Annotated in this window: 52 protein-coding genes, 3 tRNA genes and 1 other RNA gene (1 of these 56 running past the window's edge); 28 read left to right on the forward strand and 28 right to left on the reverse strand. The window is 60.4% G+C overall.

All coding sequences use genetic code 11. The annotated features are described in order from the left end of the window. Positions 1 to 87: 87 nt before the first annotated feature. Positions 88 to 160, reverse strand: a tRNA-Asn gene (locus ACWXWJ_RS01865). Between the two features lie 212 nt (positions 161 to 372). Between ACWXWJ_RS01865 and ACWXWJ_RS01870 the strand changes: the two genes are divergently transcribed. Next, positions 373 to 449: transfer RNA gene (locus tag ACWXWJ_RS01870), tRNA-Ile, on the forward strand. Positions 450 to 657: 208 nt separating this feature from the next. On the opposite strand, the gene ACWXWJ_RS01875 is transcribed toward ACWXWJ_RS01870, so the two are convergent. Next, on the reverse strand, positions 658 to 939 hold the full coding sequence (locus ACWXWJ_RS01875; RefSeq protein ID WP_434818833.1) for an antitoxin VbhA family protein: 282 nt from the start codon (positions 937 to 939) through the stop codon (positions 658 to 660). A 66-nt stretch (positions 940 to 1,005) separates the two neighbouring features. Continuing rightward, positions 1,006 to 1,683 (reverse strand): nitroreductase, encoded by a 678-nt coding sequence (locus ACWXWJ_RS01880; protein WP_473963375.1) that lies wholly within the window; start codon positions 1,681 to 1,683, stop codon positions 1,006 to 1,008. Between ACWXWJ_RS01880 and ACWXWJ_RS01885 the strand changes: the two genes are divergently transcribed. From ACWXWJ_RS01885 to ACWXWJ_RS01905, 5 genes are read left to right on the forward strand one after another with little or no spacing between them, the layout of a single operon-like run. Next, positions 1,682 to 1,837 carry a hypothetical protein gene (locus ACWXWJ_RS01885; RefSeq protein WP_473963376.1) on the forward strand — a complete coding sequence of 52 codons (156 nt, stop codon included), beginning with the start codon at positions 1,682 to 1,684 and terminating at the stop codon, positions 1,835 to 1,837. The two genes, ACWXWJ_RS01880 and ACWXWJ_RS01885, sit on opposite strands and share 2 nt — an antisense overlap. A gap of 37 nt (positions 1,838 to 1,874) precedes the next feature. Then, a complete protein-coding gene (locus ACWXWJ_RS01890; protein WP_473963469.1) occupies positions 1,875 to 2,603 on the forward strand; it encodes an amino acid ABC transporter ATP-binding protein in 729 nt (242 codons plus the stop codon). Positions 2,604 to 2,623: 20 nt separating this feature from the next. Beyond that, the gene (locus ACWXWJ_RS01895) at positions 2,624 to 3,520 is read left to right on the forward strand and encodes a glutamate ABC transporter substrate-binding protein (RefSeq protein WP_448307241.1); all 897 of its coding nucleotides are present in this window, start codon (positions 2,624 to 2,626) and stop codon (positions 3,518 to 3,520) included. A gap of 17 nt (positions 3,521 to 3,537) precedes the next feature. Then, positions 3,538 to 4,224, forward strand: coding sequence for an amino acid ABC transporter permease (locus ACWXWJ_RS01900; protein ID WP_293791814.1), 687 nt, complete (start codon positions 3,538 to 3,540; stop codon positions 4,222 to 4,224). Further along, a complete protein-coding gene (locus ACWXWJ_RS01905; protein ID WP_448307239.1) occupies positions 4,224 to 5,162 on the forward strand; it encodes an amino acid ABC transporter permease in 939 nt (312 codons plus the stop codon). Before ACWXWJ_RS01900 ends, ACWXWJ_RS01905 begins: the two co-directional genes overlap by 1 nt. A 35-nt stretch (positions 5,163 to 5,197) precedes the next feature. On the opposite strand, the gene ACWXWJ_RS01910 is transcribed toward ACWXWJ_RS01905, so the two are convergent. Together ACWXWJ_RS01910 and ACWXWJ_RS01915 are read right to left on the reverse strand one after the other, a co-directional pair. Then, positions 5,198 to 6,070 (reverse strand): serine hydrolase domain-containing protein, encoded by an 873-nt coding sequence (locus ACWXWJ_RS01910; RefSeq protein WP_473963377.1) that lies wholly within the window; start codon positions 6,068 to 6,070, stop codon positions 5,198 to 5,200. Next, on the reverse strand, positions 6,067 to 6,423 hold the full coding sequence (locus ACWXWJ_RS01915) for an acyl carrier protein (RefSeq protein WP_434825211.1): 357 nt from the start codon (positions 6,421 to 6,423) through the stop codon (positions 6,067 to 6,069). Before ACWXWJ_RS01915 ends, ACWXWJ_RS01910 begins: the two co-directional genes overlap by 4 nt. A 161-nt stretch (positions 6,424 to 6,584) precedes the next feature. On the opposite strand from ACWXWJ_RS01915, the gene ACWXWJ_RS01920 reads away from it, so the two are divergent. Continuing rightward, positions 6,585 to 7,598, forward strand: coding sequence for an alpha/beta fold hydrolase (locus ACWXWJ_RS01920; protein ID WP_473963378.1), 1,014 nt, complete (start codon positions 6,585 to 6,587; stop codon positions 7,596 to 7,598). Here the strand turns inward: ACWXWJ_RS01920 and aceE are convergent. Further along, positions 7,595 to 10,351, reverse strand: coding sequence for a pyruvate dehydrogenase (acetyl-transferring), homodimeric type (gene aceE, locus ACWXWJ_RS01925; RefSeq protein WP_473963379.1), 2,757 nt, complete (start codon positions 10,349 to 10,351; stop codon positions 7,595 to 7,597). The two genes, ACWXWJ_RS01920 and aceE, sit on opposite strands and share 4 nt — an antisense overlap. 348 nt (positions 10,352 to 10,699) lie before the next feature. Here aceE and ACWXWJ_RS01930 point away from each other — a divergent pair, with 348 nt between their 5' ends. The 3 genes from ACWXWJ_RS01930 (at position 10,700) to ACWXWJ_RS01940 (ending at position 12,547) form a co-directional block, all read left to right on the forward strand. Then, positions 10,700 to 11,077 (forward strand): DUF3052 domain-containing protein, encoded by a 378-nt coding sequence (locus ACWXWJ_RS01930; RefSeq protein ID WP_448307473.1) that lies wholly within the window; start codon positions 10,700 to 10,702, stop codon positions 11,075 to 11,077. A 154-nt stretch (positions 11,078 to 11,231) separates the two neighbouring features. Next, a tRNA-Val gene (locus ACWXWJ_RS01935) sits at positions 11,232 to 11,304 on the forward strand. A 118-nt stretch (positions 11,305 to 11,422) separates the two neighbouring features. Continuing rightward, on the forward strand, positions 11,423 to 12,547 hold the full coding sequence (locus ACWXWJ_RS01940) for an SURF1 family cytochrome oxidase biogenesis protein (RefSeq protein ID WP_473963380.1): 1,125 nt from the start codon (positions 11,423 to 11,425) through the stop codon (positions 12,545 to 12,547). 290 nt (positions 12,548 to 12,837) lie between these two features. On the opposite strand, the gene ACWXWJ_RS01945 is transcribed toward ACWXWJ_RS01940, so the two are convergent. Continuing rightward, a complete protein-coding gene (locus ACWXWJ_RS01945) occupies positions 12,838 to 13,392 on the reverse strand; it encodes a low molecular weight protein-tyrosine-phosphatase (protein ID WP_473963381.1) in 555 nt (184 codons plus the stop codon). 119 nt (positions 13,393 to 13,511) lie between these two features. Next, on the reverse strand, positions 13,512 to 14,228 hold the full coding sequence (locus ACWXWJ_RS01950) for an HAD hydrolase-like protein (RefSeq protein ID WP_473963382.1): 717 nt from the start codon (positions 14,226 to 14,228) through the stop codon (positions 13,512 to 13,514). A gap of 68 nt (positions 14,229 to 14,296) precedes the next feature. On the opposite strand from ACWXWJ_RS01950, the gene ACWXWJ_RS01955 reads away from it, so the two are divergent. The 8 genes from ACWXWJ_RS01955 to ACWXWJ_RS01990 all read left to right on the forward strand — a co-directional run bounded on the left by ACWXWJ_RS01955 (position 14,297) and on the right by ACWXWJ_RS01990 (position 21,004). Next, positions 14,297 to 15,478: a Nif3-like dinuclear metal center hexameric protein gene (locus tag ACWXWJ_RS01955; protein ID WP_473963383.1), complete on the forward strand. Its 1,182-nt coding sequence runs from the start codon at positions 14,297 to 14,299 to the stop codon at positions 15,476 to 15,478. A gap of 108 nt (positions 15,479 to 15,586) precedes the next feature. Further along, positions 15,587 to 16,906 (forward strand): bifunctional RNase H/acid phosphatase, encoded by a 1,320-nt coding sequence (locus tag ACWXWJ_RS01960; protein ID WP_473963384.1) that lies wholly within the window; start codon positions 15,587 to 15,589, stop codon positions 16,904 to 16,906. Between the two features lie 28 nt (positions 16,907 to 16,934). Beyond that, positions 16,935 to 17,402, forward strand: an RNA gene (gene rnpB / locus ACWXWJ_RS01965) — RNase P RNA component class A. A 59-nt stretch (positions 17,403 to 17,461) separates the two neighbouring features. Further along, positions 17,462 to 19,018 (forward strand): RNB domain-containing ribonuclease, encoded by a 1,557-nt coding sequence (locus ACWXWJ_RS01970; protein WP_473963385.1) that lies wholly within the window; start codon positions 17,462 to 17,464, stop codon positions 19,016 to 19,018. Between the two features lie 38 nt (positions 19,019 to 19,056). Then, positions 19,057 to 19,248 carry an SPOR domain-containing protein gene (locus ACWXWJ_RS01975; RefSeq protein ID WP_473963386.1) on the forward strand — a complete coding sequence of 64 codons (192 nt, stop codon included), beginning with the start codon at positions 19,057 to 19,059 and terminating at the stop codon, positions 19,246 to 19,248. Continuing rightward, positions 19,238 to 19,693, forward strand: coding sequence for a YidH family protein (locus ACWXWJ_RS01980; protein WP_473963387.1), 456 nt, complete (start codon positions 19,238 to 19,240; stop codon positions 19,691 to 19,693). The genes ACWXWJ_RS01975 and ACWXWJ_RS01980 overlap by 11 nt, the downstream gene beginning before the upstream one ends. A 60-nt stretch (positions 19,694 to 19,753) precedes the next feature. After that, on the forward strand, positions 19,754 to 20,083 hold the full coding sequence (locus tag ACWXWJ_RS01985; RefSeq protein WP_473963388.1) for a DUF202 domain-containing protein: 330 nt from the start codon (positions 19,754 to 19,756) through the stop codon (positions 20,081 to 20,083). Between the two features lie 102 nt (positions 20,084 to 20,185). Continuing rightward, positions 20,186 to 21,004, forward strand: a complete 819-nt coding sequence (locus tag ACWXWJ_RS01990; RefSeq protein WP_473963389.1) for a hypothetical protein — start codon at positions 20,186 to 20,188, stop codon at positions 21,002 to 21,004. A 262-nt stretch (positions 21,005 to 21,266) separates the two neighbouring features. On the opposite strand, the gene panB is transcribed toward ACWXWJ_RS01990, so the two are convergent. Then, positions 21,267 to 22,118 (reverse strand): 3-methyl-2-oxobutanoate hydroxymethyltransferase, encoded by an 852-nt coding sequence (panB, locus tag ACWXWJ_RS01995; protein ID WP_473963390.1) that lies wholly within the window; start codon positions 22,116 to 22,118, stop codon positions 21,267 to 21,269. Positions 22,119 to 22,251: 133 nt separating this feature from the next. Between panB and ACWXWJ_RS02000 the strand changes: the two genes are divergently transcribed. Beyond that, a complete protein-coding gene (locus tag ACWXWJ_RS02000) occupies positions 22,252 to 23,589 on the forward strand; it encodes a glutamine synthetase family protein (RefSeq protein WP_448307210.1) in 1,338 nt (445 codons plus the stop codon). A gap of 62 nt (positions 23,590 to 23,651) precedes the next feature. Continuing rightward, positions 23,652 to 26,696: a bifunctional [glutamine synthetase] adenylyltransferase/[glutamine synthetase]-adenylyl-L-tyrosine phosphorylase gene (locus ACWXWJ_RS02005; RefSeq protein ID WP_473963391.1), complete on the forward strand. Its 3,045-nt coding sequence runs from the start codon at positions 23,652 to 23,654 to the stop codon at positions 26,694 to 26,696. Here ACWXWJ_RS02005 and ACWXWJ_RS02010 read toward each other — a convergent pair. Continuing rightward, complete coding sequence (locus tag ACWXWJ_RS02010) at positions 26,693 to 27,508, reverse strand: sortase family protein (protein WP_473963392.1); 816 nt, start codon at positions 27,506 to 27,508, stop codon at positions 26,693 to 26,695. The genes ACWXWJ_RS02005 and ACWXWJ_RS02010 overlap by 4 nt on opposite strands. A 44-nt stretch (positions 27,509 to 27,552) precedes the next feature. Between ACWXWJ_RS02010 and ACWXWJ_RS02015 the strand changes: the two genes are divergently transcribed. Further along, on the forward strand, positions 27,553 to 28,821 hold the full coding sequence (locus ACWXWJ_RS02015) for an MFS transporter (RefSeq protein WP_473963393.1): 1,269 nt from the start codon (positions 27,553 to 27,555) through the stop codon (positions 28,819 to 28,821). Here the strand turns inward: ACWXWJ_RS02015 and ACWXWJ_RS02020 are convergent. The 5 genes from ACWXWJ_RS02020 to ACWXWJ_RS02040 form a co-directional block, all read right to left on the reverse strand. After that, entirely contained in the window at positions 28,751 to 30,145 is a 1,395-nt protein-coding gene (locus ACWXWJ_RS02020) for a hypothetical protein (protein WP_473963394.1), read from the reverse strand. The genes ACWXWJ_RS02015 and ACWXWJ_RS02020 overlap by 71 nt on opposite strands. Before the next feature lie 15 nt (positions 30,146 to 30,160). Then, positions 30,161 to 30,553, reverse strand: a complete 393-nt coding sequence (locus tag ACWXWJ_RS02025) for an SRPBCC family protein (RefSeq protein ID WP_473963395.1) — start codon at positions 30,551 to 30,553, stop codon at positions 30,161 to 30,163. Positions 30,554 to 30,627: 74 nt separating this feature from the next. Continuing rightward, positions 30,628 to 30,915 (reverse strand): biotin synthase auxiliary protein BsaP, encoded by a 288-nt coding sequence (bsaP, locus tag ACWXWJ_RS02030; protein WP_448307202.1) that lies wholly within the window; start codon positions 30,913 to 30,915, stop codon positions 30,628 to 30,630. A 10-nt stretch (positions 30,916 to 30,925) separates the two neighbouring features. Further along, a complete protein-coding gene (gene bioB, locus ACWXWJ_RS02035) occupies positions 30,926 to 31,954 on the reverse strand; it encodes a biotin synthase BioB (protein WP_448307200.1) in 1,029 nt (342 codons plus the stop codon). A 76-nt stretch (positions 31,955 to 32,030) separates the two neighbouring features. Continuing rightward, the gene (locus tag ACWXWJ_RS02040) at positions 32,031 to 32,681 is read right to left on the reverse strand and encodes a cupin domain-containing protein (protein WP_473963396.1); all 651 of its coding nucleotides are present in this window, start codon (positions 32,679 to 32,681) and stop codon (positions 32,031 to 32,033) included. Between the two features lie 7 nt (positions 32,682 to 32,688). Here ACWXWJ_RS02040 and ACWXWJ_RS02045 point away from each other — a divergent pair, with 7 nt between their 5' ends. The 3 genes from ACWXWJ_RS02045 (at position 32,689) to ACWXWJ_RS02055 (ending at position 35,474) form a co-directional block, all read left to right on the forward strand. Further along, positions 32,689 to 33,516, forward strand: coding sequence for a fructosamine kinase family protein (locus ACWXWJ_RS02045; protein WP_473963397.1), 828 nt, complete (start codon positions 32,689 to 32,691; stop codon positions 33,514 to 33,516). 81 nt (positions 33,517 to 33,597) lie between these two features. Next, positions 33,598 to 34,827: a YkvI family membrane protein gene (locus ACWXWJ_RS02050; RefSeq protein ID WP_473963398.1), complete on the forward strand. Its 1,230-nt coding sequence runs from the start codon at positions 33,598 to 33,600 to the stop codon at positions 34,825 to 34,827. A gap of 11 nt (positions 34,828 to 34,838) precedes the next feature. Beyond that, positions 34,839 to 35,474, forward strand: a complete 636-nt coding sequence (locus ACWXWJ_RS02055; RefSeq protein ID WP_473963399.1) for a DUF421 domain-containing protein — start codon at positions 34,839 to 34,841, stop codon at positions 35,472 to 35,474. Here the strand turns inward: ACWXWJ_RS02055 and ACWXWJ_RS02060 are convergent. The 7 genes from ACWXWJ_RS02060 to ACWXWJ_RS02090 all read right to left on the reverse strand — a co-directional run bounded on the left by ACWXWJ_RS02060 (position 35,471) and on the right by ACWXWJ_RS02090 (position 44,525). After that, positions 35,471 to 37,603, reverse strand: coding sequence for a YhgE/Pip family protein (locus ACWXWJ_RS02060; protein ID WP_473963400.1), 2,133 nt, complete (start codon positions 37,601 to 37,603; stop codon positions 35,471 to 35,473). The two genes, ACWXWJ_RS02055 and ACWXWJ_RS02060, sit on opposite strands and share 4 nt — an antisense overlap. Continuing rightward, positions 37,603 to 38,475, reverse strand: coding sequence for an ATP-binding cassette domain-containing protein (locus ACWXWJ_RS02065; protein WP_293791775.1), 873 nt, complete (start codon positions 38,473 to 38,475; stop codon positions 37,603 to 37,605). The genes ACWXWJ_RS02060 and ACWXWJ_RS02065 overlap by 1 nt, the downstream gene beginning before the upstream one ends. A 171-nt stretch (positions 38,476 to 38,646) precedes the next feature. Then, the gene (locus ACWXWJ_RS02070) at positions 38,647 to 39,141 is read right to left on the reverse strand and encodes a VIT1/CCC1 transporter family protein (RefSeq protein ID WP_293791774.1); all 495 of its coding nucleotides are present in this window, start codon (positions 39,139 to 39,141) and stop codon (positions 38,647 to 38,649) included. A gap of 219 nt (positions 39,142 to 39,360) precedes the next feature. Then, positions 39,361 to 40,131: an ImmA/IrrE family metallo-endopeptidase gene (locus ACWXWJ_RS02075; protein WP_473963401.1), complete on the reverse strand. Its 771-nt coding sequence runs from the start codon at positions 40,129 to 40,131 to the stop codon at positions 39,361 to 39,363. Then, entirely contained in the window at positions 40,124 to 40,489 is a 366-nt protein-coding gene (locus tag ACWXWJ_RS02080; RefSeq protein ID WP_473963402.1) for a helix-turn-helix domain-containing protein, read from the reverse strand. The genes ACWXWJ_RS02075 and ACWXWJ_RS02080 overlap by 8 nt, the downstream gene beginning before the upstream one ends. A 532-nt stretch (positions 40,490 to 41,021) precedes the next feature. Then, positions 41,022 to 43,109: a GmrSD restriction endonuclease domain-containing protein gene (locus ACWXWJ_RS02085; RefSeq protein ID WP_473963403.1), complete on the reverse strand. Its 2,088-nt coding sequence runs from the start codon at positions 43,107 to 43,109 to the stop codon at positions 41,022 to 41,024. A gap of 405 nt (positions 43,110 to 43,514) precedes the next feature. Further along, on the reverse strand, positions 43,515 to 44,525 hold the full coding sequence (locus ACWXWJ_RS02090; RefSeq protein WP_473963404.1) for an ABC transporter permease: 1,011 nt from the start codon (positions 44,523 to 44,525) through the stop codon (positions 43,515 to 43,517). 90 nt (positions 44,526 to 44,615) lie between these two features. On the opposite strand from ACWXWJ_RS02090, the gene ACWXWJ_RS02095 reads away from it, so the two are divergent. Next, positions 44,616 to 45,191 carry a TetR/AcrR family transcriptional regulator gene (locus ACWXWJ_RS02095; RefSeq protein WP_473963405.1) on the forward strand — a complete coding sequence of 192 codons (576 nt, stop codon included), beginning with the start codon at positions 44,616 to 44,618 and terminating at the stop codon, positions 45,189 to 45,191. Between the two features lie 119 nt (positions 45,192 to 45,310). On the opposite strand, the gene glnA is transcribed toward ACWXWJ_RS02095, so the two are convergent. After that, positions 45,311 to 46,747: a type I glutamate--ammonia ligase gene (glnA, locus tag ACWXWJ_RS02100; RefSeq protein WP_473963406.1), complete on the reverse strand. Its 1,437-nt coding sequence runs from the start codon at positions 46,745 to 46,747 to the stop codon at positions 45,311 to 45,313. A gap of 154 nt (positions 46,748 to 46,901) precedes the next feature. Here glnA and ACWXWJ_RS02105 point away from each other — a divergent pair, with 154 nt between their 5' ends. Then, positions 46,902 to 47,378, forward strand: coding sequence for an RDD family protein (locus tag ACWXWJ_RS02105; protein WP_473963407.1), 477 nt, complete (start codon positions 46,902 to 46,904; stop codon positions 47,376 to 47,378). A 3-nt stretch (positions 47,379 to 47,381) separates the two neighbouring features. On the opposite strand, the gene ACWXWJ_RS02110 is transcribed toward ACWXWJ_RS02105, so the two are convergent. The 4 genes from ACWXWJ_RS02110 to sucB form a co-directional block, all read right to left on the reverse strand. After that, positions 47,382 to 48,161, reverse strand: a complete 780-nt coding sequence (locus tag ACWXWJ_RS02110) for a DUF4191 domain-containing protein (RefSeq protein ID WP_473963408.1) — start codon at positions 48,159 to 48,161, stop codon at positions 47,382 to 47,384. A gap of 95 nt (positions 48,162 to 48,256) precedes the next feature. Beyond that, the gene (lipA, locus tag ACWXWJ_RS02115; protein WP_287862452.1) at positions 48,257 to 49,306 is read right to left on the reverse strand and encodes a lipoyl synthase; all 1,050 of its coding nucleotides are present in this window, start codon (positions 49,304 to 49,306) and stop codon (positions 48,257 to 48,259) included. Positions 49,307 to 49,331: 25 nt separating this feature from the next. Next, entirely contained in the window at positions 49,332 to 50,153 is an 822-nt protein-coding gene (lipB, locus tag ACWXWJ_RS02120) for a lipoyl(octanoyl) transferase LipB (protein WP_473963409.1), read from the reverse strand. 502 nt (positions 50,154 to 50,655) lie between these two features. Further along, a complete protein-coding gene (gene sucB, locus ACWXWJ_RS02125; protein WP_473963410.1) occupies positions 50,656 to 52,836 on the reverse strand; it encodes a 2-oxoglutarate dehydrogenase, E2 component, dihydrolipoamide succinyltransferase in 2,181 nt (726 codons plus the stop codon). Positions 52,837 to 53,019: 183 nt separating this feature from the next. Between sucB and ACWXWJ_RS02130 the strand changes: the two genes are divergently transcribed. Further along, a complete protein-coding gene (locus ACWXWJ_RS02130) occupies positions 53,020 to 53,418 on the forward strand; it encodes an oxidoreductase (RefSeq protein WP_293791766.1) in 399 nt (132 codons plus the stop codon). Positions 53,419 to 53,439: 21 nt separating this feature from the next. On the opposite strand, the gene ACWXWJ_RS02135 is transcribed toward ACWXWJ_RS02130, so the two are convergent. Next, positions 53,440 to 55,140: a leucyl aminopeptidase gene (locus ACWXWJ_RS02135; protein ID WP_448307183.1), complete on the reverse strand. Its 1,701-nt coding sequence runs from the start codon at positions 55,138 to 55,140 to the stop codon at positions 53,440 to 53,442. A gap of 224 nt (positions 55,141 to 55,364) precedes the next feature. On the opposite strand from ACWXWJ_RS02135, the gene ACWXWJ_RS02140 reads away from it, so the two are divergent. Continuing rightward, a protein-coding gene (locus ACWXWJ_RS02140) for a branched-chain amino acid aminotransferase (RefSeq protein ID WP_473963411.1) crosses the window boundary here: on the forward strand, positions 55,365 to 56,222 show its 5' portion. The gene runs 321 nt beyond the window's last position; the window shows 858 of its 1,179 coding nt (coding positions 1–858); the start codon lies at positions 55,365 to 55,367; its stop codon lies beyond the right edge, outside the window.

Consider the following 56,222-nt stretch of genomic DNA (forward strand, 5'->3'; position numbering starts at 1 on the left):
GGAAATCGGTGTTGAGGAGTGCTCTAGTGAAAGCATAAAAAATCCCGACCGTCTGCATCTCTTGCAGCCGATCGGGGCTCTAATTTGCTCCCCCAACTGGGCTCGAACCAGTGACCTTTCGATTAACAGTCGAATGCTCTGCCAACTGAGCTATAGGGGATTAAGTTGTATGAGCTTCGGGGCGAATGCCCTTGCCCTGTGCAACGAGAACATACTCTATATGCCAGTGGTGCAAACAGACAAATCGGCAGTTCAGAGGGGTAGTTTAAGGCGTATAAAGCGTTGAAGGTGGGGTATATGCGTGCGTGTGTAGGTCGGTGTGGTTGAATCTTCTGTGAGCGAGCCGCTCTCGTAGAGTGGCATGGCTTTACTGGGGCTATAGCTCAGTCGGTTAGAGCCGCGGACTCATAATCCGCTGGTCGCGGGTTCGAGCCCCGCTGGCCCCACCATAAACAAGGACGGTGTGCACTTGGGCAGGTGTGCACCGGTGAACACTTCAGACCCGTATGTGGTGCCGCTGTTCTCGCGGATCATTGAGGAGCAGTTTGCATTCCTGCGGCGCGAGGTGCAGGTGGGGTAGGGGTTGACGTTAGTTCTCAGGGGCATCCCCGCTGGCAAGTTGCACGCTTTGCCGCGACCTTGTTGAGGTCATCAATGTCAGTGATACCAAAGAGATTGTCTGGTGCTTTGGTACTTTTCTCCTTCACTACTCCGTGTTTTTGCCTTGGCGATGCGCTGGCGGAGGACTTCGGCGCGTTCGCTGTCGCCGTAGCCATCGCGTTCCAGTACTTGCAGTACGGCTTCGTCGCCGGTGAGTTCTCCTCGGAAGATGCGGCGAATGTCTTTTTCATCTTGGTCTGTCATGGTGTATCCGGCCATCGTCATGGAGGCGCGGACGGCAGCGACCTTCTGATCTTCGGTGCGGTTATCGGTGGTCATAGTCCTTACTCCTTTTGGGTCGGTGGGATCATCCCCGCTGACGCGGGGAGCACCGGCGTAACCCCCCTAAACCTCCAACCCCTCAATCCCGTGCAGCGTCACCGTCTCGGAGAGTGCAACGCGACCCGGATCCGTCTTGAACACCGGGCTGGATTCATCCGCACGGCCGAAGGTCAGTGCCGTCACCAGCTTGTACTCCTCATCCACGCCCAGGAACTCGCGCACCGTCGGCGCCAGTAGCGAGATCATGCCCTGCGGCACACCGTGGTAGCCGTGGGCAGTCAGGGAAAGCAGGAAGTTCTCCGCATACGTTCCCTGGTCAAACGCTGCGCGAATACGGTCGCCCATCGGCGGAATAAACATCAAAGCCGAGTACGGCGCACCAAAGAAACGCAGGTTCTCGCGGACGAATTCCGTGCGCGCCTCCTTATCCTCACGCGCAATGCCCAACAGGCCGTACATCTTCGCCGCCAGCTCCTGCGAACGCTGCGGGTGCACGCCCTCGCCATAGTCAATAGTGAAGTCGGGGTTCAGACCATTGGTGTCGAACTCCTCAATCAAGGCGGCGCTCAAGTCCTTCAGCTTCTGGCCACCAATCACGTGGACATTCCACGGCTGTGTGTTGGAGTTCGAGGGCGCGGATTGGGCGTCAAGAAGAATCTCCTTGATGTCCGCCGCCGGGATAGGGTCCGGCAGGAACGCGCGAGGGGAGTGACGGTTACGTATAAATTCAGAAAAATTCATGACCGTCACCGTACGCCTCCCCGCTTCATTGAGTAGCGACCCCGCCGACTTTCATCCGGCATCGTCCCCGCTTGAAGAGCTAAAACGCCACACAATGCCGAACAAGGGTGAGCCATCTTCCTTTGATTACTTAAAAGTGATGCGCATTACTTAATATGTCTTTTATGTCTACACCCACTGTTTCTAAGCCAATGATTGAACTCAAAGGAGTGAACAAGCACTTCGGTGAGTACCACGCCCTTCGAGACATCAACCTCGAAGTACCGGCAGGTCAGGTCGTCGTCATCCTCGGCCCCTCCGGATCCGGTAAGTCCACGCTGTGCCGCACCATCAACCGTCTCGAAACCATCGACGAGGGCGAGATCCGCATCGACGGCGATCTGCTGCCAGAAGAGGGCAAGGAACTTGCTAAGCTGCGCGCGGAAGTTGGCATGGTGTTCCAGCAATTCAACCTATTCAGTCACATGACCATCCGGGACAATGTGACGCTGGCTCCCACTAAAGTCCGCAAGATCAGCAAGGAAGCCGCGCGCAAAACCGCCGACGAGTTGCTGGATCGCGTGGGTATCGCAGCGCAGGCTGACAAGTACCCGGCCCAGCTCTCTGGCGGCCAGCAGCAGCGCGTGGCCATCGCCCGCGCCCTGGCCATGGATCCGAAGGTGATGCTCTTCGACGAGCCGACTTCCGCCCTGGACCCAGAGATGATCAACGAGGTCCTGGACGTCATGACCGACCTGGCTAAGGGCGGCATGACCATGGTGGTCGTCACCCATGAGATGAGCTTTGCTCGCCGCGTAGCCGACCGCATCCTGTTCATGGCCGATGGCGCCGTCGTCGAGGACACCGACCCGGAGACCTTCTTCACGAACCCGCAATCCGATCGCGCCAAGGACTTCCTGGCGAAGATCGTGAGCCACTAGTTCGGGAAGCGAGTTTGCACATGTCTACTTTGAAAAGCGCAATCAAGCGGCTCACGGCTGCTGTGGTTGCCACCACAACGGTGGTGACGCTTGCCGCGTGTGGATCCGGTGGCGCCCGCGACCTACTGGCGGACATCGAATCCGGCCACGTTGTCCTGGGCACCAAATACGACCAACCCAACCTGGGCGAGCGCACCCCCGATAAGCAATTCGCCGGCCTGGATACCGACGTATCCCGCTACGTCGTGGAATACATCGCAAAGAAGCACGGCTGGGCCACGCCAGAAATCAAGTGGCGCGAAACCCCATCCGCGCAGCGCGAGACCCTCATCAACAACGGTGAGGTCAACATGATCACCGCGACCTACTCCATCAATAAGGGTCGCCTCAAGGCCGTCGACTTCGCCGGCCCGTACGTGGTGACCCACCAGGCGCTACTGGTACGCGAAGATTCCGGCATCAAGGGGCTCAAGGACATCGCACCGGGTACTCGCCTGTGCTCCGTATCCGGCTCCACCCCTGCACAGAAGGTGAAGGACGCACTGCCGGAAGTGCAGCTGCAGGAGTTCGACACCTACGCCGCGTGTGCAGAGGGCCTGAAGCAGGGCGTGGTGGATGCAACCACTACGGACGCGACCATTCTCGCGGGCTTCGCGCAGCGCTACCAGCAGCGCTATGGCGAAAACTACAGCGTGATCCAGCTCAAGAAGGACGACGGTAGCTACTGGACCAACGAGCGCTACGGCATCGGCCTGCCCAAGGGCGATGACGAAGCCAAGGCTGAGGTCAACGAAGCGCTGAACGAAATGCACGATTCCGGCGAGTTCCAAAAGATCGTCGCCAAGAACCTGGGCGACAACGTGGATCTCGGTGAAAAGCCGGAGATCGGCGACCTGTCGTTCGTCGATAAGAAGTAGGGAAGGAGGAACGCACTATGAACCCCGAACTATGGTCCGAGATGAAGCCCGAACTGCTACCGGCATTCTGGGTAACCATCAAGTTGACGTTCTTCTCTGCGGTGGGATCAATGATCTTCGGAATCATCCTGACCGCAATGCGCGTGAGCCCCGTGGCCATCCTGCGCAACCTGTCCGCGTGGTACATCAACATCGTTCGTAACACCCCGCTGACGTTGATCATTCTGCTGGCCTCCATGGGTCTGTACTACAACCTCGGCCTGCTGCTGGCGGTGGAGAACGATTCCTTCATCGAAAAGCAGAACTTCCGGTTGGCGGTTCTGGCCTTCGTGGCCTACACCTCCTGCTTCGTGGCCGAGTCACTACGCTCCGGCATTAATACCGTGCCCTTCGGCCAGGCCGAAGCCGCCCGTTCCCTGGGCCTTAGCTTTGGTCAGAACTTCCGCCACGTGATCTTCCCGCAGGCTCTGCGCGGCGCGATCGTGCCACTGGGCAACACTCTGATCGCGTTGACGAAGAACACCACCATCGCATCCGTGATTGGTGTGGCCGAGGCCTCCCTGTTGATGAAGACCCTGACGGAGGACTACGCCAGCGACATCCTGGTGATCTTCGGAGTCATCGCAATTGGGTTTATTATCTTGACGCTCCCCACCGGTTTGTTCTTCGGTTGGGCAGGTAAGCGATGGGCGGTGAAGCGCTAATGTCTGTACGCGCAACTGTTTTGTATGACGCCCCAGGCCCCAAGGGCCGCAGGCTCAACTCAATCCTGACCGTTATTACGGTCGTAGTAGTCGCGGCGATCCTGGTTCTAGTTGGCTTGAAGCTCAACGAGAAAGGCCAGTTCGAATCCGCAAAGTGGTCCTTCTTCCTGGAAGGATCAACCTGGACGACGTACATCATCCCCGGTTTGATCTCCACGATCGGTGCGGCCGTGGTCTCCATTGTCCTGGCTATTGCCATCGGCGCCCTGCTGGGCGTGGGGCGCCTATCCATGGCCGCCCCGGTCCGCTGGATCTGCGGCATCATCGTGGAATTCTTCCGCTCCATCCCGGTGCTGGTGCTGATGCTTTTCGCCTACGCCGTATTCTCCCTGCTGCAGCTGGTGCCTTCTAACTGGCTAGGCTTCACGGCAGTGGTGTTCGGCCTGACGATGTACAACGGCTCCGTGATCGCCGAGACCCTGCGCTCCGGTATCGAATCGCTACCGCGCGGCCAGCGCGAAGCCGCTATCGCTTTGGGCTTGAGCCACCGCCAGTCCATCTTCCTGATCCTGCTGCCACAGGCCGTGGCAGCTATGTTGCCTGCGATCATCTCCCAGATGGTCATTGCGCTAAAGGACTCCGCGCTGGGTTACATGATCGGCTTCGTGGAGGTTGTCCGCTCCGGCCGCCAGCTGGGTGAGTACTACGGTGCGATGATCCCGGCGCTGATGCTGATTGCTGTAATCATGATCCTGATCAACATGGGTCTGGCGAAGCTGGCCGAGCGTATCGAATCCCAGCTGCGCTCTGGCCGTGCACGCCGCAACATTGTTGCAAAGGTGCCGCACGAGAAGGAACAGGGTATCGAGACGAAGGACAATGCCTACGTGGACTGGCACGCAGAGGGCCACAAGGACCTGCGTACCACCTTCGAATAACCCCCTACCCGGCTGTGCCTCTAGCGCAGCCGGGCCTAACCCATGGCCTCCCATAGTCGCTGGTTGAAACCATCCCAGCGCTGCTTGGCCCAGTCGCCGAAGTCCTCATCCGTGAGGACGACGGCGGCTTTCTTTGTTTCCGGGTGGAACCATAAGAATGTTCCCGACTGGCCGAAGTGCCCCGCTACCGTCATGGGCATCTTTTCGCCCAACCAGTGTGGCGATTTCTCACCGTGCAGTTCAAAGCCCAGTCCCCACGGGCAGGGCTTCTGCATTCCATAGCCGGGGACCACTCCGGAAAGCTCCGGCCACTGCGGTTCCAGCGCCTCGCGCAGGGTGGTGGGAGCCAACACTGTGGGCGTCAAAAACTCCGCACACAGTGCCGAAAGAGCGTCAACCGAGGCGGAAAAACCGTGCCCCGCGCTGCCCTCGATCGTGACCTTAATCCCCAACGGTGCGCACACGCCCTCGGCCACGTAGTCCGCGAAAGGCATGTCGGCTTCCGCGGCGATGAAGTCCGCCAGCACCTCGTAGCCCGCCGAAGAGTAGATCCTCCGAGCACCGCGCGGCTTTTCCGGGGAGCGGCCGCGGAAACCAATGCCACTCGTGTGCGCCAGCAACTCGCGCACCGTCGGCAGGTCGTCGAACTCGGGCAGCAACTCCGCCGGAACCTGCTGATCCAGCTCGAAGGCGCCTTCCTCCACGGCCAACAGAGTGGCATAGGCGGTGATCAGCTTGCTCACGCTGGCCAGAGGGAACCGCGCTGCTGTGTCACCATAGGTTGCCGTAGTGCCGTCCCACAGCGCCGCCGCGGCTACGTTGTCTACGGGCCATTCCTGCAGCTCGGCGAGTACGTTCTCCACAGCACTGGCCGTGCCAGCCGCCTCCGCACTCACTTGTCCGCTCACTTATCCACCAGGCCAACCAGCTCGTCGATGGTCTTCACTCGGTTGATGTCCTCGTCCGGCACTTCCACGCCGAACTCCTCTTCCAAGCGCACGGCAATATCCATCAGGGAGAGCGAGTCGATGTTCAGGTCATCGCCCAGGCGCTTCGAGCCTTCCAACTCGTCGCGCTCGATGCCGGTCGCGTCCTCCACGATGTCGAGCACGGTTCCGCGCTTATCTGCTTTATCGGTCTTGCCGGCCTTGCCTGCAGAGTTAGCCTTGCTGTCAGCCTTATTGCCGGCCTCGGCGTTGGCGCTGTCCTGCTTCAACTTCTTCGACAGCGCTGCTGCCAGCTGGTTGTTTTCCTCAGCCATCTTCGTTCCTTCTCCTGCAACTAACGCGACCCGCGCGCCGCGCACTAAGCTACAAAACCTATAGCAACCGTTAGCTCGCTATAGCTCGCTTCAGCTCGACCAAGTCGTGCGCGCTTTGGCGTTTGTACACTCATCCTAACAATCTTGCGGAGGTCCTTCCCATGCGTCTTACCACCGCCGTCCGCAACCTCGCCAGCATTGTGCTGCGCGACCCGCCCGCCGTCCCCGGACTGCCACGCGCCCGGTGGATCCACCGCCTCGCCATGGACGACGGCGCCAAGGTCGCGGTCCACGAGGTGCGTTCTTACTCTTTTTCTTATGAGGACGCCCCCTCGTCCGCACCTACCACCCTCATCCTCGTACACGGCTTCAACCTGACGGCCGCCTCCTGGTTTTTCCAGCTGGCCGCGGTGCGCGAGATACCGAACCTGCGCATCCTGCTGCCGGATCTGCGCGGCCACGGCGCCAGCGAAACCACCCCTGGGCCGAACGGCCCGCAGCCCATGCCGGGCTTGGATATTGAACGCACTGCCATCGACTTGGCCGAAACCATCCGCACACTCGCACCCACGGGCAGGCTGATCCTGGCTGGCCACTCGATGGGCGCGATGACAGTCCTGGGCGTATTGCGCCACCTAAGTAGGGAAGACCGCCAGCGGATCAGCGGCATCGCGCTGGTCAACGGGGCGATTGATACTTTCGCCGCCAAGGGAGTATCGCGGATTCTGCACTCCCCGATGGTGCGTGCGGTGCGTTGGCTGGGGGCACAGAGCCCCAGCCAATTGGAATGGGCAAAAAGCCTGGTGGAGTGGGCCATCAAGCCCGTTATCGCCGCCTTTATTTACCACGGCTCGTTGGACGACGGCGCCTCCGACGACTTCGATGTGCTGAGTTTCCACGCCAACGAGATCGCCAACACCCCCATGCCCACCCTGCTGGGCTACCTCGACGACCTGACGGATCACGACGAACTCGCCACCGCCGAGCTGCTTGCCGACATCCCCGGGGAGATTCTGGTCGGCGCAATGGATGACGTCACCCCGCCCAGCCAGAGCCGACGCATCCACGAGCTGTGGCCCCGCGCCGACCTGCACGAATACCCGGAGTCCGGGCACATGCTGCCGGTTGAACGCCCGGAGGATGTCAACCGGGCGCTACTAAACCTGCTGGGCTAGTTGGTAGCGGTCGGGTCGTCGATCTGGAAACGCTCGGCCGCCTCCGCAGCCACAGAGCGCTCGATCTTGCCCTCGCGCGCCAGCCCCAGCAGCACGCCCACCACGATGGACTCCGCATCTACGTTGAAGTAACGACGCGCCGCCTCGCGGGTATCCGCAAAGCCGAAGCCATCGGCGCCCAGCACAACGTATTCGCCCGGCACCCACTTGCGTACCTGCTCCGCCACGGTGGTGGCGTAGTCGCTGACGGCCACGAACGGACCTTCCGCAGCCTCCAGCTGCTGGGTGATGAACGGCGTGCGCGGCTCCGCCGACGGATCGCGCAGCTGCTCCAACTCCACGGCCTGGCCGTCGCGGGCCAGCTCGTTCCAGCTGGTCACAGAGAACACGTTTGCGTCGACGTCGAACTCCTTCAGCAGTTCCTTCGCCTTCAACGCTGCCGTCATGGCCACGCCAGAGGCCAGAATATTGGCCTGCAGCTCAGCTGAATCCGAGGCGGCGTCATAAAGGTAAATGCCCTTGTGCAGACCCTCCACGTCGAGGTCCTCCGGCTCCGCCGGCTGGTGGATCGGCTCATTGTAGGCCGTGATGTAGTAGATCACGTCCTCGCCGCGGCCATCGTTGCTGTTCTCGCCGTACATGCGCTCGATGCCACGGTGCACGATGTGGGCGATCTCGTAGGCAAACGCCGGGTCGTAGGTCACCACGGCAGGGTTTGTGGACGCCAACACGGGGGAGTTGCCGTCCATATGCTGCAAGCCCTCGCCTGTCAGCGTGGTGCGGCCTGCGGTGGCGCCGATCAGGAATCCGCGAGACATCTGGTCGCCCGCCGCCCAGATTTCATCGCCGACGCGCTGGAAGCCGAACATGGAGTAGAAGATGTAGAGCGGGATCATGACCTCGCCGTGCGTGGCGTAGCTGGTGCCCGCGGCAATGAAGGACGCCAGAGAACCGGCCTCCGAAATGCCCTCGTGCAGGATGTGGCCGTCGGTGGCCTCGCGGTAGGAAAGCATCAGGTCGTGATCCACCGGCGTGTAGCTCTGGCCGTGCGGGTTGTAGATCTTCAACGTCGGGAACCAGGAGTCCATGCCGAAAGTACGCGCCTCATCAGGCACGATGGGCACAATGCGCTTCTTCAGCTCATCGTCGCGCATAAGATCCTTGAACACACGGACCAACGCCATGGTGGTGGCGACTTCCTGCTTGCCGGAACCCTTGCGGGCCAGCTTGGCGATGGATAGATCCGGCATCTTCAACGGGGTGAACTTTTCGCGGCGCTCCGGCAGGAAGCCGCCGAGTTCCTTGCGGCGGTTCACCATGTACTTGATCTCCTCCGCGTCCGGGCCGGGGTGGAAGTACGGCGGCAGGTACGGATCCTTCTCCAGCTCCTCGTCGGAGATCGGAATGTCCTGCTTATCGCGGAAGAGCTTCAGATCGTCCAGCGTGAGCTTCTTCATCTGGTGGGTAGCATTGCGGCCCTCGAAGTTGTGGCCCAGGCCGTAGCCCTTAATGGTGTGCGCCAGGATGACGGTCGGCTGATCCTTGGTCTCCAGGGCACGCTTGTAGGCGGCGTAAATCTTGCGGTAGTCGTGGCCGCCGCGGCGCAGGTGCCAGATCTCCTCGTCTGTCATGTCCTCCACCAGCTTGGCGGTGCGCGGATCCTTGTTGAAGAAGTACTCGCGGACGTAAGCGCCGTCGTTGGCCTTGAACGTCTGGAAGTCGCCATCCGGAGTGGTGTTCATGGCGTGAACCAGGGCACCCTCTTCGTCGCGGGCGAACAGCTCGTCCCACTCGCGGCCCCACACGACCTTGATGACATTCCAGCCTGCGCCGCGGAAGAAGCTCTCCAACTCCTGGATGATCTTCGTGTTACCGCGCACCGGGCCGTCCAGACGCTGCAGGTTGCAGTTGATGACGAACGTGAGGTTATCCAGGTTGTTCAGCGCAGCGGTTTGGATCAGGCCGCGAGACTCCGGCTCATCCATCTCGCCATCGCCGAGGAAAGCCCAGACGTGCTGCTGGGAGGTGTCCTTGATGCCACGGTCATGCAGGTAACGGTTGAAGCGCGCCTGGTAGATGGCATCCATCGGACCCAGACCCATGGAAACGGTTGGGAACTCCCAGAACTCCGGCATGCCGTGCGGGTGCGGGTAGGAGGGGAGGCCATGGCCAGGCTTGGAGGCCTCCTGGCGGAAGGCATCCAGGTCCTCCTCGCTGAGGCGCCCCTCAAGGAAAGCGCGGGCGTACATGCCCGGGGAGGCGTGACCCTGGAAGAAGATCTGATCGCCGCCGCCTGGGTGGTCCTTGCCGCGGAAGAAGTGGTTCAGGCCGACCTCGTACAGCGGGGCGGCGCCGGCGTAGGTGGAGATGTGGCCGCCCACCCCAATACCCGGGCGCTGCGCGCGGTGCACCATGATGGCCGCGTTCCAGCGGATCCAACGGCGGTAGCGCTTTTCGATTTCCTCATCACCGGGGAATTCCGGTTCCTGGGTGGTGGGAATGGTGTTGACGTAGTCGGTGGAAAGCAGCGGAGGGAGGGGGACTCGCTTGGCGGTTGCACGCTCGAGCAGGCGCAACATTAGGTAGCGACCGCGATCGGGGCCTGCGGATTCCAGCAGCCCGTCCAGGGAATCCATCCATTCCTGGGTTTCCTCCGGGTCGGAGTCGGCCAGGTACGAGGCCACTCCATCGCGGATTAAAGCAAAGTTGCTGGAATCGTAAGCGCTATTGTTTTCTTCTGCCGAAGCGGACATGTGTTTCGTCCTCCTAGGTTCCATGGGTTACGGGCGCTTGAGGGTAAGCCCCTTGTGTTTCCCACACTACGTCAAAGTCCCGTTAGAAAACCTTCGGAGATAACGGGATTGTGTTAGGTTCAAAAATGAAGATTTTTAACCACACCAGCTGCGATAACTTCGCTACTAGCTAGACGGCGGAACTATGCACGGCTGGCTTTCCCAGAAAGGTACGAAAAAACAGTGGCAATAGCCCCCGGTTCGGCTTCGAGCTCTGCAGGCTCCGCTGGCGGTGCACACGGCATCGACACCAAGAGCGCACAGGGCACCAAAGGCGCACAGTCGCAGGACGGACGCGATTGGGCCAAGGTGCTCAACGTGGAGTCCGACTACCTGATCCAGGAGATCGGGTGGGACGAGGACTGTGACAGCAGCATCAGCGAAGCTCTGGAAGACGCTATTGGCGACGCACTGTTGGACATCGACACCGACGAGGTCGTCGACGTTGTACTTCTCTGGTGGCGCGACGAGGACGGCGACTTGGTCGATGGTCTAGTCGACGCGACCCGCAGCCTGGGGGAGGACGGCAGCATTTGGCTGCTGACCCCCGCGAAGGCAGATGCTGGCCGAGTGGAACCGGGCGTGATCGCCGAGTCCGCGCAGCTGGCTGGCCTGGTGCAGACCAAGTCCGAGCGACTGGGGAACTGGCAGGGTGCCTGCCTGGTTTCCTCTGGCACTAAGCGCTAATTTCCCTAAGTGTTAGCGATTTAGCGCTAATCACCTTGCGTGCTTTTGGTGCTTTTGGTGCTTTTACCTGCGGTTTCGTTGTTTTGGTATTGGACGTGCTAGAGTCATTAACGCTTCAAGCGAAGCCGCGGTTTCGACGTAATCGAAGCAGTGCGCGCCTTTAGCTCAGCTGGAAGAGCAGCTGGTTTACACCCAGCAGGTCGGCGGTTCGAACCCGTCAGGGCGCACAGATTTCACCCCGCAGTCACTTTTGACTGCGGGGTGGTTTGTTTTTGGCCGGAGGTTTGCTTAGCGCGCCTAGGGAAACATTTGGCCACTTCGCGCGTCGTGAGAATAATGGGATTCATGACTTCCACGAAGCGCAGCGGTTGGCGAAACTTCCTCACACCCGGATGGGTCATCACTGCCATCCTGATCATCGCCTTCACCTACACCGCATTCAGCTTCTTGGCCCCCTGGCAACTGGGAAAGAACAAGGATAAAAACGCCTTCAACCAGCGTCTTGAACAATCCCTGCAGGTTGATCCCGCCCCGATCAACGAGGTGATCCCGGGCGACGGGGGATCAGTGGGCGTCGAAAAAGAATGGACCAGAGTCGCGCTACAGGGCCATTTCCTGCCGAACAAAGAGGTGCTGCTGCGCAACCGTCCGGTCGACTCGACTCATTCTTATCAATCGTTGACGCCCTTTCGCCTCGACAGCGGCCAGACTGTTCTGGTGCATCGCGGGTGGGTTGCCGTGGAGGGGAACGGGGCTGCGCCGCGGTTGAAGGATGCGCCGCGGGACGACGTGAAGGTGACCGGGTTTATCCGCATGAGCGAGGCTGTGCCGGATGCGAAGCCAACGAAGGCTCAAGGGTATACGCAGGTCACAGGTATGTCGACGAAGCAGATTTCCGAGGCGACGCAGGAGAAGCTGGCTGCGGATTATGTGCAGTTGGATTCGGAGAGCGTGGATCGGCTGAACGGCATGGCTGGTGACGGTGCGGGTGCGCCGGATCTGCAGGCGCTACCACTGCCGCATTTGGATGGCAGCACGAACTTGTCCTACGGGATTCAGTGGATTGCGTTCGGCATTCTGGCGCCGGTGGGGCTGGGGTGGTTTGTGTATGCGGAGATGCGAGAGCGCCGGCGTGAACGCGAGGAAAGCGCCGAGGTCGCCCGCCTCAATGCCCAGGTCAGCGGGGGTGCTGGCGGGGACGGTGCTGGTGGCGCTGACGTCGGTGACGGTGCTGGCGGGGACGGTGCTGGTGGCGCTGACGTCGGTGATGGTGCTGAAGCAGCTGCTGCAGCCGATGCCAAATCCCAGCGAAGCGACGCGAAATCCTCCTTGATCAGGGACGAAAGTGCTTCCGGCGAGAAGTCTCAAAAGGAGCCCAGAAAGCACACTGACCTGGCTGATCGTTACGGAGGAACCCGCTCCCGGTTTGAGGAACTCCGCGCCGAAAAGCGTGGCAAGGAGCGTTTCTAGGCCAGCCGGTTAATCTCACCGGAGGCTTGGGCGTATCGCACTGAGTCTTTCATGCTGATGTCGTTAGATCGGGAATGTGTGGGGCTTCTAGGGGTGGGAATGTCGTTGAATCGGGAATCTGTCAGCGCTCGGATCGTTTTGCAAATTTGCGCAACGTTCTGACCTGCAGGTTTATCTGGATGAAAACGGTTTGTGGTAACACATTCCCGATCTAGCGACATTTGGCAGGGGCGGGCAGTCGGGTACCCGGGTTTTGCCGCCGTCAGCCACCAAGTACCGCAGCCAACTTCCTACCGCCCTAGCTGCTCCTGCACATACGCGACAATTCCCGGCACAGCGGCCTCAATCTGTTGCCCGACCTCGGCAAAATCCGAGCGGTGGCCGTAGTACGGGTCGGCGACTTCGGCACCGGCGGGGGAGTCGGCGTCGAAGCTACGGAACAGGCGAATGCGATCCGCATCCACACCCGCATTGCGCAGGCCGCGCACATGCCCGTCGTCCATGGCCAGGAAAAGGTCGGCGCCCATATGCGCAGGTCCGAGCTGTGCCGCGCGGTGGGTTGTGCCGTCGTAGCCCAATGACGCCAACTCGTCCACGGCCCGATCGTCAGCGCCGTCGCCGATGTGCCAGCCGCCGAGTCCGCAGGAGTTCAGGGTCACGGGTGCGTCAGCGGAACCGGCAGCACCCGCGGAACTGGTAGCTCCAGTGGAACCGGTAGCACCAGTGGATTCCGCGGCTGGGGAGTTGCTGGTGGCGATCCCGGCGTCCTCGAGGCCAGCACGGAGGATGACCTCGCCCATCGGAGAACGGCAGATATTGCCCGTGCAAACGACAGTAATGTGCATTGAAATCCTTTCTTGCCCTGATTCCTTTGTCCTGAATCCTTTGTCCGGATTCTTTTGCTCTGATTTTCTTGCCCTGATTCGTAGGACCGACTTCTAGAGCAGCCTCCCAGCCCGGATCTTTACCCCTCGTTGGCCCAGCGCTGCACCAGCGCGTCTAGCTCCGCGGGAGTGTCTACGGTGTAGGCGGCCTTTGCGCGCTCTTCATCCGAGCCATATCCCCAGCCCACCAGCACCGTCGGAATGCCCGACTGTGCGGCGCCCTCCACATCGTGGATGCGGTCACCGATAAGCAGCATCTTCGTCGGGTCGAGGGCCTGCAGCCCCTCTTCCGCACTCATGTGAGCCAGCATCTCGCGCACCTCGTCAGCCTCTTTCAGCTGCTCTAGCGCATATTCGATCACGGCGGCTTTCGAGCGGCGGGTGCCGTCCTCCTGCGCAGCGCCGAGCACCGCGAAGTACTTCATCATGTCGTGCTCGCGCAGGATCCGCTCTGCGGAAACCTCGGACTTCGACGTCGCCGTGGAGAGCACAATGCCCTCGCCGGACCACTTCTCCAGCAGCTCGCGCATTCCCGGGAAAGGGGTGGCCTCGCGCCAGCGCCCATCCTGCTGGTCTGCCAGATATGTGTCGAAGACCTTCTGCAGCAGTTCGCCTTCTAGCCCAATGTCCGCCAGGGTCTCGACCATCGGCGGGCCGGGGATCTGCCGCACCCGCTCCTCGGGTGGTACCGGCACCCCGTGTGTTTCCAGCGCCTTAACGAAGCTGGCGCGGATGCCGGGGTAGCTATCCATCAAGGTTCCGTCTACATCTATAAGCAGAATTGGTAAATCGCGCACCTTTCCAGTCTGTCAGATCTAGCTAGGCTGGGTGGGACAGAAGATTTAGCCGTCCCAGGAGAACCCTCGTGTCCGCTGCCGAAACTACCGCTCAGCCCGCTCAGCCTGCCCAGCCCGCCGAAACTGCCGCAACCACCGTCGCCGACGTCGTCGCTGCCCTCGATGCTGCTTACCCGCCCCACCTCGCTGAATCCTGGGATGCGGTCGGCCTGATCTGCGGCGACCCCGCCGAGCCCGCCGACAAGGTTGCCTTCGCGCTGGACTGCACTGATGCCGTAGTGGACTCCGCCATCGAGCTGGGCGCCCAGATGCTGGTCGTCCACCATCCGCTCCTGCTCCGCGGGGTCACCGCCGTGCCCGCGAATTCTCCGAAGGGCCGCATCGTCCACAAACTCATCCGCCACGGTATCGCCCTGTTCGCCGCGCACACAAATGCCGATTCCGCCCGCCCCGGCGTCAACGATCGCCTGGCCGAACTCCTTGGGGTAACCCCGGGTGCTGCGCTGCGTCCGATTCCTTCCGGCACAGATAAGTGGGGTTTCACCGTTCCTCTTAGTGACGCCCCTGCGGTGAAGTCCGCCATCTTTTCCGCAGGCGGCGGCGCACAGGGCGACTATGAGCAGGCATGCTTTGAGTTCTCCGTCACTGGACAGTTCCTGCCTACGGAAGGGGCGAACCCGCACCTCGGGGTAGTGGGAGAAGTGGAAACGGTCGAAGAAGTCCGCATCGAGTTCGTCGCCCCCGCCGCGAAGCGGGAGGCCATCCGCGCGGCTTTGATCAAGGCCCACCCCTATGAGGAGCCGGCATATGACTGCGTGGAAACCTCCCTGCCCACGCCCGCCGACCAGCAACTCGGCATTGGGCGCGTCGGCGAGCTGGATACGCCCATGACCTTGCGGGAGTTCACCGCGCGGGTGGCCGAGCGACTGCCCAGCACTGAATGGGGTGTGCGTGCAGCCGGAGATCCGGACGCCATGATCCGCACCGTCGCCGTCGCCAGTGGCGCCGGCGACAGTTTCCTGGGCCAAGTCGCCAAGATGGACGTGGACTGCTTCGTGACCTCCGATCTGCGCCACCACCCGGTGGATGAACACTTGCGCATGGGTGGGTGCCCCGTCATCGATACTGCCCACTGGGCTAGTGAGTTTCCGTGGTGTTCGCAGGCGGAGGGCGTCGTAAAGAAGGCAACGAAGGTACAGACCACAGTGATCGACGTGCGCACTGATCCGTGGACCGTGCACGAGAAGTAGCGAGCATCCAGGCAGACGAGATTGCCGACACCCCAAAGTTCATGTCCTGCCGCTGCGCTAGAGTGGCCTGAAGATTCGTTGAACAAGGGTGATCGAGGGTGATACAGGATGCGCTTGTACGTGGAGTGCGATGGAGGTTCCCGCGGTAATCCGGGCATCGCGGGGTGCGGAAGCTCGGTGCTGGACGGCGACCAAGAGGTGGCCGCACGTTGGGAGTTTATTGCCAAAGCCACCAACAACGTGGCGGAGTACCAGGGGCTGATCAATGCCCTGGAGCTAGCCATTGACGTTGCCGAGATCCAGGGGGTAGCTCCGAGTGAGCTGGAGATCGAGGTGCGCATGGATTCCAAGCTTGTCGTTGAGCAGATGAGCGGGCGCTGGAAGATCAAGCACCCTGACATGAAGCCCCTGGCCGCGCGAGTCAAGGACATTGAGTCCACTCTCGCCGCCGTCACCTACAACTGGGTGCCACGAGCGCAGAACAAGCGCGCCGACGAGCTGGCCAATCGCGCGATGGATGATCGGGTCGGGGGGCGCTGGTTTGATGACGCCCTTTCGTTCCAATCGGCCGCCACTCCAGAGCAAGGTGCTGCGGATGCCGATGCTGCAAGTACCGCAGCAGAGGATGCCGGTGTGCAGAGTTCGGCTGGTGCGGTGACGGATGCCGCGAGCTCGCCGGAATGGCACCCCGGAGGGGAGCCGACCCGTCTCTGGGTGCTGCGCCACGGACAGACGGAAATGAGTGTGCAGGGACAGTTCTCTGGGCTGTCCGATCCGGAGCTGACCGCTCACGGGCGCGAGCAAGCCCAGCGGGCCGCTGTTTATGTGGCCGGGCAGTTGGCTAGGCGCCTGGCGGGGCGACCGGCTAGCGGGGGAACTGGCGCAGATGCCAGCTCCAGTCCTGGTCCAGTGGCTGTGTACAGCTCCCCGCTGCAACGCACCCGCCAGACAGCGGAGGCCGTGGTCGAGGCTATTGGACAGACCAGCGCGGCCACATCGCGCATTCAATTTACTGAGTCTCTCATCGAGATGGACTTTGGAGACTGGGAAGGGCGCACCTTCACCGAGGTCATGGAGCAGTTCCCCTTAGAACACGATGCCTGCCTGTGGGATAGCTCCGTCGCACCCAGCGGAGGCGAAAGCCCCGACGAGGTGTTCGACCGCGTGCGCTCCTTCCTGCGTGATGTTGCGCGCAACCACCCGGGCGAGGACGTTGTGGTGGTCAGCCACGTGACTCCCATTAAGTCCATGCTGCGCTACGCACTGTGCACAAGTGGTGCGTTGTATCGCACGCTGCACTTGGACTTGGCAGGATTGAGCGTCATTGAGCTCTTCGGTCCAGATGAGATGGCTCGTTCGGGCAAGCTGGGCGTCAATAATGACAGCGCCGTGGTGCGACGGGTCAACGACACGCACTACCTTCACTAAGAAGTGGTGCGCTAGAGTAAAACCTTGTCGAGACGGTCGGGCGATCGCGGCGCGCGGAACCACCCTGCACACGGGGCAGGCCGGGCGCGGAGGAAAGTCCGGACTCCACAGGGCAACGGTGGTTGCTAACAGCAACCCGGGGTGACTCGCGGGAACAGTGCCACAGAAAACAAACCGCCCGCCATGCGCGGGTAAGGGTGAAAAGGTGCGGTAAGAGCGCACCAGCGCCCCAGGTGACTGGGGTGGCTAGGTAAACCCCACCGGGAGCAAGGTCAAGGTGCTCGCACGCGCGCTATCCCAGATGGCGCACCAGCGTGCGGCGTAGCTCTAGGGCTGCCCGCCCAACCATGAGCAGGTAGGCCGCTTGAAACCCATCAGCAATGGTGGGTTCAGATGGATGATCGCCTCGTCCTCACGCACTCCTGGCGTGCCCTTCGAGGTGCTGCGGGGTGTGCGGGGGATAGGACAGAATCCGGCTCACAGGCTGTCTCGACTTAAAAATTTTTTGGGGCTTAGGCGTGGCCGGGGTGGCGCGGTTGTGTCACTCTTGGAGGCATGAAACTTTTCGCCGCCGAGCTGAACTTCCGCACCATTGCAGAGGAATTCGAACTGCCGGAACGATTCCCCGAGGACGTTCACGCCGAAGCGTTGCAGGCCACGGACCGTCATGCAGACCAACGTCGTGATCTGCGGGATATTCCTTTTGTGACGATCGACCCCGCAGGTTCGATGGATTTGGATCAGGCGGTGAATATTCAGGACGCGCCGGGTGTTGCAAGCGGGATCAGCGACGGCGGGGCGGGAACCGACGGAGGAGCAAGCGCCGACGGCGGAGGTAATGCGGCGCGGTGGCGCGTGCTCTATGCAATCGCGGACGTTGCCGCGTTTGTTGATCCAGCCGGGGCGCTGATGGCGGAATCCCTCCAGCGTGGCCAAACCATGTACCTGCCGGACGAGCCCACCCGGCTGCACCCTGCGGAGCTCTCGGAGGGGAGCGCCTCGCTATTGCCGGATCAGACTCGCCCGGCCGTGGTATGGGATATTTTGCTGCGCGCCGACGGTGAGGTCGCGGACTGCACCGTGTACCGCGCGCTGATTCGTTCCGTGAAGCGCTTTGATTACACAGAGGTGGAGGCGGACATGAAGGGTGGTACTTTGCACCCCGCCATCGCGCAGCTGCCCGAAGTTGGTCGCGCGCGCCAGGGATCTGATCTGCGGCGTCAGGCAATAAACCTGCGGTTGCCCTCCATTTCGGTGGAGCGAGTAGAGGCCGAGGACGGTTCCGAGCGGTACGAATTGGAGATCGACGAGCGGTTGGAGATGAACGACTTCAACGCTGAACTGTCGCTGCTTGCCGGTATGTGCGCGGGCGAGATGATGGTGCGTGCGGGCGTGGGTATCCTGCGCACACTACCGCCCGCCGGGGCAAAGGACATTGCCGCCTTCGACCACGGCGCGCGGGCGTTAGGGTTCAATCGGTCCGGCCGCCCGATCGGGGAGTTGCTCGCTGATATTGACGCCTCTACGCCGCGCGGCATGGCACTTATGCGCGACGCGCAGAGTCTTCTGCGTGGGGCGGGGTATCAGCACTTCGGGCTGGTCGGCGGGGGTGCTGAGGCTGGCGCATCCGAGCCCGGAGGTGCCGACGGGGCGGCCAGCGCGGGCGAGGCTGCTGCCGTAGAGCCCAGCATCCATGCGGGGATCGGCGGCCACTACGCGCACGTCACCGCACCCCTGCGCCGACTGGTGGACCGCTTCGCCACAGAAATCTGCCTGGCGATCGCCAGTGAACAGCCCATCCCGGAGTGGGTCACCGCCAACGTCGACCAGGTCCTCGGCACGATGAAATCCAGCGGTCAGACGGCCAGTGCCGTCGATCGCGCCTGCCTGGGGCTCACCGAAGCGGTCGTTTTGCAACCGTGGGTGGGCCAGAACTTCAACGCGACGGTGCTCAATAGCGACGGCGGAGACAAGGCGAAAATCTTGGTCGAGGAGCCGCCCATCTTGACGACTTGTGTGGGCGGCCCAGACGAGGCGTCAACAATTAAAGTAACCCTGATTAAGGCCGATCCGGCAGAGCGAAAGGTGCGTTTCGCCTGGCCAGCCGATTAGAACGGGGGTTGTCCGGCGCGTGTGGTACACATGAGTTTATGAGCGAAAACGATGCGCAGAAGTGGTACTACGACACGAAAACCGGCCAGGTAAGCCAGGACAAGGACGGCGCCTGGGAGAACCGCATGGGGCCATACGACTCTCGTGAGGAGGCCCAGGCGGCCATTGAGACTGCGCAGCAGCGCACCAAGGAGGCCGAGGAATACGACGCGGAAGAGAATGACGACTAAGGATCCTAGCGCGGGCGCCGGGTGCGATGGCGCGGACGCTGGGTGCGATAGCGCGAGTACGGACGAGCGTTCGTGGCTGGCGCGGACCTTGCTGCCTGAAGGGGAGGAACCGGACCCGCGCTTCACCCTGGCTAATGAACGCACGTTCCTGGCATGGATTCGCACAAGCCTAGCTTTTCTGGCGGGGGGCGTGGCGCTGGAGGCGTTCCGCTCGCCGAACGTGCCCGAGCATTTGTGGAGTACCGCAGCCGTGCTGGTGCTGGTCGTGGGCATGTTGATTGGCCTAGGCGCGGCGGTGCGATGGCTGCGCGTGGAGCGTGCCATGCGCACTGGTCGCGCTTTGCCGGTGCCAGCGATTGTGCCTTTCCTGGCAGGCGTGGCCGTGGTGGCATGCGCGGTTGTGCTGGGGTTTGTGATCTTCGGCGACTTTGGGATGGAGCTGTAAGTGAGGCGCCGGGCGGTGCCTGGGGCTGCGCGGGAGGTGTCACGCCAGGGTGCGCGGGAGGTGCCCGAGCGCCCGCACTCTGACCTGGGGCTTCAGCCGGAGCGCGCCAGCCTGTCGTGGCAGCGCACCGTGCTGGCGCTGCTGGTCGTTAGCGCGATGTTGTTCCGGTGGATCGGCCGCTACGGCGTGATCGTTCTGCCCGCCGCGGGAGTGTTAGTGCTGCTTGCGGCGCTGATTCTGCTGACCCAACGGCGCCGCTACCTGCGCTTCAGCGCCGGCCTGCGCGCCGAACGCCTCACCGCAAACGTCGGCTCGGTCGTTGCGGTGACTGCGGCTGTCCTGATCTGCGGCGTGGTCGCCGCCACCTTCGTTATTCTGGACGCCATCTAACCCCAACCGCTCCACCAAGTTAGGCGCCTGACCAAGTTGCCTTGCTTCATGCGTTCGGAGGCGGGTGAGCGGATTGCAGGGAATAGCTAGAAAGGCGAGTTTGTGGACTTTGACGTTTTCTACAGGACTTTCGACGTCTCTGACGTGGCACCAGGGGTCCATGTTATTGACTTGGTGTTTTATGCCTTCGTTCTTTTCTGTGCGTGTACAAGCCTTTTGATTTGGGTTTTGCTGATCGTCTACGCATCGCGGATTGGGTGGAAAGCACGGAATGCGCGGAATAGCAGAAACCCTGATGGGCAGCCTGGTTCCCTGGCGATTCCTTTGACAGTGATTTTTTCGACATATGCCGTTGTTGTTGCGGTATCCACCGTGCTGGTCGTTTTCCCTGGTCCGGTATCTGCGAAAATTTTCTCTATGGATAGGCATGGTAAAGGGGGAGGGGTCCCTTTGTTGGGAGGGGGCACCCCCATAGTCGCTGACGGTTTATCTGCTGACTGGGTAAAGATGGACCGGCGCAAGCCAACATTCATAGAAAAATATCACCAGGATATTCTTGTCGCTCTGTCACAAAACAGTGAGCTGCAGCAATACAATTTGCTCGGCTGCGAAGGTAAGTCAGCTGATAGAACTACTGCTAAAGGTACAGGTCAAGAAGCTGACCGTAGTGAAGCTGACCATAGTGCACCACAACAAATGGACAGAAACGGGATGTCCATACTGTGTGGTGGATATAAAGTCTCACCAGTTGCTGCGGAAAAGGACGGGACGACGTATCAGCTAACTCCGGTTTTCAAGTTCGGTGAGGATCCAGGCTTTGTCCGAAGAGCCGAGGGGGTGAGTCTGGAAAACTCCGCGGACGAAGGTTTGGCGGTCCGGTTCCACGTCTACGTCATGGAGAGAGCCGCCACCAAGAGCTAGTTTCAATAAAGTTTGGTTTCGCCAAAATGGGATTTTGGTATTGATTTTGGCGGACGCTGGGTGCCACGAAGTGCGGAATGTCGCTAGATCGGGAATGTGTTATTGGTTATGGTTTGCAAGTGTGAGAAACTGCAGGTCAGAGAGTTGGGGCTCGGGGGTGTGGCCTGCCGGGGTGCAGCAGAATCCCGATTCAGCGACATTTAGTCTTTGATGGGGTGTGGGAAAGGGGCTGTGAGGGCGAGGGCTGCCGGCAAAATGCCAGCTAGAAGCAGTGCTCCTCCGCCGGGAACGTCCCCTCAGCAACCTCGCGCTTGTAGGCAGCCGCGGCGGCGGTCAGATCCGCCCCCACCGAAGCCCACTGCTTAGCGAAGCGCGGACGGTGACCTCCAGCCGGGAATGCAGCCATGTCGTGCCACACCAGAACCTGCCCATCGCAGTCCGGGCCTGCGCCAATACCGATGGTCGGGATGGCTAGTTCTTGAGTTACCGAAGCTGCCACATCAGCCGGCACCATCTCCAGAACAACCATGTCGGCACCGGCTTCCTGCACGGCGCGGGCGTCGGCCAGCAGCTGCTCGGCGCCAGCCCCGCGGCCCTGCACCTTGAAGCCGCCCAGCTGGTTGACGGACTGTGGAGTAAAGCCGATGTGTGCACACACGGAGATACCGGCGTCAGTAATAGCGCGAATACGATCCGCCATCCGCACCCCGCCCTCGATCTTCACCGCGTGCGCGCCCGTGCGGTGCAGCATCTCGGAAGCAGCCTTCACGGCCTGCTCATCCGAGGCCTCATACGTACCGAAGGGCAGGTCAGCAACCACAACCGCATTGCCAGCTCCACGCACAACGGCAGCGACCAAGTACACCATCTCATCCATACTGATCCGCTGGGTCGCGTCATAGCCAAAGACGACATTCGCGGCAGAATCGCCGACCAGCATGATCTCCACGCCCGCCTCCGCAAAGGCCACGGCGGTGGAATAGTCGTAGGCCGTCAGCATCGCGAACGGCTCGCCGGAGCCCTTCCGCGCCTTCAGATCCGCGATGCGCACCTTCTTGGTGGGCACCAGGTAGCCGTTGGGGGTCGAGGCCGATGTTCCAGATGTTGCAGTCATGCTGTTCACTATAGTGACGCCACCTCGGCCTCCCCCAACGAAGCGGCCTCAGCGTGGGGCCTGCCAATGTGCCTGGATGAAGCGATTGCCAGAGTGGCACAGCAGGCAGGGCGAAACTTCTACAATGGAGGCTATGAATCGCCAACAGGAATATGTTCTGCGCACGCTGGAAGAACGCGACATCCGCTTTGTTCGCCTTTGGTTTACAGATATCCAGGGGTATCTGAAATCCGTGGCGGTGGTGCCAGCAGAGCTAGAGGGAGCTTTTGAGGAGGGCATTGGTTTCGACGGTTCGGCGATCGAGGGCTTTTCCCGTATTGCGGAGTCTGACACTATTGCGCAGCCGGACCCGTCGACGTTCCAGATTCTGCCGTTTAAATCCGACACCGGGGAGCTATCGGCACGCATGTTCTGCGATATTGCGATGCCGGATGGCACGCCGTCATGGGCAGACCCGCGCCAGGTGCTGCGCCGACAAATCAAGGCTGCCGCGGACCAGGGATTCAGCTGCTATGTCCACCCGGAGATCGAGTTCTTCCTGGTCAAGGAGCTGGAGACGAAGGGCTACCCGCCAGTGCCGACGGATAGTGGTGGTTACTTCGACCAGGCCGTCACCGACGATGCTCCGGCTTTCCGCGCCCATGCGATCAGCGCATTGGAGCACATGGGAATCTCCGTGGAGTTTTCCCATCACGAGAACGCACCGGGGCAGCAGGAGATCGACCTGCGCTACGCCGATGCGCTGACAATGGCCGATAACGTAATGACGTTCCGCTACCTGATCAAGCAGGTCGCCCGCCGCAATGGAGTGGCCGCGACGTTCATGCCGAAGCCGTTCCAGGAGCACGCCGGTTCGGCCATGCACACTCACATGTCCTTGTTCGAGGGCGATAACAATGCGTTCCACGACCCGGATGACGAGTTGCGCCTTTCCAGAACTGCGAAGTCCTTCATCGCGGGCATCTTGGAGCATGCCCCGGAGATTTCTGCGGTCACCAACCAATGGGTGAACTCGTACAAGCGCATTACGTCTGGCGATGAGGCTCCGCGCGCGGCGGCATGGGGTGCGTCGAACCGTTCAGCGATGGTTCGCCTGCCGATGTATACGCAGCACAAAGCGGCATCCCGTCGCGTGGAGGTGCGCTCGCCGGATAGCGCCTGCAACCCGTACTTGGCTTATTCAGTGTTGTTGGCAGCTGGCCTGAAGGGCATTAAGGATGACTACGAGTTGCCTGCCCCGGCGGAGGAGGACGTTTCCCTCATGACCCGCCGCGAGCGCATTGCCGCCGGTTACAAGGATCTGCCCTCCGACCTGAACAGCGCATTGCGAGAGATGGAGCGTTCCGAGCTGGTCGCCGATGCCCTCGGCGAGCACGTCTTTGAGTTCTTCCTACGCAACAAGTGGCGCGAGTGGTACGAGTACCAAGCACAGATCACGCCGTGGGAGCTGCGAAATAATCTGCCGTTCTAGGTCTTTTTTCGTGACGCCCTCACGCCCTACCTTCACTTAGATCCCAGGAGCACCCGTACCTCATGACCCGTCCCCGCAGTTCGCGTTCCTCCGTGCCCACCGCCCGCAACTTGGGCCTTACCCACCCGAAGGCTCAGGAGGACCTTCAACAGCTGGGATGGGTGGACGCTAAACACGCTGAACAGATGTGGATTCTCGCGGCGACGGGGGACCCGGACCTGGCGCTGAATAACCTGATCCGCCTGGTGAACGCACTGGGTGATGAGGCATCTGAGCTGCTGGATCGAATTGCCGAGTCCCGCACCTTCGCCGTGCGGCTATTGGGGCTTTTCGGTGCATCGTCGATGTTGGGTGATCACATTGTCGCCCGTCCGCAGGAGTGGAAGCAGCTGGAATCGGGCATGCCCACCTCTCAAGAGATGATGCAGCTGATGCTGGACAGCGTCGAGGCGACGCGCGTTGAGGGCGCGGGTGAACGGGTGTTCCGCGCTGCCGTTACCGGTTCGCAGGCCGACGACGCCATGCGCCTTGCCTATCGCACAATCCTGGCCCGCATCGCTGCCGTGGATGTGGCGGGCACTTTTGTTCAGCGCGGACAGAAGCCATGCAAACCAGTCAGCTTCGAGCTGGTCTCCCGACGTCTGTCGGATGCTGCGGATGCTGCCCTGACCGCCGCGCTGGCAGTGGCTTGCGCACAGGTTTATGACGCCGACGAGGAACCCGCCCGGCTTGCCGTACTAGCCATGGGCAAATGCGGTGCGCAGGAGTTGAACTACATCTCGGACGTGGACGTCATCTTTGTTGCCGAGCCCGCAGACCCGAAGGCCACGCGCTGGGCAGGGGAGTTCATCAACATCGGCACTCGCGTGTTCTTTGAGGTGGATGCGGCACTGCGCCCGGAGGGCAAGAGCGGTGCGCTGGTGCGCACCCTGGAATCGCATGTGAACTACTACAACCGTTGGGCCGAGACTTGGGAGTTCCAGGCGCAGCTCAAGGCCCGCCCGATGACGGGCGATCTGGCATTGGGGCAGGAGTACGTCGATGCGCTGGCCAGCAAGGTGTGGTCTGCTACCGAGCGTGAGGACTTCGTGACGGATGTGCAGGCTATGCGCCGCCGCGTCATTGAGAATATTCCGGATGATATCCGCGCCCGCGAGTTGAAGTTGGGGCCGGGCGGCTTGCGTGACATTGAGTTCGCCGTCCAACTGCTGCAGATGGTGCACGGGCGCACCGACGAATCTTTGCGTACCCGCTCCACCGTATCCGCGTTGAATGCTTTGGCCGCGGGTGGCTATATCGGCCGGGCAGATTGCCAGAGCCTGCAGGAAGACTATGCGTTTATGCGCCTGCTTGAGCACCGCCTGCAATTGCAGCGCCTTAAGCGCACCCACACCCTGCCGTCCAAGGAGGACATCCGCGCACGTGTATGGCTGGGGCGTACTGCCGGCTGCAGACCGGAGGGCACCAGGTCGATGGACGAGCAGCTATCCGCGGACGTCAAGCGCGTTAACCTGCAGGTCAGCCACCTGCATTCGAAACTGTTCTACCGCCCATTGCTTACCTCGGTGGCGGCGATGGAGGCAGAGACGATTCGCCTGTCTCCGGAGGCCGCCAAGCGCCAGCTTGCCGCCTTGGGATATGCGTACCCGGATCGTGCATTTGAGCACTTGAGTGCGCTAGCAGCGGGGAAGAGCCGCAAGGCTAAACTTCAGGCCATCATCCTGCCCACGTTGCTGGAATGGCTCGGCAAAACCGTTGATCCGGATGCCGGCCTGCTGAACTATCGCAAAATGTCGGAGGCTGCGCATGAGTACAGCTGGTTCTTGCGCCTGCTGCGCGACGAAAACATCGTGGGCAAACGCCTCATGCACATCCTGGGCACGTCTCCCTATGCCTCGGAGCTGTTCCTGAACTCTGTCGATTCGGTGAAACTGCTTTCCGACGGCGCTACCGGGCCGAAGTTCCTGGAGCAGGCTCATCAGGTGGTTACCCACTCCCTGGTGGCCGCAGCAGGCCGACATCGCCACCCGGACAAGGCCATCTCCGTCGCGCGTTCGCTGCGTCGTGCAGAGCTCGCCCGCATTGCAGCGGCCGACCTATTGGGCTTCATGGACGTCGAGCAGGTGTGCGTCTCCCTGTCTTGGGTGTGGGACGCGGTACTCGAAGCGGCTTTGCGCGCTGAGATTCGCTATTGGGAGGACGAGAACGTAGCCAATGCGCCTGCCCGCATCACCGTTATTGGCATGGGACGGTTGGGTGGCGCGGAGCTGGGCTATGGTTCCGACGCCGACGTGATGTTCGTCGCCCAACCTGTAGAAGGCGCCGACGAATCAGAGGCGCTGAAGTGGGCCACTCATATTTGCGACACGGTGCGAACTCGCCTGGGCAGACCCAGCCAGGATCCGCCATTGGACGTGGACATTGACCTGCGCCCCGAGGGACGCAACGGGCCGGTCGTGCGCACGCTGGATTCCTACCGCCGCTACTACGAACAGTGGGGCGAGACGTGGGAGATGCAAGCCCTGTTGCGTGCCACCTGGATCGCCGGCGATAAAGACCTGGGCATTGAGTTCCTGCACATGATCGACGACTTCCGCTATCCGCCGGGAGGTGTGGACGAAAAGGTCGTGCAAGAGGTTCGCCGTATGAAGGCGCGCGTGGATTCAGAACGCTTGCCGCGGGGTGCAGACCGCAAAACTCACACCAAGCTAGGCCGCGGTGCGCTGACCGACGTGGAGTGGACTGTCCAGCTGCTTACCATGCAGCACGGCGATGATGCTCAGAACCTGCGCAACACCTCCACCCTTGAAACGCTGCGCGAGCTGGCCAGCGGTGAGTTTATCGCCGAGGCCGATGCGGAAATCTTGCGTGATGCCTGGATCACCGCCACCATCGCCCGCAACGCAATTGTGCTGGTGAAGGGCAAGCGCAAGGATCAGTTGCCTAGCCACGGAGACCAACTTCGTCACGTTGCGGCGGCGGCCCATTGGCAGCCAGAGCAGGCACAGGAGTTCCTTGACGACTACCTTAAGAAGACCCGCAAAGCACACCGCGTGGTCGACCGGATCTTCTGGGGTGAGGATGTCGGCATTGACTACGGTGGCTAGTCCAGCTGCCCCTCGACGATGACGTTGTAGCCCAGGTCGCTGGAACCAGAAACGGAGCAGGCGATCAAAACAATGCGGCCTGGTCGCTTGTCGTCCATGATGTCCGGATCGACGATCGCCTCGTTCTTATCCACCAGCCAGCTGCGGGTGACTTTCCACGTGTGTCCGTGGTTCGCGCCATCGCGCATGGTGATGCGGGCGCCATTAAGCACATCGGAGGAGTAGCGTTTCACCGGTTTACCGTCGGTTCCGGTGACATTCTTCGGCGGAGCATTGAGGTTCACATCCGCAGTCACAGCTTCGCTCAGCGGGTTAAAAACCAACGGAGCAGCACCCCAGGCGTGCCCCAGCACATACATTGTGCCCTTTTCCGCATTGTTCGGGGAGACTCCCCAGCCATCTACCCAGCGCACCATCGTGTTCTGCGGGCCAGCTGGGTTGAGCGGTAGGGCATAGGGCATCGAGGCATATGTCGCCCCATTCACCGGTGCGGGACCGTCCATGGTGAAGGAACCATTCTGTCCGAGTGGCCCCGGGACAAGTGAGGGATCCTTCTTCTTGTCTTTGTCCCCGTCCTTATGGTCCTTGCCCTCCTTGCCGTCCTTGTCTTTCTTCTTGTCGTTGGGCTTCTCCGCGCTCGAAGATGCAGAGCTGCCAGTCTCCTCACTGGAGCTAGCACCGTTGGAGGCCGAGGGGGCGTCATCACCCGAAAGAGCTAAAACAGCCCAAACAATCAGTGCGATGACGACGAGTAGAGCTACAACGGCGGCTACAGTTCGGCGGCGATTAGTAAAAGGGCGGGTAAAGCTCATAGTGAATAAGTTTATCCATATATCGACCGAGTAGCGTAGGACGCGTGACGGTGACAGACAAAGAGAAACTCAGCAGCCGCGCGCTGCTGGTATGGGGAGCTGGGGTGCTGTGCTACACCCTGGCGGTCACGGGACGCACTTCCTTTGGCGTGGCCAGTGTGGACGCAATCGACCGCTTCCACATCAATGCCGCGCAGCTGGCCGTGTTCACCACACTGCAGCTGGCCGTGTACGCGTTTGCCCAGATCCCGGTGGGGTTGCTGGTGGATCGCTTTGGCCCGCGCAAGCTAATGGTTGCCGGTGCTTTTGTGATGGCGTTAGGGCAGGTGACTCTGGCTTTCACCTCCAGCTACCCGGTGGCGATCGGCGCCCGCATGCTCATCGGTGCAGGCGATGCGACGGCCTTCCTATCCGTCATGCGCCTGATCCCCGCGTGGATTCCACTACGTCACGCTCCGCTGTTGGGGCAGCTGACGGGCGCGGTGGGACAGTTTGGCCAATTTCTCTCGGCGGTGCCGTTTTTGAGCTTGCTGCACGCAACAAGCTGGCAGGTAGGGTTCGTCAGCCTTGGAGCAGTGGGGGCGCTGGTGGCCTTGGCGGCGGGGGTTTTGGTGAAAGATGCGCCGGAGACTGCGAAGCCTGCCCCGACACAGCCCTCTGCCACCACGCAGCGGATGTCCGTTAGAACGATCCTGGCTAATGTGCTGACCAACCGCGTGTGCTGGCACGGCTTCTTTGTTCACTGGACGGGTCTGGGTGCGCTGGTGGTGTTCACCCTGCTCTGGGGACTGCCGATCATGACTCTTGGCCTGGGGCTGCCCGCGGATAAGGCCGGATTGGCACTATCCCTTGGCACCTTGGCCTCGGTGATGGTGGGGCCGATTGTGGGTCTGCTTTCTGCACGCTTCTACAACCACCGCATGCAGGTCGTGATGCTCTTTTCTGTCACCGGATGGTTGGGCTGGTTATGGTTCTTTACCTCTGCCCCCACCGGCGTGTTGTGGACTGCGTGCCTGATGAACATCATCATGGGTTTCACCGGCCCCGTCGCGAACCTGGGCTTTGATTCTGTGCGCGAGAAAGTGGACCGCCGCTTCGTCGCCACCGGCACCGGCTTGGCGAATATGGGTGGCTGGATCGCGGGCATGATCGGCGCCCAGGCAGTTGGCGTGTTGCTCAACCTGCGGGCTCCGGATGGGCATTACACGTGGGGCGACTTCGGTGTGGCCTGGATTGCCGTGGCTACTGTGTGGGCGTTTGGCTTCTGCGGAATGTGGCTTTCACGCGATCGAAACGTTCGGCGCCATTCTTAGGGCTGTTTGTTAGGGGGTTGTTCTTGAGGACGCCCACCGCCTCCGTTGTCGGAAGGTCCTTAAACCCTTCGCGGATGGCGAGGCGCAGCGTCAAGAAAGTAATGACGACCATAAGGATGTTCCGTGCCGTGAGCACAAGTGCTGCGAACCAGTGTGGACCTTCGAAAAGGAGGTTATAGGTGAAGGGGAAAACCACCATCGTCAGTGCTGCAGCGAGCACGCTAAGGCCCGGCAGGTAGCCGAGAACCTCGTGTTTGCCGAACACCATTGACCGGGATAGTGGTGCCGGGGTGCCCTGCTCGGAAGGGGCAGCTGCCGGCAACTTGGCGATCATCACGGCCAGCACGGGGCCGAACCACACCACGTACTGTGGCGAGAACACCTTGTTGGAGACGATCAGGAGTAGCACCATCGTCAGGAGGAACGCGCTGGTGCTTCGCGGGGACCAGCCGTCATAAATAAAGCGCCACAAGGCCCACCCCAGGCCGAACAGCATTGTGGCGAGCATAAGGATGGTGCTCAGTGTGAGCATTTGATCCACGCCGGGGCCGAAAATCTCAAAGCTCTTTGACGGGGCTTTCGCGATATGCCATTGGCCGGGCGCAAAGGCAGCAGCGAGGATGAGGGGAGTGGCGAGGACCGACTCGATCTGCAAGCCGCGGACGTCCTGGTAAGTGAGTGGGGAGACCAGACGATCCCAACCAGACGTCAGTACTGTGACCAGGCCGACAACCACCATGGTGCCGGCGAACGTGGCCAGACGGGCCCACGTGGTGGAGCGATTCCACTTATCCACGAGCCCGGCAGCAAGGGCAGCAGGCCAGAGTTTCGACATCGCCGCAAATCCCAATAGTGCGGAGGCTACCTTGGGGTGATTGAACAATGCAGCAGCAGCGATAGCCACCAAGAGGCCAGGGATGAGATCCAGACGGGAATACGCAATGGGGCCTGTAGCCGCGCAAAAAGCCGTCCAGAATAACGCCGCCCGATGGCTTTGATTCAGCAGATAGAAGAAGAATGCGGTGCTGAGCAGGATCAAGAAGCCCGAAAAAACGACGAGGAATGTGTGGGTGTGGTCGCCGCACAGCCACACGATGGCGCGTACCGGCCATAATCCCGCATCCGGATACTCAGTGAGTGGCACCGCTCCGTGGAGTGGTTTCGTGGGCTCATGTACTGAATTACGGAAGTAATACAGCGGATCGCCCTTGGCGAAAGGCCAGAAGACCAAAACGCTGATCAGAATCGCCTGCACCAACGCCCACGCGCCGATGATTCGGGATCGAGTCCAGTGGGCGGAGGATAGGTTTTGCTGATCATGCACAGAAGTGAACTGTACCTAAGACTCTTCTGCTTCCATAGCAATGGCACGGATGGTCTGCTGAATTCCTTGAACAAGGCCAGCCTCGAATTTTTCCTCCCCACCGAGAAATGCAGCCACCAACGCTCGCGACACCAGCGTGGTATTCCCTCCTGGCACGAGCCGCTTCTCTGTGAGCGTGGTGGTTCCGTCGGTGGAAGTCTCGAGTTCGAAACGCCAACGCGAGCGGTTGAGGGGGATCTTGAACTCGAAGACCTTCTCCGGCACGACTTCTGTGACTACTGCCCACGTGGGCCACCACAGTAAACCTTGACGATTGATGTTGAGGTAGATCGTACCTGGCGTAGGGGTGCTCCCGGAGTTGCTCGAGTTGCCCGAACCGCTGGAGCGCTTACGGTTTAGCACAATCATTTTCTTGCACTGTGGGCTGCGGTCTCCCATTGCGGTGAGGGTGATAACGCGCTGCAGAATCTGTCGGGTTCGCGTTAAACGTCCATGACCAGCGCGGAATCCATCTCGCCATGCCGGGAACACTCTGCGGTCCATCCCATCGGGTTCACCTGAACCTTCATGCGGCGGCCACACAGTGGGCAGAAGCGCGGCGGTTCCAAACCCGCCACCGCCCCACGACTCGCCTGTGCAAGTGCCCCGCGGCCGACGCGCAAAGACTTATCAGAAGAATCGAGGGGTTGGCCCGTGTGGGCGTCATACAGCGGAGTACCGCCGAGAACATAGAGAGCGGTGAGTTCGCTGAGGGGAGTACTAGAGGACATTGCGGTGAGCCTACAGCGTTGCGTTCAGAGCCTTGATCGGCAGCTGCAGCTTGCCGAGCATGTCCACGTCGCGCTCAGCGGGGCGGCCCAGCGTGGTCAGGTAGTTGCCCACAATAACAGCATTAATGCCGCCGAGTAGACCCTTTTCTGCGCCCAGGTCGCCCAGAGTCAGCTCGCGGCCACCGGCGAAACGCAGAAGCTGACGGGGTAGCGCCAGACGGAAGGCGCCGATGGTGCGCAGCGCATCATTGACTGGCATTGGTTCGATATCGGCGAATGGGGTGCCCGGGCGCGGGTCGAAGAAGTTCAGCGGAACCTCGGTGGGATCGAGGTTCTGCAGGTCGATGGCGAACTCTGCACGCTGCTCGACCGTCTCGCCCATGCCGACGATGCCGCCACAGCACACTTCCATGCCTGCGTCGCGCACCATCTCCAGGGTGGAGGTGCGCTCCTCCCACGTGTGGGTCGTAACAACTTCCGGGAAGTAGCTCTTGCAGGTCTCCAAGTTGTGGTTGTAGCGGTGTACACCGAGTTCCTTGAGGCGGTCAACCTGCTCCTGGGTGAGGATGCCGATGGAGGCGGCGATGTTGATGTCCACCTCTGCCTGGATGGCGGCGATAGCCTTAGCCATTTGGTTCATCAGATCCTCGTCAGGCCCCTTAACAGCGGCGACGATGCAGAACTCAGTGGCACCGGTCTTAGCGGTCTGCTTTGCGGCCTCGATCAGCTGGGCAATATCCAACTGGATGGAACGCACCGGAGATTCGAAAAGTCCCGACTGTGCGCAGAAGTGGCAGTCCTCGGGGCAGCCACCAGTCTGCAGGGAAATAATGCCCTCCATCTCCACGGCATCACCACACCACTTCAGACGCACTTGGTGGGCGAGGTCCAGCAGCTCGTCCAGGTGCTCATCGCCGAGCTGCAGAACCTGCAGGGTTTCCTCGTAGTTCAGGGGCTCGCCATTTTCCAGCACCTTCGTGCGTGCGAGCTTTAGAATCTCGGGGGTATCGGTGGCCTTGGTAGCTTCAGTGGTCGTCATCGTCGGTCTCCTCTAGTTCTCGTGCGAGTTATGGTGGCGTATCGCTCTTGAACGCTGTTTAGTTTCACATGCTAACTTACTGCCATCGCGGCGTGCGACATACCGGGCACTCAGGGAACCTCGCGGGGGTGGGGGAGCAAGCGGGGAACATGCGCGGTGCAAAAATAATGTGGCGCCTCCCCAAGAGAAGCGCCACATTGAAGAACTGAAGCGAGTTATATGCGTGCTCGTCAGCCTGCTGGTTGGAAGGCTGAACCGTCCACTCCGGTGGCACGTCCTTGCCGGATTCCTCGTCCTGCTCTGCCTGCTCGGCCGTTTCCTGAACGATGCCCTTGGCGTGGTGGCTCGGTGCATAGATGGCGTACACCTGCATCGGCTCTTCACCAGTGTTGATGATGTCGTGCCATACGCCCGCCGGAACCTGTACGGCCCAGCCGTCGGAGACCTCTTGCTGGATGGTCATGTTGTCCTTGTCGGGGCCCATGATGCACTTGCCAACTCCCGCATCTAGGCGCAGGAACTGGTCGGTATCGTGGTGCACCTCCAGGCCGATCGAATCGCCGGGAGCGATAGACATGAGGGTTACCTGCAGGTACTTACCCGTCCATGCGGTGGTTCGGTAGTTGGTGTTTTCTCGGGTGGCAGTTTCAATGTCAAAGACGTTGGCTTCTGGTTCGTCTGTCGGACGCTGGCAACGTCGTTGCGGGGATGGCCGAAGCTGTAACACTAGAGGTATGGAACTTTCTGATGCTTCCGCCCCCGCACCCACTCCCGATATCTATTGGAAGGACAACCCCGGCCGTCCTGGCGCCTGGGAAGTCGCGGGCCTGCGTTGGCTCGCTGATGCCCCGGGCGGAGTGCCCGTCGTCACTGTTCACGCGCACAATGAACGCGGTCTGGGGATTGATCGTGTTTCTTCGATGACGCCCACACGCGCCATGGCCGAAGATTTTGGAAGAAAGCTGGCGTTAACCCACGACGCGGGCGCGCCACACTTCGGTTACTCGCCGACGGAAGAGTCAGGATTCCAAGGCCCCAACGACAACCTCTTGGAGCTTCCCCTCAAGCCTTACGAAAACTGGGGCGAGTTTTATGCCAACGTGTGCCTGGCACCGCTGATCGAGCGGGTTTTCGACAATGCTCCAGCAGAGGTCACGCAGCTACTAGAAAGTTTGCGCGCCGGGCAGTTGGATGACGGCACACCTCCGGCCCGCATCCACGGCGATCTGTGGGCGGGGAATGTGTTGTGGGGGAGGGTGGCGTCAACAAATAGGACAGGAGGAATCCTTATCGACCCGAGCGCGCATGGCGGGCATCCGCGTGCTGATCTGGCGGCGCTACGGCTATTCGGTGCACCGCACTTAAGCTGCATCGAGGGCGCGTACTTTGAGGTGGCAAGTGAACAGGGCGTGCTGGGTGCAGAAGAGCCTGGTTGGGGTACAGGTTCACGAAGTGTTGACCTGCATCAACAGCACCTTCTATGGCTCCATGCGGCCGTTTTCGGTGGTGGCTACGTGGGGGAGGCAACAGCGGCGGCCTCGCGCGTGATTCGCACATTGTAAAGGTGCCCGAGAGGCGGCCGCGGAGTAAGGTCGACTCTCGGACTAAAAATACAACTATCTTCGTAAAGGGGTTCCTGAAGCGTGAAGAGAACATTCTCCATCGCTATGGCCTTCGTCGGACTAACCGTCGGCGCGGGTTTCGCTACTGGCCAAGAAGTCATCCAGTACTTCGTTTCCTTCGGAATGAACGGAATCTGGGGTGCCGTGCTCGCCGGCATCGTCATGACTATCGCGGGCAGTGTGATCCTGCAGGTCGGCAGTTATTTCCTGGCCGACGAGCACCGGATGGTGTTCCGCAATGTGGCGCATCCGATTGTGTCGCGGTTCCTCGATATCTCTGTAACGCTGACCCTTTTCGCCGTTGGTTTCGTGATGCTCGCCGGTGCGGGCTCCAACCTGGAACAGCAATTTGGCCTGCCAGCCTGGGCGGGTGCGCTGATCATGACCGGCGTGGTGCTAGCAGCCGGAATGCTGGATGTGGAGAAGGTTAGCCAGGTGATCGGAGCGCTCACTCCGCTGATCATCGTGGCTGTCGTGTTCGCCTTCGTTTACACGATGATGCACATGCCCGCCGATACTTCCCACCTGAGCGAAGCTGCGATGGCGGAGGACTCGCCGGTTTCTCCGTGGTTCCTGTCTGCCGTGAACTACAACGGTCTGGCTCTACTGCTGGGTGTATCGATGTCTCTGGTGATCGGCGGTAACTATGCTTCGCCGAAGGAAGCCGGTATCGGTGGCTTGATGGGTGGCGCGCTGTACACGGTGATGCTGATCATCGCGACTATCACGCTGTACCTGAACATTGAGAAGGTGTCCGGTAGCGATGTGCCGATGCTGGAAATGATGAATCAGATCCACCCGACCTTGGGCGTGATCATGGCGATCATCATCTTCTTCATGATTTTCAACACGGCGATCGGCATGTTCTATGCCCTTGGTAAGCGCCTGACGGCCAGCACGGACAAGTCTTTCCGTCCGGTGTTCGTTGTGGTGACGCTGATTGGTTATGGCATCAGCTTCGTAGGCTTCGACACTTTGATGACGTACGTCTACCCGGTGATCGGCTACATCGGTATGGCGATGATCGTCATCATGATCGCGTGGTGGGTGCGCTCCCGCCGTCGCATTTTTGTGGAGGCTAAGCGCCGCGACCGTATCCACGAGCTCGCCCACGCGCGCGAGGATAAGGATGGCGACTACACGGAAAAGGATCGCCAGGAGATGCGCAAGCTGGTTGGCGAATCCAATATCGACGATAAAACGCTGCACAAGACCATCACCGACGAGGTGAAAGACGAGATCGACCAGTAGGCTAAATATCCATGTTGGGCGAGATTTGTGACGCATATGTGACGGCTGCAATCAGTTCTGCGGATCTCGCCCCGCCACAGGGATGGGGGCCGGTGCTGAAGGAACAACTCGGCATCGAACTGTGGCGTATTCCGATTGTGATGGTCGCCGCAATCGGCATCTACTTCACTTTCCTCGTTGCTGTGCGGCTCTTTGGGCAGCGCATTTTGAGCCCACTAGGGGGCTTCGATGCCGTCGTTATTTTTATGTTCGGCGCTGTAGCGGGCCGTGCCGTGCTGGGGCACCCGCCGTCATTAGCTGCGGGCGTCATTGGCCTTCTTACCCTCATGGGCATGGAGGCCATCTTCGGGGTGGTGCAGGACGTTGTGGGGTTGCGTCGCACAATTAACCCGCCCCCGACGGTATTGGTCGCTCACGGCGAGTTGGTCGAGGAGACACTCAAGCGTCAGCACATTACCGACAATGCAATCGCTACTGCGTTGCGCAAGGCTGGGGTGCGGGATATAAGCGAAGTCGCTTGCATGGTGCTGGAGTCCAATGGTTCCATCTCCACCCTGCGCGAGGGTCACGAGATCGACCCTTCTTTGTTGTTGGGAGTGGAGGGTGCCGAAAGGGTAGTGACGCCCCCTCGGCCCAGCGAACCTTAGGCGTTCAGTACTGGATGCAGTCGCTTCATGGTCCACGTTTGCTGGCTGCGCGCCGATAGCGTGGTGACCAGGAAGGCGCCGAGTCCGACCAGTATCAGCACTCCGACTGCGATCGGTAGGCGTTCATCGTAGAAGCCGTAGATCAGCTGCCTGAAGCCGTTGACTGTGTATGTCATCGGATCGAATGGGTGCAGGAATTGGAAGAACTTGTTCTGGGTCTCGATGGGGTAGAGGCCACCCGAGGCAACGATTTGCAGCATTAGCACCGCCAGTGCCGCCACTCTGCCTGGCCCGGGGCCCAGGAAGGCGATAAAGGCCTGGTTCATCAGCATCCACACGAGCGCCACGAGTGCGGCGAAGAGGAATAGCCCTGGGATGTTGGCGGTATCCATACCCACGCCCCAGATAGTTACCGCCACGACTACACAGGCCTGCAGGACGGCGATAATGCCGGTTGGCAGGAAGCCGGAGAGTGCCGCGCGCCACGAGTGCACGCCGGAGTTCACCGTGCGAGCCTGCAGTGGCTTAATCATGACGTACACCATGATGCCGCCGATGAAGAGCGCCATACTGAAGAAGAACGGTGCCATACCGGCGCCGAAGGTGTTGGTGCCGGAATCGTTGTCGGACTGCATCTGCACAGGTCCGCCGATGGTGGATGCGGTGGCGAGGCGCTGCCCCTCGTTCCACTTCGGCACCTGCTTGGCGCCATCGGAGAGCTTGTCACGCAGCTCGGTGGCGCCATTATTGAGCTTGACGGTGCCATCCTTGGCCTTGGAGGTTGCGTCGGTGAGCTGGTCGGCACCATCCTTTAGCTTGGTGTTGCCGTCGTCGAGTTGGATGATGCCATCCTTCAACTTGCCAGCGCCGTCCGAGGCATCGCCGAGCTTGGTGTTCAGGGTCTGCGCGCCATCGTCGATCTTGTTTACGCCGTCTTGCAGCTGCTTGAACTGTGCCGGCAGGCCGGAAAGCTCGCCGACCCCCTTGCGCAGTGGGGCATTCGGGTCATTCAGCTGGTAGGACAGCTGCGCTGAGCCATCGGCCAGACGCTTGAGGTCGGCCGCGTTTTGAGACTTCGGCCCCAGCCCCTGGGTATCCAAAGAGTTAGCCGCCTTGTCGAGTTCATTTGCTGCATTGATGGCGGAGGGCAGACCGGTGGCTCGCAGGTCGCGGGAGATATTGCGCAGGTTCGTCGCTTGGTCGCTTTGCACCTTCGTGACGGTGCCGAGCTTGTTGCGTAGCTTCTGTACGCCGTCGTTCACCTGGCTTGCCCCGTTGCCGAGCTTATCGACGCCGGTTTCCAGCTGATTTAGCTTTCCACTTTGACCGTTGAGCTTCGTTGCCGCAGCGTTTACCTTCGTGGCTAGCTCGCCCGTACCGTCAGAGAGTTTGCCCGCACCGTCGTGCAGCTTGGAAATACCATCGTCGAGTTCATTCGCGCCCTTGCGCAGCTTGCCGGAGCCATCCTTGGCCTTGGAGATGCCGTCGGAGAGTTTGTTCGCACCGTCGTCGAGTTTGCCGGAGCCGTCCTTCAGTTCAGCGGTGCCGTCGGCGAGTTTACCTGCGCCGAGAGCTGCCTTTTGCATGCCACTGCCGGCGTCGACCACGCCGACTAAGACCTTGTCCACGGCCTCGGCGCTGATCTTGTCGCCAACGACACTGATGACCTCACGCATGACGTTCTGGCCGATCATGGTGGACAGATAGCCATTGGCGTCGTTGTAAGTGCTGATGAGGTTGGCCTTCTCCGGGGTTTCAGAGGTGGGGGAGGCCACGGCTTCGGAGAAGTTCTCCGGTAGCTCAAGCGAGAAATAGTATTCGCCGGATTCCACGCCCTTACGGGCATCCTCGGCGTCGGTTTCGATCCAACTGATCTGATCGTTTTCCTTTAAGCCCTCGATCACCTTATCGCCGGCGCGGAGCTGCTCGCCCTTCACATTCGCGCCCTTATCACTGTTGACCAGGGCGACGGGAAGCGAGTTGAGGTGCCCAAAAGGGTTCCAAAACGCCCAGAGGTACAGGGCGGAGTACAGCAGCGGCATGAGTACCAGGATCACGAGTGCAATTCGCGTCAACCGGTTGCGCTTGAAGCTGCGGATTTCGCTGTTGAGTTTGAATCCGGCGAGCATTAACGGTTCTCCTTTGGCTCTGCGATGTGGGTGGAGGTGTCTTCGGGGATGTCGAGGTCGTCTAGTTCTGGATCGTATTCCGGATCGTTTTCCGGATTGGGTTCCGAATTGTCGTGTGGACTGTCTTGGGAACCGCTATAGGCCGGTTCACTATCCATCGGGTCACTGTATTCGCACAGTCCGGTATGAATCGGGTGCGTGTGGCCAGCGTTGGCGTCAATTTCAATAACCTTGTTCGGTGCAACGGGGCCAACAATTGGGTTAGCGGAGTTGACGATCACCGGAATATCTTCTGACAGGCGTTCGAGCACCTGTAGCAGAATTGCTCGGTCATCGTTTTCGTGTACCTGCTCAATATCGTCCATGATCAGCAGTTCGACGGGCTTGTTATCAGCGGGCGATAAAGCCAAGCTGATGCGAAGCATGATCTTGTCGAGATTGTCCAACTGGGAGATGTAGGCATCCAGCGGGGGAAGGTCACGATCGCCGTAGACGTGGGAGCAGATACGCTCCAGATCTTCCTGGGTGGCCTTACCCATTGGCATGAACCAGTGCTTTGACCACGACAGGGACTCGGTGAGGATGTCCTGGACAGTAACTGAACGCTCTAATAGGTCGATTTGCTCCACGCCGGCGATGGCGACGCGGGAGCGAATTGGGCGAGGCTTGGATTCGCCGAGAACACTCAGCGAGCCGCCCGTGGGCTTCATGCGACCCGAAAGAACCAGGGCGAGAGCCGTGCGGCCGGAGCCGCCCTTGCCGAGCAGATTGGTTAGCCCCTGGCTGGGCACGGCGAAGCTAAGGGGGCCGAATACTTTGCCCTCATCGCCTTTAAGCTCGAGATCCTGGGCTTCTACTGCATAGGAAGACATGGCTTTACCTGATTTCTTGGAGAGTGGGAAGCGCGGTCTATTTCATCAGACACCCTGGGTATTTTTGTAGATTTTGACGATTTCGTCAATTTTCGTTGTGGTGTGGCGAAATAGCGCTATACGTTGCCGTATAGCGCTTAGTTTATAGTGTGTTGGGCAGTAGCCGCTTGGCTATATTGCCGCCCCGAAGATGCTGCCGACCGCGAAGGTCACCGCCAAGGCGAGCATTCCGCCAATCACGATGCGCAGTATTGCGCGGGTCTTTGGCACGTTACTTAGGTGAGCCGACAGGGCGCCGGTGAGCGCCAGAGCCACGAGGGTCACGCCGAAGATGACGGCGACGGGAGCGAAGAGGGCAGCAGCAAAAGGTAATGCGGCGCCCAGGATGAAGGAAATGAAGGAGGCGATGCCTGCCGACCATGGGTTAACGAGCTGGCTCATTCCCATGGTGCGCTCGGAATCGCGCTGGGAGGAGACGGAGACATATTCACCCAGGGCCATGGATATGGCGCCACCGATCACGGCGCGTCCGGTGTGCTTGGCGCGTGCGGCAGAGGTTGTCACTTCAGTCGTCGCAATGGTGACGGTCTGGCGCTCGCACGCGTCGACGGCCACGCAGCTGCCGTCGTAGTAGCGATCACAAGGACAAGATACTGAAGTGCTCATGACTCAAGTATTGCCGGGTTGGAGAGGCGCCGCAAGCATTGGAAGGCTACCTTTGCGCAGGTCAGGGTACCTTTCATTAGGTGAGGCTGGGATTGGGGAACTAAAGATCGTGGTAGATTTTTGGGTTAGATAGTTTTGTGTTTGAGAAGTGTACGTGGGTGTCGAACTCGGAGAGCTGCTCCCAGATCTTTCGTACTTCGGACTTTGTCCGAAGCTTCTTCATCTGAAGTCCGCGGGTGCCACATCTAGTTCTTGTTTCACCTGCTCTGAGGAAATGCCACGGGCTAGTGCGACTGCGGAAGAAGATACGACGCCCTTGCGATAGCCCTTGGTTGCGTCGGCAACCAGGCGCGGAGATGGTCGTGGCTGGTCTGAAACTAGCGCATCCGCATTGTATTGCTCCCGCCAGCCGTAAAGGGAAGCCAATTTAGGAGCGGACCATTCTTTAGATAATTCGTCGCAGACTTCCTCGCTAATCAATCCAGCCTCTTTCAGCTGGATGGCAGCTACCGAAGGGGAGACTCGGAAGTGTTGAATGATCTTGGAGAGTGTTTCGGGGGCTGCGGGAGAGAGGTTCTGAGCGATCTTCTTCACCCCATCCAAGGGGCATAGTACGTTGCGGGCAAACGAATTGGCTCGAGTCTCCGAAGGGCTGTTTGGCTCGCATTGAGGTACCTCGGAAGATCGGTCAATATCGTCAGCCAGGATGTGTCCGACCTCGTGGGCTACAGTGAAACGTTGCCGATAGGGAGAGGTGCTTGTTCCTACGCCGATGACGATGTTGCCCGTTTGTGGATCCTTGACGGAGATTGCTTCAACGTCCGTTGGGAGGGGGCGAATGAGCAGATCAGCATTTACGTGCTCGGTAAACGATTCGATGCGATCGATGGGATCGTTTCCAAGCTCGTAGAAGTGCCGAAATTGTTCAGCGAGGCTTTTGCCTTGCTTGGTTGGGGAGGCATTTTGCTCAAAGGAGAACGCACTAGGCATCTAGCACCTCGTCCAGGGTGTTTCGGAGCTCGAGGTACGGCATCAGGTCGCTTTTTATTTCAGAGATGTCGATCTCCTTTGAAGAACGCGCAGCCCACTGAGCGCGCTTAGAAAGTGGAATTTCATCCGTTAGCTCATTCAGGCTGATTCCAAATACCCAGCTCAGGGCCACCAGATCGCTCACCGTTGGTTGTTTTGCCCCATTCTCCATGCGTGAGATCCCAGATTGGGAAATCACTCCCTCAAGCTCTCTAGAGAGTTCACGGGTCGACAATCCTCGCAGCTCTCTTAGAGTCCTCAGACGTGTTCCAAAATCTTCTGGCACCACCTGAATCACTTCCCCTCTTAACTGATTCACCTAGGTTTAGGGCGGAATCCCATGGTTGTAAAGGCGTGGTGGCGTCAGTAACTAACGGGCGCCCGTAAGACGGGATGACGGTTACGCGTGTGTCTCGCTGTGGGTATGGGAACTACGAGCCTGTTCAATTGAGGCTGATGCGAGCTTGTGCTTACTGCGCCGCTGCGCGTTGAGTCGTAGGCTCCCGGACACCTGGGTACTTTGTCTCGCCGGCGTCAGCACGGGCTAGCTACGGCATCTCATCACGGGTCATCCGTGGGGTGATGGGCTGAGATGCGCACTTTTGGGCTGTGCTGTGTCACGAAACGTATGAAAAGTGACACGCCACGGCCCAAAGCGGGCTGCGATTGCGGCAGCCCTGGCTACCGAGCCTCGATGAGTCTCAGCACCGAGCCCTCGCAAACCAACGAACAAACACAAAAAGGGCCACCCCACCTGGGGTCACCTTTACCGGCACCGGCCCTGGTTTGTGGCGCGCGTCGTGGCAGGTGCCGGCCCTGCTAGTACTGGCCCGCCCGCTGAGCCTTCAGGTTCAACGCGTGGCGGACAGCTTGCTGAGAGGGATCAAGCTGTTACCGTCCTGCAGAGCCCAGAACTCCTCGCCACTGAGGTTAGAGACACCCAGTGCGCGTGCGGCGGCATCGAGGGACTCGTAGGTGTTGACACCGTCGATAAGCACTTGCCCATCGGCCGTAACCACGGCGTCGACGTCCCAATCCGGGTCGACCGGATCGAGAAGATCGTCTTCCTTCAGCAGACCTGCCTCGATAAACTCCTGCAGGCTGCGGCCTTCCGGAATCTCTACCTCAGGCATCGGCTCCGAATGGACCCCTGAACCATCGGAAATCTGCCCGAAAGCGTCGCGGATAACTTCGGCGATAAGTGAACGGCGCTGTTCCAAAAAATCCTCATACGCCATGTTCTCCCAGCCCTTTGGCAACGCGTGCCAGTACATTTGCAGCGTGAGCCAATTCTCTCCCTGGGAACGTTGTGCAACCAGCTCCGGCCAGTACTCAGCCGGAGCCCGGTCAGAAATCTTGATGTTCGTCGCCCAGTCCGTCGGGGCGAAGTTTGCAGCCTGGTTGATGCGTTTAAAATCGCGGGTGCCGAGGACCTCCTCTTGGTACTTGCGCGGGAAGAGGTGGTGGCCCTCCGTTCCCTTCCGCGCGGGCTGGGTCGGATCCATCCAATCCCGAACACGCTCATTCAACATGAACATCTTCGCATCCAGGATGTTCAACGCAGCCAAGTAGCACTGGTAGTGAGGGGACAAAGCAGACCCGGAGGTGATCAGCCGTTGTGGCAGGTTGTATCGCCAGAAGTCTTCCGTGAGCTCGGTAGCAATAACCCGATCAAGAGCAGCTTCAAAGCCGTCGGCGTTACCGGGATCAATTCCGCCGATCAGGTCAATATCCTTCTGGATCTGAGTTTCGGAGGAACCGGTGTAACGCCCCGTTAGCTGCGCCATGAAGAGCCAACGGGCGACGATCGCACGGAGGCGAGAAAGCTCAACATTGAAATCCGTGCGGCCCAGTAGGAAGATCACGTACGCGTAGATGATGTTCATGCTCGAGGTGACGTTCTTGCCTGACCGGAACCCGGCGGTTTGAATCGATCGGATAAATTCCGTCCAATTCACCTCATCGGTCACCAGCGGGAGAGCCTGCTTCAATAGCTCAAGCTGCTGTTCCTGTCGTTCGGGGTCCACACGCCCCGTGTGGCGATCCTTGGCCTGAAGCGCCGAGTAGGCATCGCTGAGGCGACCACGGCGTTGACCGATTGCCACTATCGCGCGAGTAATCAGTCCGTTGTTTAGGGAGATGTAGTTGTTGTACGCGGTCCAGCGAACTGGCCGCTTCAGCTCGCTAGAGGCGTGAGCAGGGGACATCCTCGAGTTTCGCGCGAATGCCTCAATTTGCTCACGGCCCTCCGGCCAAAAGACACTAAGCCAGGTGAGGATGTAGTCATAGGCCTTAAGGCGAACACCCTCGGAGTTGATGCGCACGAAAACATCGGCAACGAGGCGCTTATCGGCGCTGGCATCGAGGTGAACAACATTAAAGGTGTAGTTGTTTAATGCCACTAGCTTGCTAAAAACTATTTCGATCTTTTCGTGTTGCTCCTCCGTCAAATCAGCCCCAGTGGCCTCGAAGCGTTTGATGAATTCCCGGCGTGCCTGAAACGGGCTCTTGAATACGGTCGAGATGTCGTCGATCCATTCTGGAGACTTTGTGATGGGAGGTGTACGCACCTCAAACTTCTCGCTGAACGGGTTGAACGCAATGCGGATGAGCTTCTTCTTGTAGTCGTGATCCCGAACTTCGTGGCCCATGATCGCGGCGTACAAACTGGTGAGTCGCTGCTGCCCATCAATAATTTGGTGCGACCCGGTGAACTGCGTTCCTTCCCCGAGCGCGCGCGATTCGTCCTGAGCTGCCACGTCCCAAAACATCAGCTCTCCGACCGGGTAACCGCGGTACATCGAATCGAACAGGTCGCGCACCTTCGCGGATGGCCACACGAAAGGCCGCTGCAGATCTGGCAATTGGATCTTCCCGGAATGAATGTCAGCAACGAGCTGGGAGACCTGCCACGAGATCGTTTTAAAGATTGAAGCCACGAAGAAAAGTCCCTTTCAGGCATTTTGTTAGTTGCTAGGCCACCTAGCGATGCGGAGGTTAAGCGGGCCGCCGATGGCTCTTCTTCGTTCAGGCTACCCGCAGTCCGTGCGAGCTCACTGCAATTTTGCCTGCGAAATTGGCACGCTGCTTCGGGCCGGGGCGCACTTTTGCGCCGTGCTGTGTCGAAAAACGTCCGAAAAACGACACGCTACGGCGTAAAGCACGTCGCGCCTGCTTTAGCCCCGGCCACCGATCCTGGCTAAGCCCCGCTCCGTTGCTTGAAACAGCATGCTTTTGACGCGATCAGCCCCGTATCACCATTGCAACGCGCACCGAACTTACCAGCACATGAAAACACCCGCCAGCGCGCGGCGGGTGTGTATGCATCTCAACCAGGGGGACAGCTAGGAAGCTTCTTCTTTCGAGCGATCAAAGGCCAGCAAAATCAGGCCGGCAGCAACCCAGCAGCACAGGACAATCCACGGGCGCGTCGCACCGGCGCAGTCGAAGAAGCTCAGCGACCGCACGAGGTGGCCGGTTGCACCGATCGGCATGAGCTGGCCGAGCGTGGACCAGCCAGCAGGCAGTAGCCACGGACCCGTTGCTAGGCCGGACAGCGGGTTGGCGACAAAGATGGTCAGCACTGCGCCCAAGCCGGCACCCGGTACGCCCAATAGTGCGCCAAGCCCCGCGGTCACCGAGGAAGTCGCAGCGATCCCGAGGGCAATCGCGAGCCATTCCATGCCCACGCTGCCAGCCAGCGTGCCGTAGATTCCGTGCAGCATCCACACCGCTGCACCAGCGCCGAGAACCGCCACACCAGCGATGACCGCAGCCTTCAACCACTTGTGGCCGCGCAGTAGAACGGTCGCGAGCATGCCCGAGATCACGCCACCGAAGGCCAGCGGTAGGCCGAGCAGTGCGAGCCCCTGGGCCTGCGGGTCGTCCTTCGTGGTGGGGGCGAGATCCTCCGTGTTCACCTTCATCCCAGTGGCCTGCATCTTCTGGCTCACGCCGTTGAGCATCTGCACATACGGTGCGCCGTTGCCGGATGCAGTGTATACGGTCGCGCCCTTCGGTCCGACGGAGATCGCACCGACCGCGTCCCTGTCACGCACCATCTGCTCGACTTCTTCCTGCGAGTTCACGGTGATGAAGTCCGGATGCTCATCCTGTTGTTCTGCCTGAGAAATCAGTTTTTGAACAACCGGCTCTGGTCCCGTCACTGCAACTGGAACGCCGTCCGGTCCGGAGCCAAAGGTGGGAGCCAGGAAGGCCCAGAGCATCAGACCCATGATGATGGGAAGGCCGAGGATCAGCCCAATAGTTTTCTTCATGGTGCCGTTCACGCGCATATCGGATGCGCTGGTACGGCCTGTTTCTGTGGCGTCTGGGTGCGCCGTCGATGTTGTCATGATCCCCTCTAAGTGGAACATCGTGTTTCGGTTTGTCTATTCGGATCATACTGTTCCACTTTTTGTGTTGTCAACGGTAGAGTTTCAAATATGCGAAAATATGCTGCTGAAAACCGCCAAGCGATCGTCGAGGTAGCCAGTGTGCTCATCGCCCAGATGGGCCCAGACGTATCGCTAAGAACCATCGCCAAGGAAGCGGGCGTCGGTGTAGCGACAGCGAGTCGCCACTTTCCCGATCGCGATGACCTCTACCGAGCGGTGCTGGAACGCGCCATCGATAAGATGCGCGACCTTGTCGATCGCCACGTCCCACAATTCGACGATGACCCTGAAGGGGCGTGGCGCTCCGCGATCAAAGAGATGGTGGACATGAATTTTGCCGCAGTAGGCCAAGAGATCGTGCCCGTGCTGGTTTCACATATCGACTCTGAGGAACGGGAACTCCGTTTCGAAGAGGTCCGCTCCTTGTACCGCCCGTTGCTTGCGCAAGCAGAAAAATACGGGCTGTTCCCGCAGGGGATCGACGTCATGAACTTCCACTTCGGCATCATCGCCATCTCACGGCCGCTCCCGGCGCCGGGTGAGGAGATGTTTGCAGCCGCGCGAGAATGGCTCGTGGACGTATTCATCAACGGACTACGCGACCCACATCGCGCAGCCGAATAACTGCAGCGACAGCACAGGCGCAGGGGGAGGGGAGTCCACCCCGCCCGGGGCAACCGCCCACCAACAGCAAAAGGCCCGGAAGCTACCAACAGCTTCCGGGCCACGCGCTAGATCAGCAACTAGCAGTCGTAGTACATCTCGAACTCCTGCGGCGTCGGGCGCAGGCGAACCGGTGCGATCTCGTTGTCGTACTTGTAGGCGATGTAGGTATCGATCAGGTCGTCGGTGAACACGCCGCCCTCGGTCAGGAACTCGTTGTCCTCCTCCAGAGCCTTCAGGGAAGCCTCCAGGCTGGTCGGAGCCTGCGGGATGTCCTTAGCCTCCTCCGGCGGCAGCTCGTACAGATCCTTGTCGACCGGAGCGTGCGGCTCGATGCGGTTCTTCACACCATCCAGGCCCGCCAGCATCATGGCGGCGAAGCCGAAGTACGGGTTACCACTCGGGTCCGGAGCGCGGAACTCGATGCGCTTTGCCTTCGCGTTGGAGCCCGTGATCGGGATGCGCACCGCTGCAGAGCGGTTACGCTGCGAGTACACCAGGTTGATCGGAGCCTCGAAGCCCGGGACCAGACGGTGGTAGGAGTTCAGCGTCGGGTTCGTGAAGGCCAGTACCGCGCCAGCGTGCTTCAGGATGCCGCCGATGTAGTAGCGGGCGATGTCGGACAGGCCAGCGTAGCCGGACTCATCGTAGAACAGCGGTTCGCCGTCCTTCCACAGCGACTGGTGGGCGTGCATGCCCGAACCGTTGTCGCCAGCCAGCGGCTTCGGCATGAAGGTCGCGGACTTGCCGGCCTGCCAAGCGGTGTTCTTGATGATGTACTTGAAGGACTGCAGGTCATCCGCCGCGTGCAGCAGGGTATTGAACTGGTAGTTGATCTCCTGCTGGCCACCGGTGCCCACCTCGTGGTGCGCGCGCTCCAGCTTGAAGCCAGCGTTTGCCAGGTTGCGGGACATATCGTCGCGCAGGTCCTGGTAGTGATCGTACGGTGCGACGGGGAAGTAGCCGCCCTTCATGCGGGTCTTGTAGCCCAGGTTGGTGGAGCCGTCCGGGTTGATCTCTGCGCCACGGTTCCACCAACCCTCAACGGAATCCAGCTCGTAGAACGCGCGGTTCGTCTCGGTTTCGTAGCGCACGGAATCGAAGAGGTAGAACTCGGCCTCTGCGCCGAAGAAGCAGGTATCCGCAATACCGGTGGAGGCCAGGTACTGCTCTGCCTTGCGGGCAACGTTGCGCGGGTCGCGGGAGAACGGCTCGCGGGTAAAAGGATCGTGGACGAAGAACTTCACGTTCAACGTCTTAGCCTTACGGAACGGATCGATCCGGGCAGTCTGCAGATCCGGCAGCAGGTTCATGTCCGACTCTTCAATGGTCGTGAACCCACGGATGGACGAACCGTCGAAGGCCAGGCCCTCCTCAATCGCATCCTCGTCGAATTCCGAAGCAGGGATGGTGAAGTGCTGCTCGATACCGGGCACATCGGTGAAGCGAACGTCCACGAACTCGACGTCATTGTCCTTGATGTACTTGACGACTTCTTCTGCACTCTTGAATGACACTGTAATTTCTTCCGTTCCTTGCAGTGGGAATCTCAAACTGTTGCGACAATATATAAAAGCAACACCATCGATCCTACGCATACTGGTCGAAGGTTCAGGCAAAAATATACAAAATTATGCCACCAACATGGGGGACGCTAGGCTCTAAACCATCATGAGTGAATCGCGTAGCTGGCTTGAAGGCCCCCTTGTTCCAGGCGAAAACGAAGACCTCGCCGAACTGAGTCCATACCCCGGTGCCCGCCTCGGGCTCCCCAAGGACGGACCTGGTTCTCTTTCCCCCTTGTTCCCCCGCATCGGTGCCCTGGCCATCGACTGGCTGGCCTGCTACGCCCTGGCGTGGTTTGTCGTCTCCATGACTTCCGCGCTGGGCGATTCAGCTACTGCCACGATCATCTTCTTTATTGTGTGGCGCATCCTTACCGTCTGGCTGTTCGCCCAGTCACCCGGGCACGCCGTCCTAGGCATCGGTGTGGCTCGCATTGATCAGCCCGACCAGCGCGTAGGCCTATGGCGCGCAGTAGTCCGCGCGCTGCTGACGGTCTTCTTGTTCCCCCCGATTATTCAAGATACCGATGGCCGTGGCATGCATGACCGCGCCACCGGCACCGCGGTCATCCGCACCCGCTAGGGGTTACTTCTTTCCGCGCTGCGCTGCGCGACGGGCACGGCGATTCATGCCGGACATCTTTGCGCCCTTCGGCATGGGGCCCTTCGGCATGTTGTTATTCGGGCTGCTTAGTCGCGAGATCGACTCGACCTTGGAGTTAAGGGCGTCAACCTCATTCTTCTTGATGTTGCGTGGCATGCGCATCAGGTGGTTCTGTAGCTTCTTTACCGGCACCTGCCCCTCTTCGTTGCCGACGATGACGTCGTAAATGGGGGTTTTGCCGAGGATGCGGGCGAGCTTCTTCCGCTCCTGCGCCATCATCGGCTTCAGTCGGTGCGGGGAGCCCTCGCCAACCAGCACGACGCCGGGGGTGCCTACCACGCGGTGTACGGCGTCCATGTGGGTGTTGGACGCCACGCCGGTCTCCGTAATCCACTTCATGCCTACGCCATCACGCATGTTGGTCAAAGCCCATGCAGCGGCTCCCGCTTCGCCCTCAATCTGGTCGTACACGCCGGTTTGCAGACGACGGGAGAATGTCCACATTGCCGCGATGACGCCGATGAAGATACCTACGATCAGGTTCAGCCACCACCAGCCGAACACCAGGCTAAGTAGCAGCATCAGCACAACGGGAATCAGGAAGGCCAACACCATGAACGGGATAAGCTTCTTATCCCGTCCCTTCTGTAGCTTAAAGGCTTGCCACAGCTGGGAGCGCGTCTGCTTGCGCTGCTCCTTCTTTGCAGCCTTGGCGGCCTTCTTGTCTTCCTTGACTCTTACGTCCTTTTTATCCTTCGCCATGGACTTAACAATAAGGCATGAATAAAGGCGGGGCGAAAGTGCCCCGCCGTGGATTCACTGGCAGCCTTGGTCAGGCTGCTGGTGTAGGAGCCGGCCTAGCGGCGCGAAGCGGTAACGGGCGTATCTTCCGAAGCTCCGTAGCGCTCCAAGAGGGTAGAGGCCTCCTGGGAGGTAGTGGAATCCAGGGTGTCCTCCAGGTGCTTCAGGTTCTCTGGGATAGCCTCGCCACGCGCCTGCTTGGCCTGTGCGTATAGGCGGCCAGCGCGGTAGGAAGAACGCACCAACGGGCCGGACATGACGGCCTTGATGCCCAACTCGTAAGCGGCATCGGAGTGTTCCATGAACTCCTCCGGCTTCACCCAGCGCTCAATCGGGTGGTGCATGGAGGACGGGCGCAGGTACTGGGTGATCGTCAGAATATCCGTGCCGGCATCGGCCAGATCCTTGATCGCCGCGCGCACCTCCTCCTTCTTCTCGCCCATGCCGAGGATCAGGTTGGACTTCGTCACCAGGCCGTAGTCGTGTGCTGCCTGGATGACTTCCAGGGAGCGGTCGTATTTGAAGGCCGGGCGGATACGCTTAAAGATGCGGGGGACGGTCTCCAGATTGTGTGCAAACACCTCCGGCTGAGAATCGAAAACGACCTTCAGCAGTTCCGGGCGGTTGGAGAAGTCCGGCGTCAGGTTTTCCACGCCCGTGTTGGGGTTCAGCTCGTGGATCTTCTTGACGACCTCGGCATACAGCCATGCACCTTCATCGTCGAGATCATCGCGGGTCACGCCGGTGATGGTGGCGTAACGCAGTCCCATCTCGCGCACATTCTCCGCCACGCGGCGCGGTTCATCCCGATCCAGCGGGGACGGGCGGCCAGACTTAATCTGGCAGAAGTCACAGCGTCGCGAGCAGGTATCGCCACCGATGAGGAACGTCGCCTCGCGGTCTTCCCAGCACTCGTTGATGTTGGGGCAGCCAGCCTCCTGGCACACGGTGTGTAGGCCAGCGCCCTTCACGCGATTTTTAATGTCCCGATACTCCGGGCCGACCTTGGCAGTCGTGCGGATCCACCGAGGCTTCGACTCGATGGGGGTTTCGGCATTCTTCGCCTCGATGCGGAGCATCCGGCGTCCATCTGCGGTCACACTCATGGCGACTAGCCTACGCCGGGGGTATCTAGGAATCCACCTGCAAGTCGCCGTTCAGCGCGTCGACGAGATGCTGGGCGAGCAGCGGCTGGGCGTCAGAAACACTAACCTTGCGTCCCAACTCTTCGGTAAGGGTCGTGACCCCTGCGTCCGCCAGTCCGCAGGGCACAATGTGGTCGTAGTATTCCATGGTGTTGTCGCAGTTCAGGGATACACCGTGCATGGTCACGCCGCGGGTGACGCGGATGCCTATTGCGGCGATCTTTCGTGCGGGCTTGAGCTCGTTATTGATGACGCCCGCAGGCAGCCATACGCCTGAACGTCCTTCAACGCGGCCCGTGCCATGGAGGCCCAGGTCTTCGCAGGTTTGGATTAGCGCCTGTTCGAGGCGGCGAACGTAGTCGACTACGTCCACCGGGTCGGCAAGTTGGATGATGGGGTAGGCGACTAGCTGGCCGGGGCCGTGCCAGGTGATGCGTCCTCCGCGGTCGACGTCAACGACTGGTAGGCCGTTGGTAGGTCGGTCGGAATCTTGGGTGCGTTTGCCGGCGGTGTATGTCGGCGGGTGCTGGAGGAGAAGGATGGTGTCGGGGATTTTGCCCTCGGCGCGCTGAGCGGCGAGATCCGCCTGGAGGTGCCAGGTGGATTCGTAGTCGACGGTGCCGAGGTCGCGGATGTCGATGTCTGCGGCGGGGGCGCTGGTTGGCGTGTCTGCGCCAGGTGTGGTGGCTGGTGTGCCTGCGGTAGGTGTGGTGGCTGGTGTGCCTGCGGCGGGTGTGGTGGCTGGACTACATGCGCCGAATTTGCTGATTGCATTGGATTTGCGGATGCTACCTTGCTGGAATCCCATGGTGGCGATAGTACTCCAGCGGTTAAGGGCCTTGGATCTGGTGGTGCTGGTAAGGGCGTAGGTGGTGAGCGCTGTCTGAGGGTGAGCATTGTCAGAGGGTGGGCATTGTCGGAGAGTGATCACTGTCGGAGTGGTTAAGCACCTTGTAGGTCACCATGTGCTCGTCATTTGCGGCCGAGAAACGGACGAATGTCGTTGAATCGGGATTCTGCAAAAATGGAACCCGGATTCAATTATTCTGAAACTCTCTGACCTGCACGTTTGGATAAGTGGGAATAGTTGTCTTTAACAGATTCCCGATCTAACGACATTTGGGGGTCTGGGCACCTACTGTGACCGGGCTGAGGGTCTGTCTGGCAAGGCTGGTGAGGTTGGTGGGGCTGGTGAGGCTGGTGGGAAGTGGCAGGAAAGGCCGCGCAATGCAGAACGCCGACCCCGCGGGAAGCGGGGTCGACGCTTTGCCAGGATAGCTGGAACTTAATGGCGGGCAGCAGCTAACAGCCTAGAGCTCCAGATCCTCGGTGAAGTCCGAGTTCTCCAGGCGATCGCGCAGGGTGGACATGAAGCGACCTGCATCGGCGCCGTCAATCACCTGGTGATCGTAGGTCATCGGCAGGAAGACCATCTGGCGGATGGCGATAGCTTCGCCGTCATCCTCACTCAGCACAACCGGACGCTTCACAATGGCACCCGTGCCGATCATGGCAGCCTGCGGCGGAACCAGGATAGGAGTATCGGTCAGGGCTCCCTCAGAACCGATATTGGTGATGGTGAAGGTGCCGCCGGACAGATCATTCGGCTTCAGCTTCTTGTTGCGCGCACGGTCAGCAATGTCCACGATGGCCTTGGCCAGCTCCGGCAGGGACAGATCCTGCGCATCGTGGATAACCGGGCTCAGCAGGCCAGCCTCCGTATCCACGGCAATACCCAGGTTCACCCGCTCGTGGTAGGTCATTTCCTTGGTCTCTGCATTGTAGGAAGCATTGACGTTCGGGTGGGAGATCAGCGCCTCGACCGCTGCCTTCGCGAAGAACGGCAGGTAGGTCAGGTTCACACCGTGCTTATCTGCAAAGGCCTGCTTGTTGGCCTTGCGCAGTTCTGCGATGTGAGTCATGTCGACCTCGTGAACCTGCGTCAGCTGAGCAGCAGCGTGCAGGGAATCCAGGGTGGTCTTTGCGGTGATCTCGCGGATACGGCTGACCTTCTTGGTCGTGCCACGCAGCTCCTGCTTGGCCGGGTCGACCTTGTAGGAGGAAGCACGCGGACCAGCTGGGGAAGCGGACTTCGCAGAGGAATCAGATGCAGCGGAGCCAGATGCGGAGGTGCCTTCCGCCGCTGCCAGGATGTCCTGCTTGCGGATACGGCCGCCGACGCCGGTTCCCTCGACGCTAGACAGATCGACGCCATGCTTTTCAGCAAGCTTGCGTACCAGCGGAGTGACATAAGGGAGGTTGCCCTCGGCAGGCTTCGACTTCTTTGCATCCGTCTCGGAGGACTTAGCTTCGGCCTTCTTCTCAGCCTGCTTAGCCTCTGCCTTCTTCTCCTCGGCTTGTGGCTCGGCCTTGTCCTCAGCCTTCTTGTTCTCGGCCTTCTTCTCCTCAGTCTCGTTAGCTTCGTCAGACTTGTCGTCCTGCTTCTTGTCCTCGGACTTGGAGCTGGATGCACTGGCGTTTTCGTCGCCGATGCGGGCGATGACTGCGCCGACGTCGACAGTGTCGTCTTCGTTAGCCAGGATTTCCACCAGGGTGCCGGCGACCGGGGAAGGAATCTCGGTGTCGACCTTATCGGTGGAGACCTCCAGCAGTGGCTCGTCGACCTCAACCTTGTCGCCGACCTTCTTCAGCCACTGGGTGATGGTGCCCTCGGTGACGGACTCGCCGAGCTCCGGCATGGTGACGTCCTCCGCCTCGCCGGAAGCGGAACCAGAGTTATCGGAAGCCTCGTCAGTCTTCTTCTCCTCGGCCTGTGGCTCGGCCTTCTCCTCAGCCTTGTTAGCTTCGTCAGCCTTGTCGTCCTGCTTCTTGTCCTCGGACTTGGAGCTGGATGCAGTAGCGTTTTCGTCGCCGATGCGGGCGATGACTGCACCGACGTCGACAGTGTCGTCTTCGTTAGCCAGGATCTCTACCAGGGTGCCTGCGACCGGGGAGGGGATCTCGGTGTCGACCTTATCGGTGGAGACCTCCAGCAGAGGCTCGTCGACCTCAACCTTGTCGCCGACGCTCTTCAGCCACTGGGTGATGGTGCCCTCGGTGACGGACTCGCCAAGCTCCGGCATGGTGACGTCCTCGGCCGCGCCGGAGCCAGAGCCGGATTCAGCGCCAGAGTCGTCAGAGGACTCGGACTCGGAGTCGTCGGAGTCGGACTTCTCAGCACCGGACTCCTCGGCAGCGTCGCTGGAATCGTCGTCGCTGGAGCTGTCGGCGTCAGAACCAGAAGGCTCCTCGCCCTCCTCGCCGATTTCCGCGATGACGGCACCGACATCCACGGTGTCGTCTTCCTCGGCAATAATCTTCAGCAGCACACCACTCGCGGGGGAAGGGATCTCCGTATCAACCTTGTCGGTCGATACCTCAAGCAACGGCTCGTCAACGGAGACCTTGTCTCCGACCTTCTTCAGCCACTGAGTAACGGTGCCCTCGGTTACGGACTCGCCCAGTTCGGGCATTTCGACGGAGTACGCCATGGTGTTTGAAGCTCCTCAAGCTAAACGAAAATCAGCTGTGGTTATTTGGTTGAAATACTACATAAGTCTACGCGCCTTGACCCACCACCGTTGTCTGCCCCCTCACCCCTTCTTTGTTGACGCCACCTCACGCCCCGCGCACCTTTGGGGAACCGCTGGGTCCGTGAACTAGAATCGCTAAGCGTGTTTAATCTTTTCGGCCGGAACAAAAACAGCTCCACCAGACCACCGCGTGCACCGGGGGAGACTATCCGACCCAAGGACCTCAGTTACCTCCAGCAATGGGCGGGGGCACGCCGCGGCGTGGAAGGCTTCGTGGAACCCGAGACAATCGTTAACGAGATGTCCGTGGTGCTGGTCGATAGCGAAGGGGAGTGGACGCGTCGCCGCATCGGCGGGCCGAAGGGAATCGATAAGGTGGCCCAGGCTGTGGGGATTCCGCTGTATTTCGCGGAGGAGACCGGCTATCCGCAGCGGATGCGCGATCGCATTGAGCGCGATCGGCTCATCCAGAAGCGTCTGGAACAGCGCGAACGGCGCGCCCAATTCGAGCAGCGACGCAGCGAGCTAGAGGGCGATTAGCCCCTGCCTAGCCCTTGAACGCTAGCCCTTAAGCGCAATGTCTTCCAGTGCCGCGATGATCGTGCGTACTGGAGAGCCGGTGGCGCGCTTCGGTGTGTAGCCGTAGGGGGCGCCATCGTTGTATGCCGGGCCAGCAACGTCAATGTGCACCCACTGCACGCCTTCGGGGACGAACTTCTTTAGGTAATGGCCGGCCACGGACATGCCACCCCAGCGGTTACCAGAGATGTTCTTGATATCTGCCACGTCAGATTTCAGCGCTTCGCCCAGCTCCGCGGGCAGGGGCATGGGCCAACCGGCATCGCCGACCCGCTGGGAGACCATCGCCACCCGGTCGCGGAAATCCATAGAACCCATAATGCCTGGCGTGCGTTCGCCCAAGGCCACAATCTGTGCGCCGGTCAAGGTGGCGGTTTCAATCAGGTAGTCCGGCTTGTCCTCGCAGGCTCGCACGATTGCGTCGGCTAGTACTAGGCGGCCTTCCGCGTCGGTGTTCCACACCTCCGTGGTGGTGCCACCGTAGTGGCGAAGCACGTCGCCTGGCCGGGTGGCATTTCCACCGGGCATATTCTCTGCCAGCGGGATGGTCGCGGTGACGTGAACGGGAATATTCAATTCGGCGGCGGCAATCACTGCTGCAACTACTGCTGCGGAGCCGCCCATGTCCGAGATCATGTTCCACATCTTTGCCGGTGGCTTGAGGGAAATTCCGCCGGTATCGAAGGTGATGCCCTTGCCGACCAGCGCCACACGTGGGGAATCATCGGCGATCTTGTCAGGATTGTAGTCCAGACGCACCAGGCGCGGCCCACGGGCAGAACCCTTACCTACTCCTAGAATGCCGCCGAACCCCTGCTCTTCCAGCGCTGCGTCGTCTAGCACCTCGACGCTGATGTCCGCGTGCTGAACAGCCTCGGAGATGATGGCAGCATAGCTTTCGGGGTACAGCACGTTGGAGGGAGTATTCACGAGGTCGCGCGCCAGTGCCACCGCGCGCACCGTTGCCAGCGCGTGCTCGAGGAGCTCTGCCGGATCCTCAGCGGTTAGCACCTCGATCGATTCAATTGCCGGGGTTGATGTCACCGACTTCAGCCCGCGGTATTCGTAGGCGCCCAGTGCATGGCCGACCAAAGCGGCTTCTGCGCCGAGAAGCCCTAGTGCACTTACGACGCGCGCACCACGTGCCTGTCCCTGTGCGCCGTCGGCACCTTCAGCAGGGTTGGCGCTGGGGTTCTTAATGTTTCGCGACGCCACGCCTGCGGCCACGCGGACGTCTTCCGCGGATACTTCATCTGCTGGTCCCATACCGATTGCCAGGATCTTCTCCGGGCCACGCACTCCATCGCCGGCCTCGACGACGCCCCCGGCGGTCTGCGGATCTTGCGTGGACTCCTGTAGCTGTGCGGAGAGGGTGCCAGTGGAAACGACATCGGTTCGCGACGCAGCTGACAGGTTCGGAACCACCGTGACTTCGCCAGCCGTGCCCTTTGCGCCTACGGAGATCAGTAGCTTCCACATTTCCAGCTGCTGTTCGGCCGTGAGGGCGTCAATAGGAGCACCGGTGAGCTCCAGACCAGCCTCACCTTCGAAGACCGGGATGACCAGCGTATCGATGACCGAGGGGGTTTCGGTCGCGCCATCGTCCAACGTGGAATTGGTTTGAACCAGCGACATCTGCGGGATGTGGCCACGGGAGGGAAGGCCAGTGATGTTGGTGGTCATAACTGTTTCGACTGCTCCTTCGAAGTCTTGGACGGCGTCTAGGACGTCGCTCTGTGCGCTGTCTTGTGCGCCGTCTTGTGCGTCTGCACAAGGTCTCTTTTCACTGTTTTCACAATACCCAGAAACAGTTGCGCGACGGCTGATGGTGTAAAAACCCTGGGGTTAATGAAAAGAATTGTTAGCTTCCTCACACTTTTCAACTGGGGCGGAGTACGCTGGTGTGCATGACTAGCACTCCGAAGACAGACTCACAGGCACAGCAGAACGCTTCTCCGGTGGAGTTCACCGTTACCCGCAACGAGAACCCGACAACGGAGGAGAGAATCGCCGAGATTCTCACCGCACCGGGGTTCGGCAACCACTTCACCGACCACATGGTTGCTATCGACTGGACGGTCGACGAAGGCTGGCACAACGCCCGTGTGGAGCCTTACCAGCAGATTCAGATGGACCCAGCATCCAGCGTGTTCCACTATGGGCAGGCCATCTTTGAAGGCCTGAAGGCTTATCGCGGTGAGGATGGCAAGATTGTCACCTTCCGCCCGGAGCAAAACGCTCGTCGTTTCCAGAACTCCGCTACCCGCATGGCCATGCCGGAGCTGCCGGAAGAGCTGTTCCTGGAGTCCCTGCGACAGATCGTGGAGATCGACCAGCGCTGGGTTCCGCAGGGAGGCGGCGAGGAATCCCTATACTTGCGCCCCTTCATGATCTCTCGCGAAATCGGCCTGGGCGTGCACCCGGCCAGTAGCTACACCTATTTCGTGATTGCCTCCCCGGCTGGCGCCTACTTCTCCGGTGGTATCAACCCCGTCAGCGTGTGGCTGTCCACTGATTACACTCGTGCCGCCCCCGGTGGCACCGGTGCGGCGAAGTTCGCTGGAAACTATGCAGCATCCCTGGCGGCACAGGCTTCCGCGCAGAAGGAAGGCTGCGACCAGGTCGTGTGGCTGGACGCAACCGAGCACAAGTACATCGAGGAGATGGGTGGCATGAACCTGGCGTTTGTCTTCGGTAGCGAAGACGGCGAGCAGGGGAGCAGTGGGGTCACGCTAGTTACTCCGGAACTGTCCGGTTCGCTACTC

This window comes from Corynebacterium sp. p3-SID1761 (assembly GCF_055862885.1).

Bases quoted from the DNA above. Each gene is read 5' to 3' on its own strand.
- ACWXWJ_RS01875 (WP_434818833.1), bottom strand. From the start codon at position 939: ATGACCACCGATAACCGCACCGAAGATCAGAAGGTCGCTGCCGTCCGC.
- ACWXWJ_RS01885 (WP_473963376.1), top strand. From the start codon at position 1,682: ATGACCGTCACCGTACGCCTCCCCGCTTCATTGAGTAGCGACCCCGCC.
- ACWXWJ_RS01880 (WP_473963375.1), bottom strand. From the start codon at position 1,683: ATGAATTTTTCTGAATTTATACGTAACCGTCACTCCCCTCGCGCGTTC.
- ACWXWJ_RS01890 (WP_473963469.1), top strand. From the start codon at position 1,875: ATGATTGAACTCAAAGGAGTGAACAAGCACTTCGGTGAGTACCACGCC.
- ACWXWJ_RS01895 (WP_448307241.1), top strand. From the start codon at position 2,624: ATGTCTACTTTGAAAAGCGCAATCAAGCGGCTCACGGCTGCTGTGGTT.
- ACWXWJ_RS01900 (WP_293791814.1), top strand. From the start codon at position 3,538: ATGAACCCCGAACTATGGTCCGAGATGAAGCCCGAACTGCTACCGGCA.
- ACWXWJ_RS01905 (WP_448307239.1), top strand. From the start codon at position 4,224: ATGTCTGTACGCGCAACTGTTTTGTATGACGCCCCAGGCCCCAAGGGC.
- ACWXWJ_RS01915 (WP_434825211.1), bottom strand. From the start codon at position 6,423: ATGGCTGAGGAAAACAACCAGCTGGCAGCAGCGCTGTCGAAGAAGTTG.
- ACWXWJ_RS01920 (WP_473963378.1), top strand. From the start codon at position 6,585: ATGCGTCTTACCACCGCCGTCCGCAACCTCGCCAGCATTGTGCTGCGC.
- aceE (WP_473963379.1), bottom strand. From the start codon at position 10,351: ATGTCCGCTTCGGCAGAAGAAAACAATAGCGCTTACGATTCCAGCAAC.
- ACWXWJ_RS01940 (WP_473963380.1), top strand. From the start codon at position 11,423: ATGACTTCCACGAAGCGCAGCGGTTGGCGAAACTTCCTCACACCCGGA.
- ACWXWJ_RS01945 (WP_473963381.1), bottom strand. From the start codon at position 13,392: ATGCACATTACTGTCGTTTGCACGGGCAATATCTGCCGTTCTCCGATG.
- ACWXWJ_RS01960 (WP_473963384.1), top strand. From the start codon at position 15,587: ATGCGCTTGTACGTGGAGTGCGATGGAGGTTCCCGCGGTAATCCGGGC.
- ACWXWJ_RS01970 (WP_473963385.1), top strand. From the start codon at position 17,462: ATGAAACTTTTCGCCGCCGAGCTGAACTTCCGCACCATTGCAGAGGAA.
- ACWXWJ_RS01975 (WP_473963386.1), top strand. From the start codon at position 19,057: ATGAGCGAAAACGATGCGCAGAAGTGGTACTACGACACGAAAACCGGC.
- ACWXWJ_RS01980 (WP_473963387.1), top strand. From the start codon at position 19,238: ATGACGACTAAGGATCCTAGCGCGGGCGCCGGGTGCGATGGCGCGGAC.
- panB (WP_473963390.1), bottom strand. From the start codon at position 22,118: ATGACTGCAACATCTGGAACATCGGCCTCGACCCCCAACGGCTACCTG.
- ACWXWJ_RS02000 (WP_448307210.1), top strand. From the start codon at position 22,252: ATGAATCGCCAACAGGAATATGTTCTGCGCACGCTGGAAGAACGCGAC.
- ACWXWJ_RS02005 (WP_473963391.1), top strand. From the start codon at position 23,652: ATGACCCGTCCCCGCAGTTCGCGTTCCTCCGTGCCCACCGCCCGCAAC.
- ACWXWJ_RS02010 (WP_473963392.1), bottom strand. From the start codon at position 27,508: ATGAGCTTTACCCGCCCTTTTACTAATCGCCGCCGAACTGTAGCCGCC.
- ACWXWJ_RS02025 (WP_473963395.1), bottom strand. From the start codon at position 30,553: ATGATTGTGCTAAACCGTAAGCGCTCCAGCGGTTCGGGCAACTCGAGC.
- bsaP (WP_448307202.1), bottom strand. From the start codon at position 30,915: ATGTCCTCTAGTACTCCCCTCAGCGAACTCACCGCTCTCTATGTTCTC.
- bioB (WP_448307200.1), bottom strand. From the start codon at position 31,954: ATGACGACCACTGAAGCTACCAAGGCCACCGATACCCCCGAGATTCTA.
- ACWXWJ_RS02045 (WP_473963397.1), top strand. From the start codon at position 32,689: ATGGAACTTTCTGATGCTTCCGCCCCCGCACCCACTCCCGATATCTAT.
- ACWXWJ_RS02055 (WP_473963399.1), top strand. From the start codon at position 34,839: ATGTTGGGCGAGATTTGTGACGCATATGTGACGGCTGCAATCAGTTCT.
- ACWXWJ_RS02060 (WP_473963400.1), bottom strand. From the start codon at position 37,603: ATGCTCGCCGGATTCAAACTCAACAGCGAAATCCGCAGCTTCAAGCGC.
- ACWXWJ_RS02065 (WP_293791775.1), bottom strand. From the start codon at position 38,475: ATGTCTTCCTATGCAGTAGAAGCCCAGGATCTCGAGCTTAAAGGCGAT.
- ACWXWJ_RS02070 (WP_293791774.1), bottom strand. From the start codon at position 39,141: ATGAGCACTTCAGTATCTTGTCCTTGTGATCGCTACTACGACGGCAGC.
- ACWXWJ_RS02075 (WP_473963401.1), bottom strand. From the start codon at position 40,131: ATGCCTAGTGCGTTCTCCTTTGAGCAAAATGCCTCCCCAACCAAGCAA.
- ACWXWJ_RS02090 (WP_473963404.1), bottom strand. From the start codon at position 44,525: ATGACAACATCGACGGCGCACCCAGACGCCACAGAAACAGGCCGTACC.
- ACWXWJ_RS02095 (WP_473963405.1), top strand. From the start codon at position 44,616: ATGCGAAAATATGCTGCTGAAAACCGCCAAGCGATCGTCGAGGTAGCC.
- ACWXWJ_RS02105 (WP_473963407.1), top strand. From the start codon at position 46,902: ATGAGTGAATCGCGTAGCTGGCTTGAAGGCCCCCTTGTTCCAGGCGAA.
- ACWXWJ_RS02110 (WP_473963408.1), bottom strand. From the start codon at position 48,161: ATGGCGAAGGATAAAAAGGACGTAAGAGTCAAGGAAGACAAGAAGGCC.
- lipA (WP_287862452.1), bottom strand. From the start codon at position 49,306: ATGAGTGTGACCGCAGATGGACGCCGGATGCTCCGCATCGAGGCGAAG.
- lipB (WP_473963409.1), bottom strand. From the start codon at position 50,153: ATGGGATTCCAGCAAGGTAGCATCCGCAAATCCAATGCAATCAGCAAA.
- sucB (WP_473963410.1), bottom strand. From the start codon at position 52,836: ATGGCGTACTCCGTCGAAATGCCCGAACTGGGCGAGTCCGTAACCGAG.
- ACWXWJ_RS02135 (WP_448307183.1), bottom strand. From the start codon at position 55,140: ATGACCACCAACATCACTGGCCTTCCCTCCCGTGGCCACATCCCGCAG.